This window comes from Mycobacterium sp. NGS67 (assembly GCF_059812185.1).
The window spans coordinates 1-56154 of the sequence record NZ_JCALCF010000011.1; the positions used below are offsets into that span (position 1 = coordinate 1).

Here is a 56154-nt window from a genome sequence, read left to right on the forward strand (position 1 = left end):
CAGTTCAGGTGACCGGCAGGTCGACCAGGTCGCCCAGCCGCGACCGGTGCCGGTACTCGGTCCCGAAGGCCAGTTGGTCGCTCTTGGCGCGCTTGAGGTACAGATGCGCGGGATACTCCCAGGTCATTCCGATGCCGCCGTGCAATTGCACGCACTCCTCAGCCGCATGCACCGCCGCGCCGCTGCAATAGGCCTGCGCGACCGACGCCGCGACGACGGCGTCGACGTCATCACGGGCAGCGGTGTCCGCGGCGTAACGGGCCGCCGACGTCGCCGAACTGACCACCAACCACAGGTCCGCCAGCCGGTGCTTGATCGCCTGATACGAGCCGATCGCGCGGCCGAACTGCTTGCGCTCCTTCGCGTAGGCGAGCGTGGTGTCGAAGCACCACTGCACCAGGCCGAGCTGCTCGGAGGCCAGCAGTGCCGCACCGGTCTGCAAAGCCGTTGCCACGGCGCCTGCGCCGGCACCCACGCGGGTGGAGGCGGCACCCGTAAACCGGACGTCGGCGAGGGGTCGGGTCATGTCGAAGGCCAGCACCGGTGTCACCTCGACACCCGCGGAGGAACGCGAAACGGTATGCAGCTCAACCCCGTCCGGTGCGGCCACCGGTACCACCAGCAGGTCGGCTTCGGCGGCGCCGGCGACACTGGTGACGAGTCCGGTCAGCCCGTCGGCACCGGTGCTCACCGCCGGGGCGACATCCCACGGCGCTGTGGACAGCGGCACCACCAGTGCGGCGGTGCTCGCGCCGGACGCCAGCGCCGGCAGCACCTCGGTGTCGCCTGCGGTGGTCAGCGCGACCGTCGCGAGCACCGCGCTGGACAGGAACGGCACCGGCGCGACCGCGCGCCCGATCTCTTCCATGACCACCGCAGCCTCGCGGGCGCTTGCTCCCGCCCCGCCAAGGGACTCCGGCACCAGCAGGCCGGCCACTCCCAGCTCCGCGGCCAGTGTGCGCCACAGCGCCGAAAAGTCCGGTGCCACTTGGTCATACGATTTGGCGACGAGCTCCGGGGGACACCGGTCGGCGAAAAGCTGCCGGACGCCGTCGCGCAGTGCCTCCTCGGTGTCGGAATACAGCAGGTCGGTCATCGGGGAATGTCCTTCCAAGCGACGTCCTTGTCGACGCGGTGTTCACCGGGCAGACCCAGCACCCGCTCAGACACCGTGTTGCGCAGGATCTCTGAGGTACCACCCTCGATGGAGTTGCCGCGGGCGCGCAGGTAGCGATAGCCGGGTCCGCGACCGGTCAGGTCCACCACTTCGGGGCGACGCAAAGTCCAGTCGTCGTAGCGGAGTCCTTGCTCGGCGTGCAGTTCGACTTCGAAGCCCGAAATCGCCTGCGCCAGTTGGGCGAAAGTGATCTTCATCCCGGCTCCTTCGGGACCGGGTTGCCCGGCGACGGCCTGCTGGCGTAGTCGTTCCCCGCTCAGCCGGAACACTTCCGCGTCCACCCACAACCGCATCAGGTCGTCGTGCATCGCGGGGTTGCGCAGCGCCGGATCCTGCCGCCACGCCTGGGTGACCTTGCCGATATGACCGCCTTCCCGCGGTACCCCCGGCCGGGTGCCGATGGCGACCCGTTCGTTGTTCAGCGTCGTGGTCGCCACCCGCCAGCCGCCGCCCTCGGGGCCCAGCCGATTGGCGTCGGGCACCCGGACGTCGGTGAGAAACACCTCGTTGAACTCGGCTTCGCCGGTGATCTGGCGCAGCGGACGGATTTCGACGCCCGGTTGGGTGACGTCGCACAGGAAATACGTCAAGCCCAGGTGTTTGGGCACTGTGGGGTCGGTGCGGGCGACCAGGATGGCCATCTGCGCGTGCTGGGCCTGCGACGTCCACACCTTCTGCCCGTTGACGATCCACTCGTCGCCGTCTCGTACCGCGCGGGTGGCCGCCGCGGCCAGATCCGATCCCGCCCCTGGTTCGCTGAACAGCTGACAGTAGATTTGCTCGCCAGTGAACAACGGGCGCAGGAACTTACGCTTCTGCTCGTCGGTGCCGAACGCCGCGATCGTCGGCGCGGCCATGCCCATGCCGATGTAGTTCTTGGGGGTGCCGCCCACCGGTGCGCCCGCGGCGGCCAGCTGCCGATCGACCCGTTCCTGCGCGGTCCGCGGCAGCCCGAGCCCACCGAAACCATTCGGCAGGTACACCCACGCCAGTCCCGCGTCGTACTGCGCGCCCAGGAAGTCTCGAGGTTCGGTGCTGGTCGGCGGGTACTCGTCGAGCAGCGCCTGCACCCGCTCCTTCAGCTCGCCGTCGGCGCTCATCTGGCCTGAAAGCCTTCTGCCGCACCCAGTAACAGACCGCCGTCGATCACCATCGTCTCGCCGGTGATCCAACTCGCGGCGTCGGACACCAGAAAGGCGACGGCGCCCGCGACATCGACCGGCTCGCCGATCCTGCCCAGCGCAATCGATCTCGCGAGCGGATCCTCGTGGTCCTTCCACAGTGCCTCGGCAAGCCTGGTGCGCACCACCCCGGGGCAGATCGCGTTCACCCGGATGCGCGGTGAAAGTTCCAGTGCCAGTTGCTTGGTCACGTGAATCAGCGCAGCTTTGGTGGCGTTGTACATGCCCATGGCCGGCGATTGGTGCATGCCGCCGATCGAGGCGGTGTTGACGATCGCCCCACCGTGCTCGCCCATCCCCGACTTGACGACGAGCGACGTCCACAGCAACGGAGCCCACAGGTTGACGTCGAAGATCTTGCTGAACCGCGCGTGATCCTGGTCGATCAGCGGTCCATAGGCCGGATTCGTACCCGCGTTGTTGACCAGGATGTCCACCCGGCCGAACCGCTCCAGCGTGAGATCGACGCAGCGCCGCGCGACGTCCTCGTCGACCGCGTGCGCGCCCACGCCCAGCGCACGGCCACCGACCTCGGCAGCGGCCGCGTCGGCCGCCTCCTGTTTGCGTGCGGTCAGCACGACGTTGGCGCCGGCTTCGGCCAGTTGTTGCGCTATCGCCAAACCGATTCCGCGCGAAGCGCCGGTGACGATGGCGGTGCGGCCGGTCAAGTCCAATGAGGTCATCGTGATACGCCTTCTGTCGCTTCGAAGTGGAAATGCGATCTGCTATGCAATGTTTGAATGCCGGTCCGGGTGGTATGCGAGATGAATGTTATCGAAATTGAAGTTCATGAAACCACTGGTGGTGGCCGGGGCAGTCGCTACAGCGATCGCTGCGGCGCCGATGGCCGCGGCTGACGTTGTCGCGGCCGGGCCGGGCACTACCAGCACCGGCATCACCCATTTCGTCCCGCTCGACCCGGGCGGCGGCGGGTGCGACCCCAACGGCAACTGCGGTTCTGACGGCCTCGACGGCGGCCCGGGTGGCGGCCCCGGCGGCCAGGGCTGCATTCCGGGCGTGGGTTGCGGTAACGGCGGCCAGTTCGGCGGCCCGGGCGGTATACCCGGCGGTGAAGGCTGTCTGCCGGGCATCGGCTGCGGTTCCGGACACGGTTAAAGACTGCCTGCGCGGCGTCCCGGGAGCCTGGCAATCCAGGCCCGGGACTCCGCGGGGTCGATGACGTCGTCGAGCTCGAATGTAGTGGCCGCGCGCAACGCCTTTCCGTGTTCGTAGGCCGCCGCGACCAGTTTGTCGAATAAAGCTTGGCGTTCGGAGTCGTCAGCGGCCGCGGCCAACTCTTTGCTGAAGCCAAGACGCACAGCACCTTCCAGGCCCATGCCGCCGATCTCTCCGGTAGGCCACGCGACGGTGAACTGTGGCGCGTGGAACGAGCCGCCGGCCATGGCCATTGCGCCCAGTCCATAGCCCTTGCGCAGGATGATCATTCCGAACGGCACGGTCAGTTGCGCGCCGAGGACGAACATCCGCCCGAAGCGACGGACCGCGGCCTCTTTTTCGGCTTCCGGGCCGACCATGAATCCCGGTGTGTCGCACAGCGAAACGATCGGCAACCCGAACGATTGGCACAGCGTCAGGAAGTCGCCGACTTTGTCTGCGGCCTCGGCGTCGATCGCGCCGCCCAGATGGTGGCTGCTGTTGGCGATCAACCCGTAGGCCACACCTTCCACGCGCACCAGCGCAGTGACGATGCCGACGCCGTAATCGGGTCGCAACTCCAGCACCGATCCCACGTCGACGACCGATTCGACCGCGCGCCGCACATCGTAGGCGCGTAATCGGTTCTCGGGCACCACATGCCGGGCCAGACGCGGATCCGGTGCTTCCCAATCGTCAATGCTGCCTTGAAAATACGAGAGGTATTGCTTGGCCAGCGTGACGGCGTGCGCCTCGTCGCGAGCGACCAGGCTCACCACCCCGTTGCGCCGTTGCACGTCGATCGGGCCGATCGCCTCGGGCGGGTAGACACCCAGTCCCCCGCCTTCGATCATCGCGGGCCCCCCCATGCCGATATTGGCGTCCGGGGTCGCGATTATCACGTCGCAAACCCCGGCCAGCGCGGCATTTCCGGCGAAGCAGCGACCGGAGACGATCGACACCAAGGGGACCCGACCGGACAGGGCCGCCAGCACCCGGAAGGTCGGGACGTCGAGCCCGGCGTGGCCGCCGACGTCGGTGTCACCGGGCCGGCCGCCACCACCCTCGGCAAACAGCACCACCGGCAACCGCTTTCGGCCGGCGAGGTCGAACACCCGGTCGGTTTTGGCGTGATTGCGCATGCCTTGGGTGCCGGCGAGCACGGTGTAGTCGTAGGACACCACCACCGCCTCGGCCGCATCGCGCCCGAATCGATCCGCGCCGATGGTCGCCAACCCGGCTACCAGTCCGTCCGCGGGGGTATTGGCGATCAGATCCTCCTCCGAACGCCGAGTGCGCTGCGCGGCGATGGCCAGCGCGCCGTACTCGACGAAACTGCCGGGATCGACGAGGTCTGCGATGTTCTCGCGTGCGGTGCGCCGTCCCTGCCGGTGCCGCTTGGCGACGGCCGCTTCCCGCCCCTCGTCCAGGGTGATCAGGTGTCGCCGGCGGACCTCGTCGAGGTCGGCACGCGAACGATCGAGATCTATCGCAGCAGCGGACTTTCCGTCGTTGTCGTCGGCGCCGACGCGGGTGAAGACCACCAGCGCGTCACCGGTTCCCACCACCTGGCCGGGCGCGACAAGGTGACGGACCGCCCGCAGCGGGGCCGGCGCGACCAGCACATGTTGCATTTTCATCGCCTCGAGTACCACGACTTGTTGGCCGGCACCGACTTCGGCACCCTCGGGGACCAACTCGATCACCGTCCCGGACAACTGCGCACGCAACGCCTCTTCGCCCGGGTAGAGCTCGATGTGCGTGTGGCGCTGGGTCTGGCGCGACGTTACCGCAGCCGCCAGTTCGGGCAGTTTCTCGTCCACGAAATCCGTCGTTACTGCCCCGCTGAAACTGTTGTCGGACAACAACTCTCGAAGGAACTCGATGTTGGTTCCGACACCCTCGATGGTGAACTCTCCCAACGCGTTACGGGCTTTGCGGACCGCCGCCGGGAAGGACGTGCCCCTTACATGGGTGATCACCTTGGCGAACAACGAGTCGTACCGGGGACTGAGCGTCAGTCCCGTCCGGCCGTAGGTGTCCACGCGCACGCCCGGCCCGCTCGGCGGCGAGAATGCGCCCACGGTCCCGGTGGCGGGCAGGACGCTTCCGTCCGGCGCGAACGTCTCCGTGTTGACCCGGGTCTGGATGGCGATGCCGGATCGCGCCGCTGGTTCACCGATGACTTCGGTTCCGTCAGAGGCGATTCCGGACGGCAGACCGAGTTGGTAGTAGGACGCCCCGCCGGCGATGGCCAGTTGCACCGCCACCAGGTCGATCCCGGTGACTTCCTCGGTGACGGTGTGTTCCACCTGTATCCGCGGGTTGACTTCGAGGAAGACGAATTCGTCACCGGTGACCAGGAATTCGACGGTCGCCAGACCGTGCAACCCGATGCCGGCGCACAGCCGGGCCGCGGCGCGGTGCAGGTCACGACGCAGATCGTCGCAAAGATGTTGGGCGGGCGCGATTTCGACGATCTTCTGATAGCGGCGCTGGACACTGCAGTCGCGGTCGCCGAGGGCCAGTGCACGCGTCTGGTATCCGGCCGGTGCCGCCACCACCTGTACTTCGACGTGTCGAGCACCGTCCAGTAGTCTCTCGGCGAACACGGTGGGGTCGCCGAAGCCGAGTTGGGCTTCGGCGGCGCATTGCCGGTAGGCCTCGTCGATCTGGTCGGCCCGCGCGACCTTACGCATTCCCCGGCCGCCGCCACCGGCGAGTGCCTTGATCATGATCGGGCCGTCCTGTGCGGCGAAGAACGAACGCACCTGCTCCAGGCTGCTCGGTCCCTCGGTAGCCGCCAGCACCGGCACTCCGGCGGCGGCCGCCGCGGCACGTGCCTTGGACTTGTCACCGACGACCGCAAGCACCTCTGCGGCCGGGCCCACAAAGGTGAACCCGGCGGCCGCGCAGGCCCGCGCGAATTCCGGCTTCTCACTGAGGAACCCGTAGCCGGGATGAATCAACGTCGCGCCGGCATTCCCGGCGGCCGCCAAGACGGCGCCGTGGTCGAGGTAGGCGGCGACGCCGATGCCCGGCAGACCCAACGCCACGTCAGCCGCGTGGACATGCGGGCTGTCGGCGTCGTCGTCGGCGTAGACGGCCACGGTGCCGATGTCGAGTTCGGTTGCCGTGCGGATGATTCGGAGAGCGATCTCGCCACGGTTGGCAATCAGCAGGGTCGTCTCGATGTCCCGCGGTGGTGGCCGCATGGAGTTAGCGTACGGACCTGATCAGAACACGCCGTGCTTGGGCATGACGACGGGCTTGACGCCGTAGCGGGGCGCCGGGGCGGCACCGCCGTCGCTCGCATTGGCGACCATTCCAGGCGCAAGCGGCGTCACCTCGGTAGGTTCGTCTTCCTCGCCGACGACCCAGCCGGTCGCCTCCACGGCCGGACGGGCAACCATTGCCGGGGCCGCCGAAGCCCAGCTTGTCGGCACTGACAGGCCACCGACCGCCGACGCGTTGCCCAACCCGGCCACCAACGTCGTGCCACCGACGGGCGCCGGCGTGATCGACTGCGCGAACCCGGGCATTATCTTGATCGGCGCTGGGAAGCCGGACGGTAGCTCCTCGACTTCGCTTTCTGCGTCGTCTGCGCCACTGCCCAGCTGGCCGATGGTGTAGTCCCAGTAGGTTGCTCGATTGTGGTCGAACCCGCCCCACCACGGATGTTCGACGCTGTCGAGCCAACTCAGGAATCCCAGTACCGTCGTGGGACTGGACTCTGCGGCTGCCGGGGCGGAAAGGCTCATCACTGCCTGCGGGCCGTCGCTGATCAGGTTGCCGAGTTGTACTGCCTGAGCCGAACCGGATGCGGCGGCCTGACCGACCGCGGCGGCCTGATTGGAGATCCCGTCCGGATTGGTGACCTCCGGCGCGCTGGTCAGCGGTTCCAGACGGGCGGCGGCCGCCGACGCGGCGGCGTAGCTGTACATGGCCGCGGCGTCTTGAGCCCACATTTCGCTGTAACGCGCCTCGGTGGCCGCGATGGCCAGCGTGTTCTGACCGAACGTGTTGTTCGCCACCAACACGGCATGTCGGGCCCTGTTGGCCGCGACGTCGGCCGGCGGCACGGTCATGGCATGGGCCGTCTCGAATGCGGCCGCGGACGCCATGGCCTGAGTGGCCGCCCGCGCCGAGGATTCAGCGGTAGAGCTCATCCAGACCAATAACGGCTCCACCGCGGCGGCCATCGACAGCGACGCCGGACCCATCCACTGTTGGGAGCTCAGGCCGGTGATGATCGACTCGAAGGACGCCGCGGCGGTGCTCAGCTCGGCCGCTATGCCGTTCCACGCCGCGCCGGCCGTAAGCATCGGAGCCGCGCCGGCACCTGCGTACATCAGCGCGGAGTTGATCTCCGGCGGAATAGCTCCAAAATCCACTCAGGCATTCCGTTTCTGGTGAGCGCGTCGGCGGCCGGTGCCTCCTTTGAGAAGTCCCCCGTTCCATTTAAACCGCTGCCAACTCGGGGCGCAGGTCGTAAAGGTGCTCGGGTCGGGCAGGCGAACACCTCTACCGCCGGCGTCAGCGACAAATAAGACGCCGGCCGGTGACACCGTCTGCGGCCTGGACACAGTTCCCATCGCCCATCTGTCGGAAGTCAGGATTCAACACCATACGTACAGTTTCCGTATCATACCTCGCGTTCACGCTGATCAGACACGCCGCGAGTGGTCAGCGCAGCGCCGGACCCCACCGGACCTGTTCACGAAGTTGACCCTTGAGGAGCTTCCCGCCCGCATTGCGCGGCAACGGTGTCGTCACCACGGTGACGTACTGCGGAATCTTGTAGTCGGCGAGCTGCTCGCGGCAGTGCTCGAGTACGGCCGGCACGTCGACGTCCTCCCCCACCAGCACGGCCCCGACCTTCTCCCCCATCACCTCGTCGGGCACCGCCAGCACGCAGGCGTCATGGACACCGCGCGCCCCCAGCAGCACGGCTTCGACCTCGACACTGGAGACGTTCTCGCCGCCGCGGTTGATGATGTCCTTGAGGCGGTCGACGAGATGCACCCGTCCCGCGTCGTCCACCCGAACCACGTCGCCGGTGTGCAGCCAGCCGTCCACGATCGTGGCCGCAGTGGCTTCGGGACGGTTCCAGTAGCCGGCAGTGATGTTGGCGCCGCGGGTTACCAACTCACCGACCAACTGACCGTCTTCGAACGGAATCACCCCGAGGTCCACCGAGGGCACCGCGTAGCCGACCGCGTCGGCATGCTCGATGACTTCCTCGTCGGGCAACGCCGTCATCAACGAAGCGCTCTCGGTCATGCCGTACCCGTTGAACACGCTGGCCTGTGGAAACGCGGCCTTGACCGCCTGCACCAGCGATGGCGCGATGGGCGCGCCGCCGTAACCCGCCCAGCGCACAGCGGAGACATCCGCCGTGCTGAAATCGCTGTGCCGCAACAACAACGAGTAGATCGCCGGGACGGTGACCATGACCGAAATGCGCTCGACGCGCAGCGCGGCGATCAGTTCATCGAGGTTGAGCGTCGGCATGATCACCGCCGCGCCGCCGAGCCGGGTCGCGGCCAAAAGCTGTGAGTTGCAACCTGTTACGTGGAACAGCGGTACCGAGACGAGGGTGCGCAGACCCTCGCCGATGTCCCTGGGCTGTCGAAGACACCGGACCGCGTTCTCGGTGTTGGTCACGAACGCCTCGTGAGTGGTCGGCACCCCCTTGGGGTGACCGGTGGTGCCCGAGGTGTAGAACAGGGCGGCGACGTCGGCGCGGTCCAGGTGGTCGGTCACATACGATGCGCCGTCGGGCAGTGGTGCGTCCGGGGCGAGATCGAAGCTAGCCCCGGCATCGGACAGCACGAAGTCGACTTCCGGCTGAGCGGACCGCGTATTGACGGCCACCGCAATGCCTCCGGCCATCACCGTGCCCCAGAAGGCCAGCACCCAGTTCACACCCGCCGGATATCGGACCGCGACCCGTTCGCCCGCTCTCAGGCCGCCGGCACGCAAACCGCCGGCAACCCGTGCCGCGCGGTCCCACAAATCGCGGTAGCTCAAGCGCTGCGAACCCAGTTCGACCACGGCCTCGCTGTTCGGGCGCGCGGCGACTTGTTCGGCCAGGACGTCCAACAAGGTGGCCGGCAGGTCGTCGTAGCGCGGAATGCCGTCGCCGTCGATGGAAACCCCAGTTCGCGGGAATGGGTTGTGGCTGCGGGGAATTTCGACCACAGGTGCAATCGGAGGCATGACCACTCCTAAGTTGCCGGTGACCTATCGTCGTAGCGGTGACGACCGAGGATTCCGTCATCATGCCTGAGGCGTTCTTCACTGTCGACGACGGCTCTTATCACCCAGGCCCGATGACCCGGGGGCCGTGGGGTGCGGCGATGGGCGGTCAGATCGTCGGCGGCCTGCTGGGTTGGGGGATCGAGCAATCCGGTATCGACGCGGAATTTCAACCGGCTCGTCTCACCGTCGACCTGCTACGCCCGGCGCTGCTCGAACCGGTACAGATCCAGACGTCGGTGCAACGAGAAGGCCGACGCATCAAGCTCGTCGACGGTGTGCTGACGCAGAACGGGAAAATCGTTGCACGCGCCGGCGCGCTGTTCCTCCGCCGCAGCGACCCGCCCGACGGTGAGGTGTGGTCGACCCCCGTGACGATGCCGCCGCTTCCGACCAGTTCCGAAGGCTTCCCGGCGGATATGCCGTTTCTCATCTGGGGCTATGGCGCGACTCTCGAGGGCAGCCCGGGTATCGCCGCCGGCGAGTGGGAGCAGTCTCATTCACCGAAGTTCGCCTGGACACGGCTGTTTCGGCCGATGGTGGCGGGCTTTCCGTTGACCCCGTTCACCCGCCTGGCCTTCGTCGGTGACGTCACCAGCTCATTAACCCACTGGGGCACAGGTGGATTGCGCTACATCAACGCCGATTACACCATCACCGCAAGTCGGTTGCCGGACGGCGAGTACATCGGGCTGGCGGCTCAAAGTCATTACGGCGCAGCGGGCGTGGCCACCGGCAGCGCGATCCTGTTCGATCGGCACGGGCCGATCGGCAGCAGTTCGGCGCTGGCGCTCGCGCAGCCGGCTGAAGCGTTTCAGCCGACGTACACCTAGTCCATCAGTTGCGCGGCCACCGTGGCGCCGAGTTCCCAGCACGCCTGCAAGTCGTCTTTGTTCGGCTTGCCCGACACCAGCACGTACTCGGCGGCTTTCACCCATCCCAGCCCGGTGGTGATGGCGGTGACGCCTTTCTCCGCACCCTCGGTGCCCTGGTTGCCGTGCAGGTACAAGCCGAAGGGTCGGCCACGCGTGGAGTCCAGGCACGGGTAGTAGCAGACGTCGAACGCGTGCTTGAGCGCACCGCTCATGTATCCGAGATTCGCCGGGGTGCCGAGCAGATACCCGTCGGCTTCGAGCATGTCGGCTGGTGACACGGTCAGCGCCGCCCGCCGGACGACCTCCACACCCTCGATCTCCGGATCGGACGCGCCGGCCAGCACCGCCTCGAACATCTCCTGACAGTGCGGAGACGGCGTGTGGTGAACGATGAGCAACCGCGGCACCGGTCACCTGCCCCGTTTGCGACTGAACATGCGCCGCCAGATGTTCTGGACCTGCTGCTCGGGTAACAGGCGGTGCAACCATGCCTCAGCGATCCCGGTCGCGGCCCCGGTTACCAAGGCGGACTTCACCCGCAAAGCCTATAGCCGATTGCGTCAGCTTTCGGTCCCGTCGCCGCGATCGTGCAATTCGACGGCGGTCTTCATCGCCTCGCGCGCCCGCCGTCGGTCCCCCGCGTAGTCGTAGGCGCGTGCCAACCGATACCAACGTCGCCAGTCGTCCGGGTCGACTTCCACTTCGCCGCGCACGGTGTCGAACAGTGCGTCGGCGGCGTCTCGCTGGATGCGCCCGGAGGCGCGCCGCGGTAGTGCGCTGACGTCGAGTTCCATTCCGTCCCGGGCGATCAGGCGAGCCAGCTTCTGGTGGGTGAAGCCGGCTCGCAGCGTCGCGATCATCGCCCACAGACCGAGGAAAGGCATGACGAGCACCGCCGCTCCCAAGCCGACGGCGGCAGGTCGGCCGGAGGCGATCATCGTCATGGCGACGCGGCCGAGCATCAGGAAGTAGACGAGCATCGCCACACAGAGAAAGGCGATGGTCAGCTGTATTCGGATGAGGCGGGCGCTATCGGTCATTGGAGGTCGAGCAGGGGCTCTATGCCTATGGTCAGGCCGGGACGCTCTCCGGCGCGGCGCACGGCGAGCAGCACACCGGGTACGAAGGACGTGCGGTCGATGCTGTCGTGGCGGATGGTCAGCGTCTCGCCCTCGGTGCCGAACAGCACTTCCTGGTGGGCGACGAGTCCAGCCAGCCGCACCGCATGTACCGGGATGCCGTCGACGTCGGCGCCACGCGCGCCAGGCAGACTGCTGCTGGTGGCATCGGGGTTGGGCGGCAGTCCTTTTCGTGCCTGTGCAATCAGTTTGGCGGTGCGGGTTGCCGTGCCCGACGGGGCGTCTGCCTTGTGCGGATGATGCAGTTCGATGACTTCGACCGACTCGAAGAACTTTGCGGCCTGCTGGGCGAAATGCATGGACAACACTGCGCCGATGGCGAAGTTGGGCGCGATCAGGACGGAGGTGTCGGGGCTCTGGGCGAGCCACGACTCAACCTGTCGGACACGGTCATCGGTGAATCCGGTGGTGCCGACGACGGCGTGAATTCCGTTGTCTATCAGGAACTTCAGATTGTCCATGACGACGTCGGGATGAGTGAAGTCGATCACGACCTCGGTGTCGCCGTCGGTCAACAGGCTCAGCGCGTCGCCGGCGTCGACTTCGGCAGACAGAGTCAGATCGTCGGCGTCCTCGACGGCCCGCACCATGGCAGCGCCGACTTTGCCTTTTGCTCCCAATACGCCAACCCGCATGGCCTCGAGCCTACTGTTCGGGGTCTGTCGCGAGGACCGGTCGGTAGCCCTCGGCTGCCAACCACGCCCTGGCGCGACCACGCTTGCGCTCGTCGGACAGCTGAAAGTAGCGCTGCAATTCGTCGGGCCATCGCGAAAGCACATCCTTGAAACGCCGGAACGCCCCTCGTCCCTGGATCGCGATCTCGAGCCGGTCGGCGATCGCGGCGTCGTCGACGGTACTGATGAAGACTTCCATGTCGCCGTAACCGCTGTGCGAGCCCTCGCACAGTACGTAGATCCAGTCGTCGAGATCTTCCTCGTCGATCCCGAGCTCCTCGAAATCCACCGCCTCCGGCCAGCACGCACCGGTTTCGGGGTTGATGTAACCCCCGCCGTACGCTGGGTCGCCTTCCAGCATCGTCGAGAGCTCATCCAGGTCCGCCGGGATTGCTTTAAGCATCGGCGTCGGGGCGTTGCCGACCACGGCCGACAGCTGCTCGGCCAACTGTTCATCGCCGGTCCAGTCGCGTTCGCGCAGCGCTGCCTCGAATACCGCCCCGATTTGGGCCGCACCGGGCACGTCTTGCGCGACGGCGGCGATCAGAGCATCACCCGCTGATTGCAGGACCTGCTCGACCTCCCGCTCGCGCAGGACCGCGACCAGCGCTGTTGCGTCCGCGCTGTTAACCGCTGCCCGAAGTTTCCGGATGGCTTCCATATCCCACCCGCGCACGAGGGATACGTTAGCCCGTTTCATCCACAGGTGGCGTTTGGACGTCGCTCTTGTCGGTGGCCGGCGATATCATTCGAACATGTTTTCGATCACGGATGCGGAGGTGGCGGCCCGCCTCGACGCCCTAGACGCCGCCGTGGCCGACCTCGCCGACCTGCCCACCGCCGCCGATCCCAGCGTGCGGGTGCGCGCCCTGGACCGCCTGGAAACAGCCCGTCGCCACCAAGCGGTGATCAGTCACGACATCATCCACACCCTGGCCGCAGAACAACCCGCCGACATCGGCGGCCCCGTGCACCAGATCGTGGCCGACTGGTGTCGCATCAGCTTCACCGAGGCACGCCGCCGCATCCGCGATGCGGCCCAATTGGCCCCCCGGCTGACGCTCACCGGCCAGACACTGCCACCCGAACTCCCCGCCACCGCCCGCCAATGGCGCCAGGGCATGCTCGACGCTCAGCACTTGCGCGTCCTACAAACCTTCATCCGAGACCTGCCGCAGGAGCTGCCCGTCGCCCTGGTCGAACAGGCCGAGAATTTCCTGGCTGATCAAGCCACTCAGCTACGCCCCGACCAACTCGAGAAAGCCGCCCAGCGCACCGCGCTCTACCTCAACCCCGACGGCAAATTCTCCGACGCCGACCGCGCCCGCAAACGCAGCTTCACCTGGGGCAAACAACGCCCCGACGGCATGAGCCAAGCCACCCTGATCGCCACCCCCGAACTGCGCGCAATGATCGATGCCTGGCTGGCCAAATACGCCGCCCCGGGAATGTGCCACCCCGACGACGAAAACCCTGCCGTCAACGGCGAACCCTCTGATGAGGCCGCCGCCCGAGACACCCGCACCTACGGCCAACGCCAACACGACGCGCTCACCCAACTGATCCGCGGCCGACTCGGCGACCCCGCCCTGGGCCACCACAACGGCCTGCCCGTGACCGTCGTGGTCTCCACCACCCTGCAAGAACTCACCACCGCCACCGGCCACGGTGTCACCGCCGCCGGCACCCTGATCCCCATGCGCGACCTCATCAAAATGGCCAGCCAGGCCTACCACTACCTGACCATCTACGATCAACACTCCAACCGGCCCCTCTACCTCGGCCGCGCCCGCCGCACCGCGTCCGCCGACCAACGCCTCTTCCTCTACAACAACGAACGCGGCTGCACCTACCCTGGCTGCGACGTACCGGCCGACAAATGCGAAGTCCACCACCTCCACGACTGGGCCAAAGGCGGACACACCGACATCGACAAACTCACCCTGGCCTGCCCCGCCAACCACAAACTCATCGGAAAAGGCTGGACGACAACCAAACTCCCCAACGGCCGCACCGCCTGGCACCCACCCCGCATTTTCGACCGCGGCGGTCCCCGCACCAACTATTTCCATCACCCCGAACGCCTCTTAGACGACAACGACGACGAGCGCGCAGGACCCTAGTTCTAGTCTTAGATGGTCAAACTGCCGCGCGACCGGAGGTGCTTACGTGAGATCCAGCGACATCCGGATCCGCGAAGCCAGACCGAAGGATTTCGCCAGGGTCGCGGCGATGCATTATCCGGTGTGGCGGCAATCCTGGAACGGCATTGTGGCGACACATGTCCTGGACATGCTCGGCACGCCGAAGACATGGGTGGACATCCAATACCCGACGACTCTGAAGCGCGGCGGCTGGAGCATGTGGTTGGCCGAGTCGCGCGGCAGGCTGGTGGGGATGGCGCTGTTCGGACCGGATCTGTCCAATCCCGAGCACATCCAGCTCGATGCCCTCTACATCGCGGAACAAGAGCAACGGCATGGCGTCGGGAAGCTGCTGCTGGACAGAGCGCTGCAGGAATACCCGGACAACGACATGATCCTGTGGTGCGCCGACAAGAACCAGAAGGCGCGCGATTTCTACGAGAAGCAGGGATTCGAACTCGATGGTCGCACCTTCGTGTGGAAGCCGCTGCCAGGCGTGACCGTGCCTCATGTCGGCTACCGGCTGTTCCGTTCGGAACCCGAACCGGCCGTGGTCGAAGCTGCAACGGCGGCTCCGATCACCTCACTGCTCATGACAGCGAGTGCGCCCGTCGACACGCGGATCCAGCCTTACCCAGTAAATGTCCCCGAAGCCCAGCTCGACGACCTGCGTCAGCGCCTGACCATGGCGCGCTGGCCGGCCGAAATCGCCGGTGCAGGTTGGGATTACGGCACCGAACAGGCGTTCCTGAAGAACGTGATCGACCACTGGCTGCACCGCTACGATTGGCGACGTACCGAGGCCGAGATCAACGCGGCGGGTTCCTTCGTCACCGAGGTGGCCGGGCAGCGCGTGCACTTTCTGCACGCCAAGTCCGAGCACCCGCAAGCCATTCCGCTGGCTATCACACACGGCTGGCCCGGCTCCATCGTGGAGTTCCTCGACGCACTGCCTTTGCTGCGCAAGCGCTTTCACGTGGTGGTGGTGTCGATGCCCGGCTACGGGTTCTCCGGTCCCACTGGCGAACCGGGAGTCGACGTCGCGCGCGTCGCCGCGGCCGTAGCCGACGTGATGGCCCAGCTCGGCTACGAACGCTACGTCGCCCAGGGCGGCGATTGGGGAGCGCTGGTCACCCGCTACCTGGGTGAGCACTACCCGGCGAATGTGGCGGCGATCCACACCAACATGCTGTTCGCCCCGCCCGACCAGAACGACCCGCAGCTGTTGGCGGACGTCTCCGAAGCCGAACTCGCCGCGATCGCTGCCAGCTTCGAGCGGACCAAGGACGGCACCGCGTACCTGGAAGTGCAGTCCACGCGGCCACATTCGCTGGGCTTCGGTCTGGACGACTCGCCGTTGGGACTGGCGGGCTGGATACTCGAGAAGTTCCACGCCTGGTGCGACATCAGGGAAGGCATGCCGATCAGCACCGACCGACTGATCGACAACCTGATGCTGTATTGGCTCACCGGCACCGCGACCTCGGCAGCGCGGCTGTACTGCGAATCAAGACGGGCGGGCACCGGTGCGCTCGACGAATGGACCGGTCGCGTCGACGTTCCCACCGGGTACGCCGTCTACCCGGGCGAGCTGCTGCAGACGCCGCGGGCCTGGGCCGCCGCGCGATACAACCTGGTGCACTACTCGGTTCAAGACCGCGGCGGGCACTTCGCCGCTTTCGAACAACCCGCCCTGTTCGCCGCCGATCTGACCAGGTTCGCCGACGTCCTGACGGAACGGAACGTCTTCTAGACGTCGACGACGACCCGGTCGCCATCGGACCGCGAGACGCAGACCAGCATCTCGTCGTCGCCCTCGGCGGCGCGGCCGCGCCGATCGACTTGTCCGGCAAGCACTTTGACCTTGCAGGTGCCACAGAAACCCTGTCGGCACGAGTAGGCGGTGGTGGGGTCGCGGTCGAGCAGCACGTCGAGCGCCGAACGATTCGCCGGGATGCGCAGCACTTCCCGAGATCGGCCGAGTTCCAGCTCGAACGGCGTGCCGTCGACGATCGGCGGCGGACTGAACCGTTCGTAGTGCAGCGGAGCATCGGCGTATTCGTCGCGTGCCGTTCGGACCGCTTCGAGCATGGCGGCCGGACCGCACACGTACACCGCCGTCGTCGGCCCGGCTCCGGCCAGCAGGTCTTCGACCGGCGCAAAGCCGCCACGCTCGTCGTCGGCCCATATCGTGACGCGCTCCGGAGCCACCGCCACCACTTCGTCCAGCAACGGCATATAGTCCCGACTGCGACCGGTATAGATTGCGCGCCAGTCAATTCCGCGCTGCGCGGCGACGCGCATCATCGGCAGGATGGGAGTGACGCCGATGCCGCCGATCACGAACAGCACATTCCGCTCCGACGTTCCGAGGTAGAACGCGTTGCGGGGGCCTTCGAATACCAAGGTGTCGCCCACGTCGAAGGCGTCGTGCATCTCGATCGACCCACCGCCGCCGTCGGCAATGCGGCGCACGGCGATCCGGTAGTCGGTGCGCCGCCCGGGCGGGCCGCACAGCGAGTACTGCCGACGCCGGCCCGACGGCAACTGGACGTCGATGTGCCCGCCCGGCGTCCAGGACGGCAGCAGTCCCCCGTCCGGGTCAACCAACGTCAACGCGAGCACGTCCGGCGCCACGAGTTCGCGTCCGACGACCTTCGCCTCGTGGGTGCGCCGCACCGGCGCCACCCGCGCCGGTGTCCACCGCGACGTCGCGGACATCCCGCCCATCACGGTGCGCAGTCCCCACAGCACCGTCAGGAACCGGTCCCGGTCCCGACGGCCGTACAGGTCGGCGGGTCTGCTCGTCCAAATGCTTTCCGGCACAATCACATCCCTACGTCTGATGCGCGTCTCTGCCGGATCGCCGATGAGCTGAGTCGCCGCATGGCATGCGCGACCCCCGATGTCCAGCCACCGGTTCGGACGGACTTGACGATCGCTCTGGCGGTGCGATGAGCGGCATCCTCGGTGACATGGGCGTCGACCGAGCGCGGGTACACGGCGGTGACCGCGATGCCCTCACCGGCAAGACCGGAGCGCATGGACTTGCTGAGTTCTGCCGCGCCGGACGGCGACGCCGCGGCCGGCGAGACGTTGACGATGGCGCCGCCTTCACCTCGTTCGGCCATCTGGTCACCGAAGGTCCCCGAGAGAACGAGCGCCGCGCCGTCAGCAGCGTTGTTCACCAGGATGTCGACCACTCCGTGCTCGCTAAGCACCTCGGCGGCAAGGCGATCGATCGCGCCTTCGTCGGTGCCGTCGACCTGGTAGACCGCCGCCTCGGCGCATGCGGCGCGGACGGCATCCGCGGTTTCGTTGGCAGCGGCCAGATCTCGATCGACGATCAGCACCGCACGGGCGCCGTTGCGCGCCAACTCAATCGCGGTAGCGCGCCCGATGCCCACACCGGCACCGGTGACCAGCGCCAGTTTGCCCCGTACCTCCCGTGGGCCGCCGCGGATCACAGAGGCTGCTGAAGGGGCGGTCCCACCCGTCACCTGGTCGACCCATTCGGCGGTCAGCCGGGCGACGACGTCGGGCCGTGACGTCACCACCCAATGCCCGCCTTGAATCGGAATAACCCTGCCGCACAACGGAACCGCGCCGATGAACCGCTGCAGGGCGGGTGAGATGAACATGTCCTTGCCCGGCACCAGCACCTGGACCGGGACGCGGATTGGTGGCAACTCGCCTGGCGACGCCAGCGGGCCGGGCAGGTTCTCGCGGTAGAGGTTCAGCCCGTTGACGTAGTCACCGATCGACCGTGGCGCCTTGACGCTCCGGCTGTTGACGCTGGTGCGGCCGATACGTTCGGTGGCCTCGACGACTTTGACGCCCACCCGCGAGCGGAAGGCCAACTCCGGGACACCCGGACACAGCAGGAATCCCAGGTACCCCGACGACATCACCTGCCTGGCGACCTCGGCCGCAGCGCGCGGGGTGCGCGCCGACCGCAGGAACTTGCCCGCGTACTGCAGGTGCGGACCCGAGATCGATGTGAAGGAGGCGATCTTGGGCGCCACTTCGCCGTCGCTGACCGCGGCCCAGCCCTGCACAGATCCCCAGTCGTGCGCCAGCAGGTGCACCCGTTCGACACCGAGGCTGTCGATCACCGATGCCACGTCGGACACCAGTTGTTCCAGCCGGTATCCGGAGTTGCTTGCCGGACAACCTGATTCACCGGCGCCCCGGACGTCGTAGGCGGCCACGTTGTAGCGCTTCGCCAGGATTTCGGCCGCGCCGTCCCAGATCCGATGGTTGTCCGGGTAGCCGTGAATGGCCAGGATGGTCGGGCGCTCGGAGGCGAATTCGTTGTATCGGTGGACCGCCAGGGCGACGCCGTCCGACGCAGCGATGGTGGTCATGGATCAGTGCGACGCGCGGGCAGCGGGCGAGACCGCGAGGTAGTCGACGGCCCGCTCCAGCCCGCCCAACTCCGACGGGTGAAAGCCCGGCCGGTAGTAGGAGCCCACCACCCGCATGAGCCGAAGAGGTCCGGGCGCCAGTCCACGGCGCGCCGCGCTGAGGTAATCGCGCCACCGCGCCTTGGTGCACGGCGGGACGCACGGGTCCAACGAGAACATGAAGCGCACGCCGCGGATCCACAACAACAGCAGCACCGGCGCGACCACCAACTGGGCGCGTACCTGCCGCCAATACCCCGCGCGCAGATGCTTCATCGTGTCGAACGCCACGGCCTTGTGCTCGACTTCCTCGGCGCCGTGCCAGCGCAGCATGTCCAGCATCACCGGGTCCGAACCGGCCGCATCGAGCGCCGGCGAGTCCAGTACCCACTCGCCCAGGACGGCCGTGTAATGCTCGACCGCCGCAATCATCGCGACCTGCTCCAGCAGCCAGGCGTGCTGCCGACGTCGGCTGCGATACGGCTTCTCGCCGAGCAGTTTCTCGAACAGCCACCTGATCTGGTTGGTGAACGGCGTGAGGTCGATGCCCTGTGCATCGAAATGAGCAAGCACTCCGGAATGCGCCTGCGAGTGCATGGCTTCCTGGCCGATGAATCCCTGTACGTCCAGACGCAGTTGGTCGTCCTGGATCAGCGGCAGCGTCTTCTTGAACACGTCGACGAAGAACTCCTCGCCGGCGGGCAACAGCAGATGCAGGACGTTGAGCACGTGGGTGGCCATCGGCTCATTCGGGACGTAGTGAAACGGCAAACCGGACCAGTCGAACTCGACGTTGCGGGCTTCCAGGACCAGACGCTCATAGTCGGCGGCGCCCGATACCGTCGAGTGCGGGCCGACCGCCCGGTCGTCGACTGTGCTCATCAAGGCCCCCTCGCCGCGCCGTCCTACCCGGCGAGTCTATCGAAATGGGCCGGGTATGCGATACCCGCGGTACTACGTTTCTTCGGCTCGCCGCTTGAGGCGCTGCAGTGTCAGCTCGATGTTCTTGGCGTTCTCCGCGTCGCGGTCGGCGACACCGGTGGCCAGGCCGGCGAGCTTGCGGAACCAGCCCGGCCGCCGGTCCCAGGTGCTCTCGGTGACCCGGCAGCCCCCATTGGTCGCGACGAGGTCGTACTGCCAGCGGGCGATCGGAAGGACGGTGTGCCGCACCTCGAAGGCGAACGCGCGGCCGGGTTCGGCCTCGGTGACGGTGCACTTGGTGCGCCAGCGCTTGCCGCTGTTCTCGTTGTGCCCGACGAACACCGCGCCCTCGCGGACCGACTCGCCCTTGCGCAACTCCATCTGCGCGACCTCCTCGGCCAGCGACGCCAGTGTCGGCAGGTCGGTGATCAGTCCGTACACGACATCGGGTGGGGCGTCGATCTGCACGGTGGCGGTGGCCGAAGGTGTAGTCATCGGCTGATCATAATTGGCGGGTGCCACGGAGATTCGGAGACAATCGAGGAGTCAACTACACGCGGGCTCGGCAGGAGGCGATCATGCGAGTCGGAATCCCGACCGAGACCAAGAACAACGAATTCCGGGTCGCCATCACCCCGGCGGGCGTCGCCGCGTTGACCCAGCACGGCCACGAAGTACTGATCCAGGCCGGCGCCGGCGAGGGTTCAGCCATTGCCGACGAGAAGTTCAAGGCGGCCGGCGCCCAACTCACCGATACCGCCGAACAGGTCTGGGCGGAGGCGGATCTGGTGCTCAAGGTCAAGGAACCGCTGCCGGCCGAGTACGGCTATCTACGCTCGGGGCAGACCCTGTTCACCTATCTGCACCTGGCCGCGTCGCGCTCCTGCACCGACGCGCTGCTGACCTCCGGCGCCACCTCCATCGCCTACGAAACCGTCCAGACCGCCGACGGCGCACTGCCGTTGCTGGCGCCGATGAGCGAGGTCGCCGGACGACTCTCGGCTCAGGTCGGCGCGTACCACCTGATGCGCACCGAAGGTGGGCGCGGTGCCCTGATGGGCGGGGTGCCCGGCGTCAAACCCGCTGATGTCGTCGTGATCGGCGGTGGTACAGCGGGATACAACGCGGCCCGGGTCGCCGGCGGCATGGGCGCGTCGGTCATGGTCCTGGACGTCAACCTCGGCAAGCTCCGTTTGCTCGACGCGGAGTTCGCCGGGCGCATCGGCACCCGTTACTCGTCGACCTATGAATTGGTGGGTGCGGTCAAACGCGCCGACCTGGTGATCGGCGCGGTGCTGGTGCCGGGTGCCAAAGCTCCCAGCCTGATCTCGAATTCGCTTGTCGCACAAATGAAACCCGGCGCCGTGCTGGTGGACATCTCCATCGACCAGGGCGGTTGTTTCGAGGATTCGCGACCGACCACCCACGACGAGCCCACGTTCGCCGTGCACGAGACGTTGTTCTACTGCGTGGCCAACATGCCCAGCGCGGTCCCGAAGACGTCGACCTATGCACTGACGAACGCGACCATGCCGTATGTGCTCAAGCTCGCCGACCTGGGCTGGCAGCGCGCGTGCCGATCGGATCCCGCTCTGGCCAAAGGTCTTTCGACGCATGCCGGCGCGCTGCTGGCCGACCATGTGGCCGAAGACCTGGGCCTGCCGTTCACCGACCCAGCCGGCGTGCTGACCGGAAACGGCTAGCGGATGTAGGGCGCCAAGGCGGTAACGATGTCGGCGGCCGGCCCTGGCTGCACTTCCTTGTAGGCTTCGCCCGCCCACAGGTTGGTGCCGTGCGGATCCTCTTCCTGAATCGCGGCCGCCCGGATCGGCTTGGTCATCTGGTTGACCTCGGGATAGCCCAGCGGGGCCACGTGGTCGAGCAACCGGGTGAAGTTGTTCGCCAGCCCACGCGCGTACCGGCCGGAGAACGCCCGGGTGACCACGGTCGCGTCGAACAACGGATTCTTCAGTGCGACACGGTAAGCCGGGTGGGTGCCCGCTTCGTCGGACAGCAACAGCGCGGTGCCCACCTGCGCCGCCACCGCCCCCCGGCGCAGCGCGGTCGCGATGTCTTCGACGGTGCCCAAGCCGCCGGCCGCGATGAGCGGAACATCGTGCATGCTGCCGATCCGCTCGAGCAGCTGGTGCAATGACTCGTTGCCCGGCTCCATGTCCGGTGCGAACGTGCCGCGGTGCCCGCCCGCTGCGGGCCCCTGCACCACCAGATTGTCGGCACCGGCCGCGACGGCGACACCGGCCTCGTAGACCGAGGTCACCGTGATCGACACCAGCAGTCCCAGCGCGCTCAACCGACGGATGACGTCCGGCGGAGGCGCGCCGAAGGTGAACGACACCATCTCCGGACGGACGTCGGCGAGTACCTCGAGCTTGGCCTCCCAGTCGTCGTCGTCACCGTAGACCGGCCGGCCGACGTCGACGTGGTAGTGATCGGCAACCTCTTCGAGGTCTTCTGCGTAGTACTCCAGGGCATTCCAGTCGGCGACGCTGGGTTGGGGCACGAACAGGTTGGCCCCGATCGGACCGGTGGTCGCGGCGCGCGCCGCGGCGATATCGGCGGCGAACTGATCGGCACTGAGATAGCCGCCGGCGACGAAGCCGAGGCCGCCGGCGTTGGATACCGCCGCGGCCAGCGCCGGAGTACCCGGGCCGCCCGCCATCGGCGCACCGACGATAGGCGCGGCGATGTCCCAGAAACCCAGTACCATCGAGTTAACTTATCATTGCTCGAAGTTGTTGCGGCAGCGACCGTTTCGACTTGTACGGACCGAGGACGGCGGCCCCGAACGGTTTGCTCAACACCCGCTTGGCCACGGCGTTGACCTCGTCGAGGGTGACCCGGTCGATCTGGCGCAGCGTGTGCTCGATGCTGCGGTGCGCGCCGTAGTTCAGTTCGCTGCGGCCGATCCGGCTCATCCGTGAACCGGAATCCTCCAGTCCCAGCACCAGCCCGCCTCGCAGCGAGCCCTTGGCGATCCGGCATTCGTCCTCGGTGATTCCTTCGCGTGCAACCGATTCCAGTACCGTGCCGGTCACCTTCAGCACGTCGGCGAACCGCTCCGGGAGGCAGGCCGCGTACACCGACAGCGCCCCGCTGTCGGCGAACAGGTCCAGCGCCGAGTAGACCGAGTAGGCCAGCCCGCGGGCCTCGCGCACCTCTTGGAACAGCCGCGACGACAGACCGCCGCCGAGCGCGGTGTGCAGCACGGACAGCGCCCAGCGGTGCTCCCAGCCGCGACCGGGGGTCCGCACGCCCAGCGAGATGTGCGTCTGCTCGGCGTCACGGCTGCCCAGCATCAGACCGGGTGCACCGTTCACCCGTCCCGCTCCCTTGCGCGGCGCCACCGGCTTACGGCCGCGGACCAGGCGCGCCCCGAAGTGCCGGCGCACCAACCCGACGACCTCGTCGTGGTCGACGTTGCCGGCCACCGCCACCACCATCCGCTCCGGCGTGTAGCGCCGCTGGTGAAACGAATGCAGTTGCGAGCGGGTCATCGCCGACACCGATTGCGCGCTGCCGATCACCGGCCGGCCCACCGGATGGTCGCCGAACAAAGCCGTCATGAACATGTCGGCCAGCGCGTCCTCGGGGTCGTCGTCGCGCATCGCGATCTCCTCGAGCACGACGTCGCGTTCGAGTTCGACGTCGTCGACGGCACACCGGCCGTTGAGCACCACGTCGGCCACCAGGTCGACGGCCAGCGTCAGGTCGCTGTCCAGGACATGCGCGTAATAGCAGGTGTGCTCTTTGGAAGTGAACGCATTGAGCTCACCGCCGACGGCGTCCATCGCCTGCGCGATGTCCACCGCGGTGCGGGTCGGGGTCGACTTGAACAGCAGGTGTTCCAGGAAGTGCGCGGCGCCGGCCACCGTGGTGCCCTCGTCGCGCGATCCGACCCCGACCCAGACGCCGACGGACGCCGACCGCACCGCCGGCAGGTATTCGGTGACGACCCGAAGACCGCCCGGCAGTGTGGTCCGGCGTACTGCCGTGCGGTCCGGGTCAGCTGCTGACCGGCGCGGCATCTGCCGGGGCGGCGGTCTCTGCTGCGGCCTCTTCGTCAACGAGCACCAGCGAGATCTTGCCCCGCTTGTCGATGTCGGCGATCTCCACGCGCAGCTTGTCGCCGACGTTGACCACGTCCTCGACCTTCGCGATGCGCTTGCCCCGGCCCAGCTTCGAGATGTGGACCAGGCCGTCGCGGCCCGGGAGCAGCGACACGAACGCACCGAAATCGGTTGTCTTGACCACGGTTCCGAGGAACCGCTCGCCCACGGTCGGCAGCTGCGGGTTGGCGATCGCGTTGATCCGGTCGATCGCGGCCTGCGCGGACGGGCCGTCGGTGGCGCCGACGAACACCGTGCCGTCGTCCTCGATGGAGATCTGCGCGCCGGTCTCCTCGGTGATCGCGTTGATGACCTTGCCCTTGGGTCCGATGACCTCGCCGATCTTGTCCACCGGGACCTTGATCGTGGTGACTCGCGGCGCGAACGGGCTCATCTCGTCGGGGCCGTCGATGGCTTCGGCCATCACCTCGAGAATGGTCAGTCGCGCGTCTTTGGCCTGGGCCAGCGCACCCGCCAGCACCTGTGACGGGATCCCGTCCAGCTTGGTGTCCAGCTGCAGCGCGGTGACGAAGTCCTTGGTGCCGGCGCACTTGAAGTCCATGTCGCCGAACGCGTCCTCGGCGCCCAGGATGTCGGTCAGGGTGACAAAACGACGTTCGGTCTCCCCGCCGTCAACTTCAATATCGTCGGAGACGAGGCCCATCGCGATCCCGGCGACCGGCGCCTTCAGCGGCACACCGGCGTTGAGCAGCGCCAGCGTGGACGCACACACCGAGCCCATCGACGTCGAGCCGTTGGAGCCCAGAGCTTCGGACACCTGCCGGATGGCGTACGGGAATTCCTCGACGCTGGGCAGCACCGGCATCAGCGCCCGCTCGGCCAGCGCGCCGTGCCCGATCTCACGCCGCTTGGGCGAGCCGACCCGGCCGGTCTCGCCGGTGGAGAACGGCGGGAAGTTGTAGTGGTGCATGTAGCGCTTGGAGGTCTCGGGTCCGAGCGAGTCGATCTGCTGGGCCATCTTGACCATGTCCAACGTGGTGACCCCGAGGATCTGGGTCTCACCGCGCTCGAACAGCGCGCTGCCATGTGCCCGCGGCACCACCGCGACCTCGGCGGACAGCGCGCGGATGTCGGTGATCCCGCGGCCGTCGATGCGGAAGTGGTCGGTCAGGATGCGCTGGCGGACCAGCTTCTTGGTCAGCGACCGGAACGCGGCGCTGACTTCCTTCTCGCGGCCTTCGTAGGTACCGGCCAGGCGCTCGAGGACCTCGGCCTTGAGCTCGTCGGTGCGCTGGTCGCGCTCGGCTTTGCCGCCGATGGTCAGCGCCTTGGTCAGCTCGTCGGTGGCCACCGAGGCCACCGAGTAATAGACGTCTTCCTCGTAGGGCGGGAAGACCGGGTAGTCGTTGGTCGGTTTTGCCGCCGCGTCGGCCAGCTCCTGCTGGGCGGTGCACAGCGCGGCGATGAACGGCTTGGCCGCTTCCAGGCCCTCGGCGACGATCGTCTCGGTCGGCGCCTGCGCTCCGCCCTCGACCAGCTCGATGACCTTCTCGGTGGCCTCGGCCTCGACCATCATGATCGCGACATCGGGACCATCGGAGCCCTCGACTTTGCGACCCGCCACCACCATGTCGAACACCGCCCGCTCGAGTTGCTCGACGGTCGGGAAGGCGACCCAGGTGCCGTCGATCAGGGCCACCCGCACGCCGCCGACCGGGCCGGAGAACGGCAGCCCACCCAACTGGGTCGACGCCGACGCCGCGTTGATCGCCAGCACGTCGTACAGGTCATTGGGGTCCAGGCTCAGGATCGTCACCACGACCTGGATCTCGTTGCGCAGACCGTCGACGAACGACGGGCGCAACGGCCGGTCGATAAGCCGGCAGGTCAGGATGGCGTCGGTGGACGGCCGGCCCTCGCGGCGGAAGAACGAGCCGGGGATGCGGCCGGCGGCATACATCCGCTCCTCGACGTCCACCGTCAGCGGGAAGAAGTCGAAGTGCTCCTTGGGGTTCTTGCTGGCGGTCGTCGCCGACAGCAGCATGTTGTCTTCGTCGAGATAGGCGACCACCGCGCCGGCGGCCTGCTGGGCCAGCCGGCCCGTCTCGAAACGGATGGTGCGGGTGCCGAAGCTCCCGTTGTCGATGGTGGCGGTCGTTTCGAACACGCCTTCTTCAATTTCAGTCGCAGACATACGTCTGTGCGGCCTCTCTGGTCATTCGCTGTTTCGCGTACGTCACGCGGAAACCCAGAGGGCGGTCACCAACCTGGATGCGGCTACGGCCGTCGATCGAAGCGGCCGACCTTTCCCAGATCCGGGGAGCCCGGCAGCCACTACCGAAGACCGCCCGATTCAGGCAGCTCCCTTGATACGCAGTGACCCGCTGGAACGGCACACGCGGGTCTGCGTGAACCGCACCGAGGTGCTTGGGCCGATCCGGCCCAGAACGCACTCACTCTACACCGGCTAACTCGTCATATCGGCAGGACGACCCCTACAGCCTCTAGTTTCCGGGTCCGGCGGTGACGTTCTCCACGCACACCGCGAACCTCCGCTGGGCATAGGTGTAACCCAGACCGCTCGCACACTGGTCGACGCCGGCCGGCGGGTCGAGGTCTCTGAGGATCTGGGTGGCGCGCTGCCGGTGCGGCGCGGCGGTGTCGCTGCACTCGACCCGGACCGGGTCGGTGGTGTGCTGCGGGTCAACGCTCATACATCCGCCGATCACCCAGTCGATGTCCAGGCACAGGGTGTTGTCGGCGCCGCTGACCGAGTTGTGCACCGAGTAGGACGAGTCGACGTCGGCGGGGCACTTGACGTCACCGCTGACGAGCGCGGCGACTTTGAAGTTGGATTCCCGGCTGCCACACACCGCTTTCGTCGCTTGCGGGCGGTCGGCCGTACCGCCGAGCTTCAGACAGTCCCCCACTTTGACGTCGGCGAGGTCGGGCCCACCGGGCCGTGCCGAACATCCCGTCAATGCGCCGGCGACCAGAGCCAGAACAACCCCGGTGAAGGCGGCGCGCACGGCGCCACGCGTCAGCGGCGCAGACCCAGCCGTTCGATCAGCGAACGGTAACGCTCGACGTCGACCTGGGTGAGGTACTTGACCAGCCGCTTGCGCCGGCCGACCAGCAGCAACAGGCCGCGCCGCGAGTGGTGGTCGTGCTTGTGCACCTTCAGGTGCTCAGTCAGATCCGCGATCCGCCGGGTCAGCAGCGCGATCTGGGCTTCCGGCGATCCGGTGTCGGTCTCGTGCAGCCCGTAGGACTTCAGAATTTCTTTTTTCTGCTCGGCGGTAAGCGCCACGAAGACATCTCCATCAATAGGTCCGCGATCAAAATCGAGGGCGCGGCCACCGCGAACCGCAGCGCACGCCGTCGGGCAGTCTAACAGCGGCGGGCCGCCACCATCTAACCCGTGGCGGTCGCAAGCGCGGCGAAGCCGGGCGCGGCGGGCCGCCACCATCTAACCCGTGGCGGTCGCAAGCGCGGCGAAGCCGGGCGCGGCGGGCCGCCACCGACTAACCCAGCAGTTTGCGGGTGCGTTTAGTGTCCTTGCCGATCTCGACGACCAGATCGTCGACCGAGTCGAACTTCTTCTGCCCGCGGATGCGCGCGACGAAGTCCAGCGCGACGTGCTGGCCGTACAGGTCGGCTTCGGTGTCCAGGACGAAGGCCTCCACCGTGCGGGTACGCCCGGAGAAGGTCGGGTTGGTGCCTACCGACACCGCCGCCTCGTACCGCTCGCCAGGCACGACGGTGCCGGTGGCCGGTCCGTGCCCGAGCACGGTGAACCAGGCCGCGTAGACGCCGTCGGCCGGGATCGCCGAATACATCGGCGGCGCCACATTGGCGGTGGGATACCCCAGCTCGAGCCCGCGCCCGTAACCCCGCACCACGACACCCTCCACCCGATGCGGCCTACCCAGGGCCTCGGCGGCCGCCACCACGTCGCCGGCGTCCACGCAGGACCGGATGTAGGTCGAGGAGAACGTCACGTTCTCGTTGCTGTGGTGCTCGGACAGCAGCGACACCGACTCCACCGCGAAACCGAACCGCTCGCCGGCCCGGCGCAGCGTGTCGACGTTGCCGGCCGCCTTCTTGCCGAACGTGAAGTTCTCCCCCACGACCACTTCCACCACATGCAAGTTCTCCACGAGGAGTTCGTGCACGTAGCGGTCCGGCGTGAGCTTCATGAAATCGGTGGTGAACGGCATCACCAGGAAGACGTCGATGCCCAACTCTTCGACGAGTTCGGCGCGGCGGGTGAGTGTCGTGAGCTGCGCCGGATGGCTACCGGGGTAGACCACCTCCATCGGGTGCGGGTCGAAGGTCATCAGCACCGACGGCACGCCGCGGGCGCGGGCTGCCTTGACCGCGTGCGCGATCAACTCGGCGTGCCCGCGATGCACACCGTCGAAAACCCCTATGGTCAGCACGCATCTGCCCCAGTCCGTGGGGATCTCGTCCTGGCCGCGCCACCGCTGCACGACCGCAAGCCTACGGCGTCGACGAAGGCGCTCCGATAACGCCGAGACACCAAATCAGGCGAGCTCGGATCCCGCGGGCCTAAACTTTCTTGCTGTGAGGGCTGACGAGGAGCCGGGCGGGCTCACCGCGGTTGCCCAGGACTATCTCAAAGTCATCTGGACGGTCCAGGAGTGGTCGCGAGAGAAGGTCAGCACCAAGCTGCTGGCGGAAAAGATCGGGGTATCCGCCAGCACCGCGTCGGAATCCATCCGCAAGCTCGCCGAGCAGGGCCTGGTCGACCACGCGAAGTACGGTGCGGTGACGCTGACGGCGTCCGGCCGGCGTGCGGCGCTGGCGATGGTGCGCCGGCACCGGCTGCTGGAAACGTTCCTGGTCGACGAGCTCGGCTACGGCTGGGACGAGGTGCACGACGAAGCTGAGGTGCTCGAGCACGCGGTGTCGGATCGGCTCATGGCCCGCATCGACGCCAAGCTCGGCTTCCCCCGTCGCGATCCGCACGGTGACCCGATCCCCGCGCCCGACGGTCAGGTTCCGACGCCGCCGGCCCGGCAACTGTGGGCCTGCGACGACGGTGAGACCGGGACGGTGGCCCGCATCTCCGACGCGGACCCGGAGATGCTGCGTTACTTCGACAGTGTGGGGATCAGCCTGGACTCGCAGCTGCGGGTGCTGACCCGGCGCGAGTTCGCCGGGATGATCTCGATTGCTATCGAAGCCGACGACGGCGCGGCGACCACGGTGGAGTTGGGCAGTCCGGCGGCGCGGGCGATCTGGGTGGTGGCCTGAGCCGCGGCGACCTGACCGAGGTGATGTGGGGTCAGCGCTCGGCGCGCTGGTAGGCGGTGACGACGGCCGCGCCGCCGAGACCAATGTTGTGTTGCAGTGCGGCCGTGACGTTTTCGACCTGCCGCTTATCCGCGGTGCCGCGCAGCTGCCAGGTCAGTTCCGAGCACTGCGCCAGCCCGGTCGCGCCCAGCGGGTGCCCCTTGGAGATCAGCCCACCCGACGGGTTCACCACCCAGCGGCCCCCGTAGGTGGTCTGTTCGTCGTCAATCAGCTTCGGCGCCTCACCCTCGCCGCACAGACCCAACGCTTCGTAGAGCAGCAGTTCGTTGGCCGAGAAGCAGTCGTGCAGCTCGATCACCTGGAAGTCGTCGGGCCCGAGACCGGACTGCTGGTAAACCTGTTGCGCGGCTTGGACATTCATGTCGTAGCCGATGACGTTGCGGGCACTGCCGTCGAAGGTGGACTCGAAGTCGGTGGTCATCGCCTGCCCGACGATCTCCACCGCCTGCCCGGCCAGGCCGTGGCGGGCCACATAGTCCTCACTGGCCAGCACCACCGCAGCCGAGCCGTCGGACGTGGGTGAGCACTGCAGTTTGGTCAGCGGGTCGCTGATCATCTTGGCGGCCAGGATGTCTTCGAGGGTGTACTCCTCCTGGAACTGCGCATACGGGTTGTTGACCGAGTGCTTGTGGTTCTTGAAGCCGATCTTGGCGAAATGTTCGGCGGTGGTGCCGTATTTCTTCATGTGCTCGCGGCCGGCCGCGCCAAACATCCACGGCGCCACCGGGAATGCGAACTCGTCGATCTCGGCCAGCGCCTTGATGTGGTTGCCCAACGGCGACTCGCGGTCGGCCGCGCCGCCCTGCAGGGCGCCGGGCTGCATCTTCTCGAAGCCCAGCGACAGCACGCAGTCGGCCAGTCCGCCCCGGATGGCCTGCGCGCCGAGATAGAGCGCGGTGGACCCCGTCGAGCAGTTGTTGTTGACGTTGACGATCGGGATGCCGGTCATGCCGAGTTCGTAGAGGGCACGCTGCCCCGACGTGGAGTCACCCGAGCAGTAGCCGACGTAGCCCTGCTCGATCTCGGAGTAGTCGACGCCGGCGTCCTGCAGCGCCTTGGTGCCGGACTCCTTGGCCATCTGGGGGTAATCCCAGCCTTCGCGGCGGCCCGGCTTCTCGAACTTCGTCATCCCGACGCCGACGACGAACACTTTGTTGGTTGCTTTAGGCATCGTTGCCCCTCTCGAACGGCTTTGACACAGTCTGCAATGCGCCGACGCCAAGCGGCTTGGCGGGTCAGCTTTTTCTGTGACCCACGACATATCGGGAATCTATTCGACGCTCTTCAACTTGACCCCGACGTAACGCAAGCGTCCTAGGAGGTCGTCGAGATGAGCACAGCAATCCTGAGCGGGAGGCGAGCACTGGTCACCGGTGGTTCGCGCGGCATCGGCGCCGAGATCGTCCGCCGGCTGGCGGCAGACGGCGCCGCAGTCGCATTCACCTACGCGTCGTCGGCAACCAATGCCGAAAAGCTGGTCGCCGACGTGACGGCCGGTGGCGGCAAAGCGGTCGCGATCCAGGCAGACGCTGCCGACCCGGCCCAGATCGCCGCGGCGGTCGATCGGACCGTCGCTGAACTCGGTGGCCTGGATGTGCTGGTGAACAACGCCGGCACCATTCACATCGCACCAATCGACGACTTCGATGCCGAGCAGTTCGAGCGACTGGTGTCCATCAACATCGGCGGCGTCTTCTGGGCCATCCGCAGCGCGATCAAGCATCTGAACGAGGGTGCGCGGATCATCAACATCGGCAGCGTCAACGCCGACCGGATACCGGGACCCGGGGTCTCGGTGTACGGGATGACCAAGGGTGCGGTGTCGTCGCTGACCCGCGGATTGGCCCGCGAACTCGGCCCACGCGGCATCACCGTGAACAACGTGCAGCCCGGTCCGATCAACACCGAGATGAACCCCGACGAAGGCGAATTCGCCGACAGCTTAAGGTCTCTCGTCGCGCTCGGCCGCTACGGGCACACCAGCGACATCGCTGCCATCGTCAGCTTCCTGGCGGGCCCCGAGTCCGGATTCGTGACCGGCGCAAACCTGAACGTCGACGGCGGATTCACCGCCTAGCTCAGGGTCGCGGGGCGGATCACCACCAACGACTTGGTACGCGAACCTTCGTCGCGCAGCAACGCGATCACCCGCCCGTCCGGGGCGGCACCGGCGTACACGCCCTCGATACCGGCCGGGGACAGCGCCCGGCCGTTGGCGGCGGCGTCGACCTCGTCGGCGTCGAGGCCCCGACGCGCAAACATCAGCAGGCACGCCTCGTCCAGGCTGAGGCTCAGTCGCGGTCGCTCAGCCAACTCGTCGAGCGTGACCGCGTGACTCAGGTCGAAACGGCCAACCCGGTTGCGCCGCAACGCCGTCAGGTGAGCGCCCACCCCGAGCGCGTCACCCAGGTCGCGGGCCAGCGCGCGGATGTAGGTGCCCGACGAACAGTCCACCTCCACGTCGAGATCGACCAGGTCTCCTGAGCGCCGCACCGCCAGCACCTCGAAGCGGTCGATGCGCACCGGGCGCGCCGCCAGCTCGACGGCCTCACCAGCCCGGGCCAGCTGATAGGCGCGACGGCCGCCGACCTTGATCGCGCTGACCGCCGAGGGGACCTGGTCGATGTCGCCGCGCAACGCCGCCACCGCGTCGGCAATCACATCGTCGGTGACGTGCGCGGCCGAAACAGATTGCAGCAGCACACCTTCGGCATCTTCGGTGGAGGTACGCTGCCCCAGCCGGATGGTGGCCGCGTACGACTTCGAGGTCGCGGTGAGCAGTCCGAGGATTTTGGTGGCCCGCTCGACACCGACCACCAGCACCCCGGTGGCCATCGGGTCCAGCGTCCCGGCGTGACCGACCCGGCGGGTACCGAAGATCCGCCGGCACCGGCCCACCACGTCATGGCTGGTCATGCCGGCCGGTTTGTCGACGATCACCAGCCCGGCGTCGCTCATAACACGATCGCGGTCAGCACCAGGCCGCTCTCCACCGACCAGCGCCCAGCCAGCGACGTCAACGGCGGCCCGGACAGCGCGGCCGGATCGATCAGGATGCGGGACACGAAGCGCCCGCTGGATTCGGAGTCGGCCGAGAACGTGATGTGGGCGTCCTCGAACCCCAACCAACGGTTGGTCAGCGGAAACCAGGCTTTGTACGTTGCTTCCTTGGCGCAGAACAGGATTCGGTCCCAATGCAGGCCCGACGGCACGGCCCGCGGTATCTCGATGCGCTCGGCGGGCAGGCTGATCGCGTCCAGCACGCCGTTGGGCAGCACGTCGTGCGGTTCGGCGTCGATTCCGATCGATCGCACGGCACCCCGACGTCCGACGACCGCGCCCCGGTACCCGGTGCAGTGCGTGAGACTACCCACGACACCGTCGGGCCAGCACGGTTCGCCCTTGTCGCCCTTGAGGATTGGCACCGGCGCCACTCCGAGTTCGCCCAGCGCGACCCGGGCGCAGTGCCGCACCGTGATGAACTCGTTGCGGCGCTTGGCCACCGACTTGGCGATCAGCGGCTCCTCCTCCGGCAGCGGGGCCAGCCCGGGCGGGTCGGAATACAACTCCGCGTAAGCCATGTCCTCGACCAGCGTGCCGGGCAACAGCGTCGACACCAGCATGCGCGCCGTCACCGATTCTGCCGCTGCCGCAACCGTTCCCGGAACTGGGTGGCCTGCGCCTTCATCTCGGGCGTGATGACGAAATGCCCACCGAAGTCGTTGAGGTAGCCCGGCGCGTACTGCGGATCCGGCAGCACCTGGCGCAGCCAGCTGTAGGGCTTGCGGCGCCGCCACTCGCGCGGGTAACCCACCGACACCTCTTCGAAGCGCACGTCGTCATACCAGGTGGTGCGCGGAATGTGCAGGTGGCCGTACACCGAGCAGACCGCGTTGTAGCGGGTGTGCCAGTCGGCGGTCTTGGTGGTTCCGCACCACAGCGAGAACTCCGGGTAGAACAGCGCGTCGCACGGGTCGCGCACCAGCGGAAAGTGGTTGACCAGGACGGTCGGCTGCATCCAATCCAGCTGCTCGAGGCGCGCGCGGGTCTTTGTGACCCGGTCGCGGCACCAGGCGTCGCGGGTGGCGTAGGGCTCCGACGAGAGCAGGAACTCGTCGGTGCACACCACGTTGCGTTCCTTGGCGATCGCCATACCTTCGGCTTTGCTCTGCGCTCCGGCCGGCAGGAAGCTGTAGTCGTAGAGCAGGAACATCGGCACGATGGTGGCCGGCCCGCCCCGCTCGGTCCAGACCGGGAACGGGTGCTCGGGGGTGACGACGCCCATCTCGTCGCACATGTTGACCAGATAGTCGTACCGTGCGCGCCCGAAGATCTGCATCGGGTCCCGGTTGGTGGTCCACAACTCGTGGTTGCCCGGCACCCAGATCACCTTCGCGAACCGACGGCGCAGCAGGTCCAGCGCCCAGCGGATCTCGTCGGTGCGTTCGGCGACGTCGCCGCAGACGATCAGCCAGTCGTCCGGCGACGACGGGTGCAGCGACTCGGTGACGGGCTTGTTGCCCAGGTGGCCGGTGTGCAGGTCGGAAACGGCCCACAGCGTCGGCTGCCCTGCCTCATGTCCTGCCACGACTCACCAGCCTAGCGACCGGACGTCACTGGTTTCGCTGTGACCGCGCGGAACCTGCTTGTACACTCCCGGCAATAGTGCCGCCAACAGCAGGGGGTTTCGTGTTCGCCAAGGTGCGTCTGGCTGCAGCGTTCGGTGCGGTGGCCACAGCGGTCACAGTGGGGGTGGCGGGCTGGCAGTACGGTCCGCCTCCGGCCCAGCGCGGCCACGTCGAGTTGCGATCGACCGCCGCGCCAATGCAGACCACCATGAAAAGCCCGATCGTGGAGACGCAGGACCCGAGCCCGTTCGATCCGTGCACCGACATCCCGTTCGAGGCGGCGCAGCGACTGGGCCTGGCATTCACGCCGCCGCAACCCCAGGAGGGGTTGCGCTGCCAGTTCGACGCGGGCAACTATCAGCTGGCCGTGGAACCGATCGTCTGGCGGACCTACGCCCAGACGCTGCCGCCGGACGCCATCGAGACCACGATCCAGGGGCACCGGGCCGCGCAGTACTGGGTGATGAAACCCACGTACCACAACAGCTTCTGGTACATCTCCTGCATGGTGACGTTCAAGACCAGCTACGGGGTGATTCAACAGTCGCTGTTCTACTCCACGGTCTACTCCGAACCCGACGTCGACTGCCCTTCGACGAACCTGCAGCGGGCCAACGAGCTCGCTCCCCTCTACAAGTTCTGAGCCGTTTCCCTAACCTGGGCAGGGTGAGCACTACAGCGATAGACGAGCCGAGACTGCGCACTCGGGTAGCTGGTGTCGGCGGCAAGGTCGCTATGGGTGCGCTGGGCCGGGCGCTGGGCCTGCCACGGGCGAGAACGGGCTACACCGTGCAGCAGGTGCGGATCCCGATGCGCGACGGAGTGCACCTGGTCGGCGACCACTACGCACCGCAGACGTCCAAGCCGGTCGGCACGCTGCTGGCCCGCGGCCCCTACGGCCGCGGATTTCCGTTCTCGCTGGCCTTCGCCCGCCTGTACGCCGCCCGCGGGTACCACGTCGTGCTGCAGAGCGTGCGGGGCACCTTCGGGTCCGCCGGCGACTTCGAGCCGATGGCCAACGAGGCCGCCGACGGCTCCGACACGGTGGAATGGCTGCGCCGTCAGCCGTGGTTCACCGGCCGCTTCGCCACCGTGGGTCTGTCCTACCTCGGCTTCACCCAGTGGGCGCTGCTGCAGGATCCGCCGCCGGAGCTGGCGGCGGCGGTGATCACGGTGGGGCCGCACGACTTCCGGGACTCGGTGTGGGGCACCGGCACGTTCGCGGTCAACGATTTCCTGGGCTGGAGCGCTATGGTCGCCCGCCAGGAGGATCCCGGCCGCATCCGGACCGGTATCCGTCAGCTGCGCGCCCCTCGCAAGGTGGCGCGAGCCGTCGGTGAGGTGCCGCTGGGGCCGGCCGCGCGGGCGTTGCTCGGCGCGGGGGCACCGTGGTTCGAATCGTGGGTCGAACACACCGACGCCCACGACCCGTTCTGGGACCGGTTGCGCTTCCCCGACGCGCTGGACCGGGTGGACGTGCCGGTGCTGCTGCTCAGCGGGTGGCAGGACATCTTCCTGCGCCAGACCCTGCAGCAGTATCGGCACCTGCAAGACCGGGGCATCAACGTGGCGCTGACGGTCGGTCCGTGGACGCACACCCAGATGCTGTTTCAGGGAATGCCGACCTGTGCGCGCGAAACGCTGGACTGGCTCGACACGCACCTCGGCGGTGCACCCGAACTGCGCCGTCCCAGCCCGGTGCACGTGTTCGTCGCCGGCCGGGGTTGGCGGCATCTGCCCGACTGGCCGCCGGCGACCACCGATCAGGTGTTTTTTCTGCAGCCCTACGGGCATCTGGGCGACACGCCGCCGACGACCAAGACGCGGCCGGCGAACTTTCACTACGACCCGGCCGACCCGACGCCGACCACCGGCGGTCCGCTGCTCTCGCCGAAGGGAGGCTACCGCGACGACACCCGCCTGGCGCTGCGCGACGACGTGCTCAGCTTCACCGGCACCACCCTCACCCACGACCTGGGCGTGTACGGGAATCCCGTCGTCGAGCTGGAGCACAGCGCCGACAACCCCAACGTCGACCTGTTCGTCCGGGTCAGCGAGGTCGACGCAAAAGGCAAGTCCCGCAACGTCAGCGACGGTTACCGCCGGCTGGCCACCGACGAGTCGGGCACCCGCCGCGTCACCATCGAACTCGACGCCATCGCGCACCGATTCGCCGCCGGGTCCCGCATCAGGGTGCTGATCACCGGCAGCTGGTTCCCCCGCTACGCACGCAACCTGGGCACCGAGGAGCCGATGCTGACCGGGCATCAGCTGCGCCCGGCCACGCACTCGGTGCATTTCGGTGATTCCCGGCTAGTGCTGCCGGTGCAACGAAGATCAGCCGACGGCGGCGCGGACTCGCTTGGCGACCTCGGCTAATGCAGCGTCGTCGTGCACCGGTTCGGTCAGGGCGGGCGTGACGGGCAACTCCACCCAGCTGGTGCAGCCGGCGTAGTCGGGAGTGCGGCTCAGCCGCACCGGCTCGGCGAGCGGGATCGCATTGACCACGAGCACGGCGAGCTTGTGTTTGGGCCGGAAGTCCAGCCGGTCGGCTTGCACCGAATCGGCGGTCCAGATGTGTAGATCCTCGATCTGCGCCAGCCCCTCCGGCCGGTTGACTGCCAGCGCCGCAACGACTTTGGCCGCAGCCCGGATCGTGACGTGCTCGTCGGTGCTGTCTTCGGCCGCCGGCTTCAGTAAGCCCTGGTGTTCGGGGCGGACGCGCTGGGTGTGGCTGTGCGCGACCGTCGGGAACAGCAGGAACTCGCGGGCCGCGACGTCGAACCGCTTCTCGCCGATGCCGCCTTTGCGCAACAGGATCCTCTGGCGCCCGTCGAGCAGGGCGTGCACAGCGGCGCTCCACTCTTTGAGCGCGGGACTCATTGCAATCTGGCCAGCACCTCGGGGCGGCGGAGCGGCGGCACCGTCCTGGGCGGTTGCCGGCGTTGCGGCAGCGCCTCCAGCAACCGCGTGGTGGTCGCCGTGACCTCGGCGACCGCTGCTTCGAACGCGGCTTCGTTGGCCGCCGACGGGCGGGTGATGCCGCTGACCTTGCGCACATACTGGCGCGCCGCGGCCGCGACTTCCTCGGGTGTGGCGGGCGGCTCCAGCCCGCGCAATTCGGTGATGTTCCGGCACATGGCGTCCACGATAGGCGGGCGAATACCAGTTACCAGACGGCAACCGGTCGTGGGTGTCGATGGCTACGCAGTCCGCGATCCTTGGTCACCAGTCGCCAGCCATGCTCGACAGCGCAGGCGTAGATCAGGCGGTCAGCGGGGTCACCCGGGAACGACGAGGGAAGCGAGACCGCAGTCGCGGCCACGGCCGGCGTGATACCGATCGTGCGCACATTTTCGGCGAGCTGTTGTAGCCACGTTCGCACAGGGATCGTCAGCAGGATGCGTTCGTGCTCGGCAAGCCAGGCAAGTTCGAACCACGTGATCGCGGCAACGGCCAGCTCGTCGGCTTGTTCGACGGCTTGGCGCGCCGATTTGCTCAGGCGCGCCGGCTCGGCCGACCACCAATGCAGCACGTGCGAGTCGAGCAACACGGTGGTCACGAGACGTCCCAGGAAACATCGGTGCCGAAGAGTTCATCCTCTTCGACGGCGCTCATCGCCCTGCCGGACATCCGCCCCTTGAGCGCGTGCGCGCCGCGCGCACCGACCAATCGGGCCACCGTACGGCCATGTTTGGTGATCTCGATTTCCTCACCGTCGGCGACTTCGTCGAGCAGGGCCAGAATCTTTGCTTTGACGTCAGTGGCGGTCATAATTCTGGTCATGGTGTTAGTTTACTGGGCTGCCCTGCGCGATTGACTACGGTGAGACCATGACCGACGACATCCTGCTGATAGACACCGACGAGCGGGTGCGCACCCTGACGCTGAACCGCCCGCAGTCGCGCAACGCGCTGTCCGCCGCGCTGCGCGACCGGTTCTTCGGCGCGCTGGCCGACACCGAAACCGACGACGACGTCGACGTCGTCATCGTCACCGGCGCCGACCCGGTGTTCTGTGCCGGACTGGACCTCAAGGAATTGGGTGGGCAGACCGCGCTACCAGACATCTCCCCGCGCTGGCCGGCGCTGACCAAACCGGTGATCGGCGCCATCAACGGCGCCGCGGTCACCGGCGGACTCGAACTGGCGCTGTACTGCGACATCCTGATCGCCTCCGAACAGGCCAGGTTCGCCGACACGCACGCCCGGGTGGGTCTGCTGCCCACGTGGGGGCTGAGCGTGCGACTGCCGCAGAAGGTGGGCGTTGGCATGGCCCGGCGGATGAGCATGACCGGCGACTACCTTTCGGCCGCCGACGCGCTGCGCGCCGGGCTGGTCACCGAAGTCGTGCCGCATGACCAGCTCCTGCCGACCGCGCGCGGGGTCGCGGCGTCCATCGTCGGCAACAACCAGGACGCGGTGCGCGCGTTGCTGGCGTCCTACCACCACATCGACGACGCGCAGATCGGCGGCGGGCTGTGGCTGGAAGCCGCTGCGGCACGGCAGTTCCGGACCAGCGGGGACGACATCGCCGCCAATCGGGAAGCGGTGCTGCAGCGCGGACGGTCGCAGGTGCGTTAGCCCAGGCGAGTTTCGGTCGCGCTGTCGAAGAACCGCACCTCATGCTGGTGCGGCGCGATGGCCAACGACTCCCCTGCCCTGACCGCGGTGCGCCTGTCGGTGCGGAACACGATGCGCCCGGCGCGGGGTGACCAGCTCTCCTCCGGCCGCGGCGTCGCGTAGACGAAGGATTCGAAGCCGAGTTCTTCGACCAGTTCGACCTGTACGCTCACCGAACCTGGTGCGCCCGGGGTGGTGACGTCCCACGACTCGGGCCGCACACCGAGCAGCACCCGGCCGTTCGTGCCGCCGGGCACCGGTATCGCCAGGCCGGGAGAGGTGACTGCGCCGTCGGTGACCTCGGCGTCGATCAGGTTCATCGACGGAGCCCCGATGAAGGTCGCCACGAACGTGTTGGCCGGGTTGTCGTACAGCGCGCGTGGGGTGTCGACCTGTTGCAGCACACCATCTTTGAGCACGGCGACCCGGTCCCCCATCGTCATCGCCTCCACTTGGTCGTGCGTGACGTAGACGGTGGTGGTGCCCAGTCGGCGCTGCAATGCAGAGATCTGCGATCTGGTGCTGACTCGTAGTTTGGCGTCCAGGTTCGACAGCGGCTCGTCCATGCAGAACACCTGCGGACGTCGCACGATCGCCCGGCCCATTGCCACCCGTTGGCGTTGCCCGCCGGACAGCTTTGCCGGCTTACGGTCGAGCAGCTCGGTCAGTTCCAACATGGTGGCGACTTCTCGGACCCGCCGGCGGGTGTCAGCGCGTGACATCCCCGCATTGCGCAGCGCGAACCCCATATTGGCAGCCACCGTCATGTTCGGGTAGAGCGCGTAGTTCTGGAAAACCATCGCGACGTCGCGCGCCCGCGGCGGCAAGTGGGTGACGTCCACGTCGCCGATTGTGATCTGGCCGCTCGCAACGGATTCCAGTCCGGCCAGCATGCGCAAGGTGGTGGACTTGCCACAGCCGGAAGGTCCGACCAATACCAGGAATTCGCCGTCGGCAATATCCAGGCTCAGGTTGTCCACTGCCAGCTCGGCTGCACCCGGGTAGCGGTGGGAGACCGCGCGGTAGCGGACTTCAGCCATGGCGCATATCCGATAGCTTCCGCTGGATCTGACGGTCGTAGATGACCTGCAATTGTCTTTCGATGCCGCTGAATGTCGCTGTCACGTCGGATCCCTTCAGTCCGATGGTTTCTAGACCCGCCGCGATGATGCGGTCCGCGCCCGGCAGGAAGACACGCGCGTAGTCTTGCGGCCGGGTATGCGGCAGCAGGTCGAAAGCTACTCGCGCATTGGGGTTTTCGGCCAGATACTGCTGTTCGCTCGGATCGTCGGCCGCCGACTTTCGCACCGCGAGATAGCCGGTGCGCTGACTGAAGTAGACGGTGGACCGCGGACTGGTGATGTAGGCAATGAACTTGAGTGCGTTGAGTTTTCGTTCGTCGGACAGCTTGGCCGGGATGGCCAGCCCGGCGCCGCCGGTCGGGCAGGCGGGCGCGCCGCCGGGACCGCTCGGCAGCGGCGCCACCCCGAAGTCGAATCCAGCCGCGGCGGTGATGCCCACGAGCGCACCCGTCGATGCCACCGCCGAGGCGAGGATGCCGGTGGCGAACTCGTTGGCGACATTGTTGGCGACTACTGCGTAACGTCCGCCATGAGTGGAGTCCCGCAGGAAGTTGCCCGCTGCGATGGTCGCCGGATCGGTGAACTTCAGCGTCCACTTGTCGGAGTACGCGCCGCCGAACGCCCAAATCGGACCCTCGAATGTCCAGGAGATCCCTTCGGAATTCGCCCAACCATGCGCCCAGTTGCGGGGTCCGACCACCCGTTGCAACCGCGGCCCCCATTCCGCGAACTCCGGCCATGAGACGGGTCCGCGATCCGGCAGGCCGGCACGTTCCCATACCGCTTTGTTGTAGTAGAACAGCGGCGTCGAGCGCGCATAGGGCAGCGCGTAGTGGTGGCCGTCGAACTCGTAGTCGGCCAGCAGCGAGTCCACATAATCCGAAGTGTCCAGGCCGATCTGGCGCCAGAGTTCGTCCAGTGGCGTGAGGACACCGCTCAGCGCGAAGTGGAACCACCAACGATCGTCTAGCACAACGACATCGGGAACATCGGTGCCGATGAGCGCGGCGTTGAACTTCTGCGCCACCTCGTCGTAGTCCTTGCCGGCGTCGATCAACTTGACCTGCAGGTCAGGGAACTTCTGCTCGAAGCGCGCGATCAACTCTCGCTCCACCGCGGTGGACATCCCGGGGTGATTGGACCAGAAGGAGATGGGGCCGTTTCCGGATTTGATCGTGCCGTTGCCGCCCATCCCCGCGCACCCGGCGGTCACACCGGCCGCGCCGATCAGCCCGAGAAATTGCCTGCGGTTGACGGTATGCACGGCTACCCTTTGACCGCGCCCGACGTGAGGCCCTTGATCATCTGCCGTTGCAGCGCGATGAAGATGAGCAGGATCGGCAGCATCGCCAGCAGCGTCACTGCCATGACCGGACCCCAGTTGGTCACTCCTTCTGCTTGCTGGAGGAACGTCAGCCCCACCGGCAGGGGTGCTACCGATTCGTCGTCGGCCATCAGGAATGGCCAAAGGTATTCGTTCCATTCGTTGACGACGGTGATGATGCCGAATGCCACCATGGTGGGTCCCGACATCGGCAGCACCACGCGCAACAGCAGTTGCCACCAGCGTGCGCCGTCCATCCGGGCCGCTTCGATGACCTCGGTAGGCAACGACAGGAAGTGGTTGCGCATCAGGAAAGTTCCGAACGCGACGCCGGCCAGCGGCAGGATGATGCCGGGAAAGGTGTTGCGCAGTCCCAATTGAGAGATCAACGCGTAGTTGGAGATCACCGTGATCTGGTTGGGCACCATCAGCGCGGCGATGATCACCAGGAACACCGCGTTGCGGCCCGGGAAGTGCAGGAACACCAGTCCGAACGCGCTCAGGACGCCGAGCACGAACTTCACCGCCGCCAGCGCGGTGGTGAGGATCACCGAGTTGCGCAGGTAGGTCCAGAACGGAATCTGTTGCGTGGCAGTCCGATAATTCTGCGGGTGCCAGTGCGGCGGCCACCAGGTCGTCGGCTGCGCATAGATGTCCGGCTGATCCTTGAACGAGGTGAAGAACACGAATGCCAGCGGCCCGGCAACCAGCGCCACCACCAGCAGCATGGCCGCATAACCCAGAAAACGTGCGGATCTCATTGGCGCTCAGCCCGATCCATTACTCGCACCTGGTAGTAGGTGATCGCCAGCAGCACCAGGAACATGACGGTGGCGACGGTGGCACCGTAGCCGGCACGGAAGTTCCGGAAGGTCTCCAGATACACCTGGAAGACCATCGTGGTGGTGCCGGTGCCCTCCGGACCTCCGCGGGTCATGACGTTGATGACATCGAAGACCTGCAACGAGTTGATCAGCACGGTGATCGACAGGAAGAACGTGGTGGGCCGCAGCTGCGGCAGCAGCACCCGGCGGAACGTGGTCCACCGGCTCGCGCCGTCGATCTCAGCCGCTTCCAACAGGTCTCGACGCACTCCCTGCAGCGCCGCCAGGTAGATGACGAAGGTGTAGCCGAGGTTCTTCCAGACGTAGGTGACGACGATCATGAACATCGCCCAGTGCGCGTCCTGGTAAAAGTCCGGCACCCCGGCTCCGAGGCGGCGCGCCAGATCCTGGATCAGACCGAAGTGCGGGTCGAAGACGAACTGTGCGGCCAGGCCGACCGCCGCACCGGATATTACGAACGGTGCGAAAACCATGGAGCGCACCAGGTTTCGTCCGCGCAACCGTTGGTCCAACAACATCGCCAACGCCAGCCCCAACACCATCGAGCCGACCACTGCGGCCACCGTGAAGATCACGGTGTTGAGCACGATTTGGCGGGTGTCGACGCGGGTGAGCCACTCCCCATAGTTGGAGAACCCGACGAACTTCGCCTGCGGGTCTGAAATGTTCCAGTCGAAGAACGACAGCCGGATGTTGTCTATCAGCGGGCGGTAGATGAACAGCGACAGCAACGCCACGTTCGGGCCGACCAGGACGACGAACAGCGCGTAGTCCCGTCGGGACCGTCTGGTCGTCGTCACCGGCGCAGTGTAGCGCCGCGGAACTGCCGCCCTACGCCGCTCCTGGCACCGCCCAACGCCCGGACAGCGTCCGCCAACCGCCGAACGCCAGTCGCAACACCATGAACGTGCTCAGACCCGACCAGATGCCGGTCAAGCCCCAGTCGTAAGCCAGCGACAGCCAGATCAGCGGCAGGAAACCCACCAGTGCGCTCACCACGGTCGCGGTGCGCATGAACGCGGCATCCCCGGCCCCCAGCAGTACCCCGTCCAGCGCGAAAACGATTCCCGCGACCGGCAATTGAGCCACCAGGAACCACCACGGCACCCCTATCGCAGCCAGCACGGACCCGTCGTCGGTGAACAGGTTGGGCAACACCGTGGAGCCCGCGGCGAAACAGGCTGCCAGCACCCCGGAGGCCAGCAGCGAGAACGCCGTCACCCGCCACGCCACCCATTTCGCGTGCGCGACCTCCCCGGCGCCCAAAGCGGCGCCGACCAGTGACTGCGCCGCGATGGCCAGCGAATCGAGCACCAGCGCAAGGAAAGTCCACAGCTGCAACACGACCTGATGGGCCGCGAGCGCCGCGGCCCCGAACCGGGCCGCCACCGCCGCCGCCGACACGTAACAGGTTTGAAAGGCCAGGCTGCGCAGGATGAGATCGCGCCCCATCACCAACTGGGCGCGCAGCGCGGCCCGATCCGGCCGCAGCGGTACCCGCTCGGTCAGCAGCGCGCGGCCGAACAGCAGTGCCGCCAGCCACTGACCCACCAGGTTGGCCACCGCCGATCCGGGCAGCCCCAGCCGCGGCAAGCCCAACCAGCCGTAGACCAGCAGCGGGCACAGCAGCCCCGACACCGCGAACCCGGTGGCGACGAAACGCAACGGCCGCACGGTGTCCTGCACGCCGCGCATCCAGCCGTTGCCGGCCAGCGAGACGAGGATCGCGGGTGCGCCCAGGATCGCCAGCCGCAACCACGGCAGCGCCGCCGTCGCGATCTGTCCACCCGCGGCGATCGCCGACACCACCGGCACCGCCGCGACCTGGACCGCGACGACGATCACCGCCCCGACACCCAGCCCCAGCCAGGTCGCCTGCACGCCCTCGTTGACCGCGGCCGCGCGGTCGGCGGCTCCGAAGTAGCGGGCGGCGCGGGCCGTGGTGCCGTAGGACAGGAACGTCAGCTGGGTGCTGACGACACCGAGCACCAGGCTGCCGATCGCCAGCCCCGCCAGCGGTACCGCCCCGAGGCGACCTACCACGGCGGTGTCGAACAACAGATACAACGGTTCGGCGGCCAGCACCCCGAGGGCCGGCAGGGCCAGCGCCGCGATCTGCCTACCACTGGCGGCGGGACGGCCGCCCTCGGTCAAGGCTGGTCAGCCCAGCGCCGCGCGCAACGACGCTACGACGTCTTCGATGGAGCCGGCCGTCGAGTAGCCCGCGGCCAACCGGTGTCCGCCGCCACCGAACCCGGACGCGACCGAGGCCAGGTCCACGTCGTTCTTGGCGCGCATCGACACCGACCACTGCTGCGGGTCGACCTCTTTGAACACCGCAGCCACCTCGGCCTGCTGGGTGGTGCGCACGATGTCGACCACGCTCTCCACCTCCTCGGCGCGCGACCCGAGCCATTCCCGATGGTCGACGACGGCGTAGACCAATCCGCGCCCGCCGACCGCCTCGGGCACCAACTGCGCCGAACTCAGCACCCGCGAGAGCATCGGCAGCCACGCGAACGGGTGGCTGTCCATCAGGGAGCGGCTGATCGCGGCGTTGTCCACACCGAGTTCGACCAGCCGCGCGGCCAGCCGCAGCGCGCGGGCGCTGGCCCACCGGAATGACCCGGTGTCGGTGGTCAACCCGGCGTAGATGCAGTGCGCCACGCCCCGGTCGATCGGCTTGCCCCAGGCGTCGAGGATCTCGGCGATCATCATCGTGGTCGAATCCGCCGACGCGTCGACGAAGTTCGCGGTGCCGAACATGCCGTTGGAGGCGTGATGGTCGATGACGAGCAGTTGCTGGTCCGGACCGGCCAGATCACCCAGCCCACCGAGTCGGTGGATGCCCGGAACGTCGACGGTCACCACCAGGTCGACGTCGCGCCGCAGTTCCTCGGGGCTGACCAGCAGATGGCAGCCCGGCAGCGAGCGCAGTGATTCCGGCAGCTCTGCGGGGGCGGCAAAACTGACCTGGACCTTCTTGTCGCTGTTGTCGAGCACCGCGGCCAGCGCCAGCCCGGCGCCGATGGTGTCGGCATCCGGATGGACGTGGCAGATCACCGCGACCGTGTTGGCGGACGACAGCAGTTGAGCGGCGCCGACAGCGTCGACGCGCGCCCCCGAAAGGCGCGACATCCCCGTCAGCTCAGTCTTCGGGTCGGTCTTGCGGCCGGTCTTGCGGTCGGTAATCGTCATCGGCGTTCCCAGCTTCGCTAAGTCCCCCGGAGACCGGCGGTTCGGCCGCCGACCCAGTATCACGGTACGGGTCGGCCTCCCCGGCCGGCTTCGCACCCACCCGTACCCGTGCCAGATCGGCATCCGCCGCCCGTGCCCGGGCGAGCAACTCTTCCATCCGATTCACCGCGTCGGAGGTGGTGTCGCGTTCGAACGTCAAGGTCGGAGTGAACCGTACCCCGGTACCCGCACCCACCTTCGTCCGCAGCACGCCCTTGGCGCGGTCCAGTGCCGCCGCCGCGCCCGCATAGTCGGGCTCGTCATCCAGCGTCGGCCCCATCACCGTGTAGTAGACGGTCGCGTCGTGCAGGTCGGCGGTCACCTTCGTGTCGACGACGGTGACGCCGGCCAGCCTCGGGTCCTTGATCTCATATTCGATCGCCGAGGCGACGATGGTGCTGATCCGCTTGGCCAGTCGGCGCGCGCGGGCCGGATCAGCCATGCGCCGGCCTCATGACCGTTCCTTCTGGACCAGCTCGAAGGACTCGATGATGTCGCCTTCCTTGATGTCCGAATAGCCCAGTGTCAGACCGCATTCGAAACCCTCGCGGACCTCGGTCACGTCGTCCTTCTCCCGGCGCAGCGAGTTGATCGACAGGTTTTCGGTGACCACGATGTTGTCCCGAAGCAGCCGAGCCTTGGCGTTGCGGCGCACCACACCGGAACTGACCATGCAACCGGCGATGATGCCGACCTTGGAGGACCGGAAGATCGCCCGGATCTCGGCCCGACCCAACTGGTTTTCCTCGTAGATCGGCTTGAGCATGCCGCGCAGGGCCTTCTCGATCTCGTCGATCGCCTGGTAGATCACCGAGTAGTAGCGGATCTCCACACCCTCGCGGTTGGCCAGTTCGGTCGCCTTGCCCTCGGCGCGGACGTTGAAGCCGATGATGATCGCATCCGACGCCGACGCCAGGTTGACGTTGGTCTCGGTGATGCCACCGACACCGCGGTCGATGACGCGCAGCGCCACCTCGTCGTCGACCTCGATACCCATCAGGGCCTCTTCCAGGGCCTCGACGGTACCGGCGTTGTCGCCCTTGAGGATCAGGTTCAGCTGGCTGGTTTCCTTCAGCGCCGAGTCCAGGTCCTCCAGGCTGATCCGCTTGCGACTGCGGGCCGCCAGCGCGTTGCGCTTGCGGGCGCTGCGCCGGTCGGCGATCTGGCGGGCGATGCGGTCCTCGTCGACGACCAGGAAGTTGTCACCGGCACCGGGCACCGACGTGAAGCCGATGACCTGCACCGGACGCGACGGCAATGCTTCCTCGACGTCCTCACCGTGTTCGTCGACCATCCGCCGGACCCGGCCGTAGGCGTCGCCGGCCACCACCGAGTCGCCCACCCGCAGGGTTCCACGCTGGATCAGCACGGTGGCCACCGGACCGCGACCGCGGTCCAGGTGCGCCTCGATGGCCACACCCTGGGCTTCCATGTCGGGGTTGGCCCGCAGGTCCAGGGCGGCGTCGGCGGTCAGCAGCACCGCCTCCTCGAGTGCCTCGATGTTGGTGCCCTGCTTGGCCGAGATGTCGACGAACATCGTCTCGCCGCCGAACTCCTCGGCCACCAGACCGTATTCGGTGAGCTGACCGCGGATCTTGGCCGGGTCGGCGCCCTCCTTGTCGATCTTGTTGACCGCCACCACGATCGGCACGTCGGCGGCCTGCGCGTGGTTGATGGCCTCCACCGTCTGCGGCATCACACCGTCGTCGGCCGCGACCACCAGGATGGCGATGTCGGTGGCCTTGGCGCCGCGGGCACGCATGGCGGTGAACGCCTCGTGACCCGGGGTGTCGATGAAGGTGATCAACCGGTCGGCGCCGTCGTGTTCGACACCCACCTGGTAGGCACCGATGTGCTGGGTGATGCCGCCGGCTTCGCCCTCACGGACGCTGGCTTTCCGGATGGTGTCCAGCAGGCGCGTCTTACCGTGGTCGACGTGACCCATGACGGTCACCACCGGCGGACGGGTCTGCAGGTCGTCCTCGCCGCCCTCGTCTTCGCCGTAGGTGAGGTCGAAGGACTCCAGCAGTTCGCGGTCTTCGTCCTCGGGGCTGACGACCTGGACGACGTAGTTCATCTCGCTGCCCAGCAGCTCCAGCGTCTCGTCGCCGACCGACTGGGTGGCCGTGACCATCTCGCCGAGGTTGAACAACGCCTGGACCAGCGCGGCCGGGTTGGCGTTGATCTTGTCGGCGAAGTCGCTCAGCGAGGCGCCGCGCGCCAGCCGGATGGTCTCGCCGTTGCCGTGCGGCAACCGCACGCCACCGACGACGGGCGCCTGCATGTTCTCGTATTCGGCGCGTTTGGCCCGCTTGGACTTGCGTCCGCGTCGGGGCGCACCGCCGGGACGGCCGAACGCGCCGGCCGCGCCGCCGCGCTGACCCGGACGGCCACCGCCGCCACCACCGGGACCACCGCCGCCGGGACGGCCGCGGAATCCGCCGCCACCGCCGGGTGCGGCACCGACACCACCGCCACCGCGGTAGTTACCGCCGCCGCCGGTGCGGTCGCCGCCGGGACCGCCGGGACGGGCACCGCCGGGACGCGGCGCGCCCGTCCGGGGCGGACGGGGACCTCCGGCGGCGCCGCCGGGACGCGGCGGCATGCTGCCGGGTGACGCACCGGGCCGGGGCGCACCCGGGCGGGGCGCGCCGGGACGCGGCGCCTGCGGGTGCGGACGGGGAATCGGCCGGTCGACGGGCTGCGCCGACGAGAACGGGTTGTTGCCGACGCGCGGCGTGCGCACTCCCGGCTTCGGCGCCGGGCCCGGGCGCGGCCCGGGAGTCATGCCGGGATGCGGCGCCTGTGGGCTCGACGGCTGACCCGGGGTCGGCGTGGGCGCCGATGGTCCCGGCGTCGGCGGGGCCGCAGGCTTGGCACCGGCTGCCGGAGCGGCCGGGCGGGCCGGGGCCGCGGGCGGCGCCGTCCTGGTGGGATCGGCGGGCTTGACCGGCGCGGGGGTGGCCGCGCCGTTGCCGACCGCTTTGTCCAGCGCCCGGTCCAGGTCCGCACCGGGCGCGGCGACCGCCGCCTTCTCGGGGGCCTTGGCTGCGCTGTCCGCGCCCTTGGGCGCTGCCGGTTTGCCGCCGCCGAACGACTCGCGCAGCCGGCGGGCTACCGGCGCCTCGACCGTCGACGATGCGGATTTGACGAATTCGCCCTGTTCACTCAGTCGGGCGAGGACTTCCTTGCTGGTGACACCGAGTTCCTTGGCTAACTCGTGTACGCGGGCCTTACCTGCCACTACATCTCCTGTCTCAGAGGCGACAGTCGTGGGCCGCGCCTCAAGTATTAGCTATGACGCATGGTCATCGGGACTTCACGGTGTGCTCATGTTCTTGCTACCTGTTCTGTTGCCCGGTGGGACGAGCGCGCCTCGACGTGCTCGACCACCGCGGATGTTTCCGGTGAACCGGTGATGCGCAGCGCTCGGGCGAAAGCTCGCCGCCGAATCGCCTGCTGTACGCACTGCGGAACGGGATGCAGCCATGCACCTCGCCCCGGCAGGCGTCCGGCCGTGTCAACGATCACGGCGTAGCTGCCGTTCCCGTCAGACCGAGCCACCACTCGAAGCAGTTCGACGGCCAACTCTCGCTTCCGGCATCCGACACACATCCGCACCGGTCCGCTGGGGTTGTCCGGGCTTCGGTGCGCCGAGGCCGAAGGCTCGCGCTGGATCACGGCTCAGTCTAGCGTTACCCGACCACTGCTCCGAACCACCCGCGGGTAGTCGGACCCCACTACCGCTCGTGGGCCATTCCGTGGCTGGCGCCGTGGTCGGGTTGGGTGCCGGGTTGGGCCGGCGCGTCGCCCCGGATGTCGATGCGCCACCCGGTCAGTCTGGCCGCCAACCGCGCGTTCTGTCCTTCCTTGCCGATGGCCAGCGACAGCTGGAAGTCGGGCACCACCACCCGTGCCGCGCGCGCGGTCGCGTCGATCACCGAGACCGAGACGACTTTCGCCGGCGACAGCGCGTTGGCCACGAAGCGGGCCGGGTCCTCGTCGAAGTCGATGATGTCGATCTTCTCTCCGGACAGCTCGCTCATCACGTTGCGGACCCGCTGCCCCATCGGACCGATGCACGCGCCCTTGGCGTTCAGGCCCGCGACGTTGGACTTCACCGCGATCTTGGAGCGATGCCCCGCCTCCCGGGCCACCGCCACGATCTCCACCGACCCGTCGGCGATCTCGGGCACTTCCAGCGAGAACAGCTTGCGCACCAGGTTGGGGTGGGTGCGGGAGAGCGTGATCACCGGCTCGCGGGCGCCGCGGCTCACGCCGACGACGTAGCAGCGGACCCGGTTGCCGTGCTCGTAGGTCTCGCCGGGGACCTGTTCGGCGGCCGGGATCACTCCTTCGGACGCCTTGGTCTCGGTACCCATCCGCACCACGACCAGCCCGCGGAGGTTGGCTCGGTTGTCGCGCTGGATCACCCCGGCGACGATCTCGCCTTCCCGGGTGGAGAACTCGCCGAAGGTCCGCTCGTTCTCGGCGTCGCGGAATCGTTGCAGCATCACCTGACGTGCCGTGGTGGCGGCGATGCGGCCGAAACCCTCCGGGGTGTCGTCCCACTCGCTGATCAGGCGGCCTTCGTCGTCGGTTTCGCGGGCGATGACCTTGACGACGCCGGTCTTGCGGTCGATCTCGATGTGGGCGTCGGTCTGATGACCCTGGGTGTGCCGGTAGGCGGTGAGCAGCGCGGACTTGATCGTCTCCAGCAGCTCGTTGACCGAGATGCCCCGGTCGACCTCGATGGCATGCAGAGCGGCCATGTCGATGTTCATGTTCCCGCCTCCGTCCCGTGCGCCAACTCCAGCTCTGCTCGTGCTGGCGTCGAAAACTCAACCTGCACAACAGCTTTGGTGATTTCTCCGAGCTTGATCTCGCGCACCGCCAGGTCGCGGCCGGTGCGGACCACCAGCGCGACCGTGTCGTCGCCGGTCTGGCCGACCCGCCCGGACAACTGCGAGCCGTCGGCCAGCACCACGTCTACCTTGCGTCCCCGCGCCCGACGGAAATGCTTCTCGCTGGTCAACGGGCGCTCGACGCCGGGCGAACTGACCTCGAGCACGTAGGGGGTGCCGCGACCGTCGTCCGCGCCGTCCAGCAAAGTCGACGCCGAATGCGACAGCGAAGCGATGGTGTCCAGGTCCAGGGCGGTGTCGCCGTCGGCGATCACGGTGATGCGCGGCGGACGGGTGCGGCTGTCGATGACTACGTCTTCGATCTCGTAGCCGGCGCGCGCGAACTCACCACTGAGTAGCTCGATCACCTGCGTCTGCGAAGGTAGCCCGGTGGTCACGGCGAGCTCCTCATCTTGAGTTGTCTTTGAGCCAGCTATCAACGATACGCCAGGAACCGCCGATAACGCCCTGATCGTCTCGTCCGGGTCCGACCGCAACGTGCCTACCGTCCGAGGGGCACCGTGATGGCAGGATGTGGAACGTGCCCGAAGCAGTACCCGTCATCAGTCGGCGGGGTGTACTCGCCGGTGGCGTCGCTCTCGCTGCACTTTCAGTGGCAACCGCTTGCAGCGAGTCGGCGCCCAAGCCGCCCGTCGTCGAAGAGTTGCTGAGCCCGCTGGAACAGGCGCGCCACGACAGTGCGCTGGCGGCCGCGGCGGCCGGAGCGATCGGCAGCCCGCCGCAGATCGCGGCCGCGCTGACCGTGGTAGCCACCCAGCGCGCCGCGCACGCCCGGGCGTTGTCCACCGAGATCGCCCGCGCCGCGGGCAAGTTGGTGTCGTCGACCAGCGAGACCAGCAGCTCCAGCGCGAGTGCGACCCCCACCGAGCCGGAGGGGCCGCCACCGCCGCCGCCTCCGGTATCCGATGTCATCGACTCGCTGCGCAAGTCGGCCGAGGACGCCAGCCGGTTGGTCGCGACGTCGTCGGGCTACCGGGCGGGTCTGTTGGCCTCGATCGCCGCCTGCTGCACCGCCTCTGCGACCGTCGCGCTGGTACCCGGGGGACCGTCGATATGACCGGACCGAAACGTGCCCCCGCCGGCAAAGACGCCGACATCACCGCGTTCAGCGACGCGCTCGCCGTCGAGCACGCCACCATCTACGGCTACGGGATCGTGTCCGCGATGTCGCCGCCGAGCGTCAACGACCTCGTGGTGGAAGCCCTCAACCAGCACCGCCAGCGCCGCGACGACGTCATCGCGATGCTGACCGCCCGCAAGGCCACCGTGCCGGTCGCCGCGGCCGGCTACCAGTTGCCCTCCCCGGTGGCCAGCCCGTCGGAAGCGGCCCGGCTGGCGGCGCGGATGGAGAACGACGGCGCGACGGCGTGGCGGGCGGTCGTCGAGCACGCCGACACCGCCGAGGACCGCGCCTTCGCCTCGAATGCCCTGACTCAGAGTGCGGTGCTGGCGGCCCGCTGGAACAAAGTGCTGGGTGGCTGGCCGATCACCACGTCGTTCCCCGGCGGCAACGAGTAAGCGCGAGCAGGGGGGCACCTCCCGCTCGCGAGCAGACGCAAAAGCCCCCATTTCGTGCCGAAATGAGGGGCTTTTGCGTCTGCTCGCCGTACCTCGCTAGGGGCTGATCGCTGCCACGATGTCGGTGACCAGTGAATCGCCGACGGCCAGCTCGGTCGTCTGACTGGCGAAGCGGTCGCGGAGCTCGATCCGGCCGTCCGCCCAGCCCCGGCCCACCACCAGGACCCACGGCACGCCCAGCAGTTCGGCGTCCTTGAACTTGACGCCCGGCGAGGCCTGACGGTCGTCGAGCAACACGTCGACGCCGACCTTGTCCAGATCCGCGGCCAGCTTGGCCGCGCCCAGGCGGGCTTCGGCGTCCTTGTTGGCGATCACCAGGTGGACCCCGAACGGCGAGATCGACGACGGCCACCGCAGCCCGAGCTCGTCGTGGTGCTGTTCGGCGACGACGGCGACCAGCCGCGACACCCCGATGCCGTAGGAACCCATCGTCAACCGCACCGGTTTGCCGTCCTCGCCGAGCACGTCGGCGGTGAATGCGTCGGTGTACTTGCGGCCGAGCTGGAAGATGTGGCCGATCTCGATGCCACGGGCCATCACCAACGGACCGGCGCCGTCGGGCGAGGGGTCGCCTTCGCGCACCTCGGCGGCCTCGATGGTGCCGTCGGCGGTGAAGTCGCGGCCGGCCACCAGCCCGACCACGTGGCGCCCGGGTTCGTCGGCCCCGGTGATCCAGCTGGTGCCGTCGACCACGCGCGGGTCGACGAGGTAGCGAACTTTGTTGTCCTGCAACGCTTTAGGGCCGATGTAGCCCTTGACCAGGAAGGGGTGTTCGGCGAAGTCGGCGTCGCTGAGCAACGCGTACTCGGCGGGTTCCAATGCCGCGCCCAGCCGCTTGTCGTCCACCTCGCGGTCCCCGGGCACACCGATGGCGAGCAGCTCCCAATCGCCGCCGGGCTGGCGGACCTTGACCAGGACGTTCTTGAGGGTGTCGGCGGCGGTGATCGTGCGACCCAGGCTTTCGTTGGCCCAAGCGACGAGGGTGGCGATGGTCGGGGTGTCGCCGGTGTCGTGGACCTGGGCGGCCGGCAGGCCGTCGGTGGGTGTCGGCTCGGGACGCGCGGTGACGACGGCTTCGACGTTGGCGGCGTAGCCGGATTCCAGGCAGCGCACGAAGGTGTCTTCGCCGACGGGGCTTTCGGCCAGGAACTCCTCGGAGGCACTGCCGCCCATCGCGCCGGAGACCGCCGACACGACGACGTAGCGCACCGCGAGGCGGTCGAAGATGCGCTGGTAGGCCTCGCGGTGCGCGTCGTAGGAGGTTTGGAGCCCGGCGGGGTCGATATCGAAGGAGTAGGAGTCCTTCATGACGAACTCGCGGCCCCGCAGGATGCCGGCACGCGGGCGCGCCTCGTCGCGGTACTTGGTCTGGATCTGATACAGCGTGAGCGGGAAGTCCTTGTAGGAGCTGTACTCGCCTTTGACGGTGAGGGTGAACAGCTCCTCGTGGGTCGGGCCCAGCAGGTAGTCGTTCTTCCGGCGGTCTTTGAGCCGGAACAGGTTTTCGCCGTATTCGGTCCAGCGGTTGGTGGTCTCGTACGGCGCACGCGGCAGCAGCGCGGGGAACAGGATCTCCTGCCCGCCGATGGCGTTCATCTCCTCGCGCACGATGCGTTCGATGTTGCGCAGGACCTTCAGGCCGAGCGGGAGCCAGCTGTACAGCCCCGGCGCGATGGGCCGGACGTAGCCGGCGCGGATCAGCAGCTTGTGGCTGGGCACTTCGGCGTCGGCGGGATCGTCGCGCAGGGTGCGCAGGAACAGCTCGGACATCCGGGTGATCACGAGCGGCAAGCCTAGCCTGCCGTCCGGTGCGGTGAGCGTCACGCCAGCGCGACGATCGAGCGCTTGCGCCACCCTGGCGTGACGCTCGGCACGGCGGCCGCTAGCGAACTACAGCTCCCCCGCGTCGATCGCTTCCTTGACTTCCTGCGCGTGCGCCACCTCTTCGGGTGTGTAGCCGATGAACAGCGCCGCACAGCCGACGATGACGGCCGTCCCGGCCACCCACAGCAGGCCGTAGGTGTAGCCCTTGTCCAGTGCATGCAGCTGAAGTTCGTTCATGAACTTCACCGGCCCGGTGATGCCGCCGTTGTAGAGAGTGCGGGAGGTGATCACGGCCTGGATGACGGCCAGCACCAGCGGCCCGCCCAGGCTCTGCAGCATCAGCGTCATCGCCGACACCGGGCCGATCTGGTCGAAGCCGACCCCGGCAATGGCCGACAAGGTCAGCGGCACGACCACCATGCCGATGCCGATGCCGCCGACCACGATGGGCAGCACCAGGTTCGGGAAGTAGGGGGCGCCGCGGTGCATGCAGAACGAGCCGTACAGCATCGCGCCGAGCAATAGCCATCCACCACCGATGGTCAGCACCCGCGGCGAGAACCGGGACACCAGCTGCGAGGAGATGCCCAGGCCGATGCCCATGGCGATCACGAACGGGATGAAGCCGACGCCGGCCCGCAACGCGCTGTAGCCCAGGATGTCCTGCACGTACAGGCCGATGGACACGGTCAGGCTGAACATGACGCCACCGGCGAGGAAGATCGCGCCGAAGGTGACCAGCCGGTTGCGGTCACGGAACAACTCGAACGGGATGACGGGGTTCTCCGCGGTGCGCTCGACGATGATGAACGCGATGGCCGCGCCCAGCGCCACCACACCCGAACCGATGGTGGTGACCGAGATCCAGCCCTTCTCCGGGCCGATCGAGAAAGCGAAGACGGCCGCGGTGCAGGCCAGCGTGGCCAGCATGGCGCCGGCGGCGTCCAGCTTCATCCGCTCCCGGTTGGTCTCCCGCAGCGCGGTGCGGGCCAGGTAGATCATCACCAGCCCGATCGGCACGTTGACCATGAACGCCAACCGCCAGGAGTACTCGGTCAGGAAGCCGCCGACCACCAGACCCATCACGGACCCGATCGCGGTCATCGCGGCGAACACCGCGGTCGCGGCGTTACGCGCCGGGCCCTTCGGGAAGGTGGTCGCCACCAGAGCCAGGCCGGTCGGTGACGCGATCGCCGACCCGACGCCTTGGGACAACCGGGCGATGACCAGCGTCACTTCATCCCAGGCCACCGCGCACAGCACCGAGGAGATGGTGAACAGCGCGACACCGACGATGAAGGTGCGCTTGCGCCCGATGGTGTCGCCGAGCCGGCCGCCGAGCAGCATCAATCCGCCGAAAGTCAGCACGTAAGCGGTGATCACCCAGCTGCGGCCCGCATCGGACAGGCTGAGCTCGTCCTGAATCTTAGGAAGGGCGACGATGGCGACGGTGCTGTCCATGGTGGCCAACAGCTGCATCCCGCCGATCGCGATGACCGCCGCGATGAAGCGGTACGAGGGCATCCAGGTCGGGTAATACCTGCTCAGGCGCTGCAAAGGGGTCTCCACCGATTCTGTGGGACGCTCCGACGCCGAACTTTTCGAGCTGCCGTCCGTCCAGCTGTGGACAACCCGCTCTGAGTCGTTGAGAGCCGTCATAGCAGGTTACCTTACAGTAATCTTAAGATTTGTTTAAAGCGTAAGGCCCACTCAGCCCCGCCACGGGCCCGATTACGACGATCGCGGGAGGTCGGATTCCCTCCGCGCGGACCTTCGTCGGCGTGTCCGCCAGGGTCGCCCGCAACGTGTGCTGAGCGGCCGTCGTGCCGTGTTGCACCACCAGGACCGGAGTATCCGCAGGTCGGCCGCCTTTGAGCAGCGCGGCGACGAAGAGTTCGATCCGTTCGACGGCCATCAGCAAAACAATGGTGCCGGTCAAGGCTGCCAAAGCGTCCCAATTCACTAACGATTCGGGATGATCCGGCGCCAGATGGCCGCTGACCACCACGAATTCGTGATTCGTGGCCCGATGGGTGACCGGAACACCCGCCATCGCAGGAACTGCTATGGCACTTGTCACACCTGGCACGACGGTCACCGGAATGCCCGCTTCGGCGCACGCCAGCACTTCCTCGTAACCGCGTGCGAACACGAACGGATCGCCGCCCTTGAGCCGGACCACGAACTTGCCGGCCCGGGCGCGTTCGATCAGGACGGCGTTGATCGCATCCTGGGCCATGGCGCGGCCGTACGGAATTTTCGCCGCGTCGATCACCTCGACGTGGGGGGCCAGCTCGGCCAGCAGCTCTGGCGGTGCGAGCCGGTCGGTGACCACGACGTCGGCCTGGGCCAGCAGCCGACGCCCCCGCACGGTGATCAGTTCGGGATCGCCGGGGCCGCCGCCGACCAGGGCCACCCCACCGCGAACGACGTCGGAGCTCTCCGCGGTGATGAGGCCCTGCTGGAGTGCCTCCCGGATCGCCGACCGGATGGCCGCCGACCGGCGGTGTTCGCCGCCGGCCAGCACACCCACCGACAGACCCGCGTACTCGAACGACGCGGGGGTGACCGCGGTGCCTTCGACGGCGGCGTCGGCGCGCACACAGAAGATCCGGTACCGTTCGGCTTCGGCGGCGACGGCCGCGTTCACCTGCGGATCGTTGGTGGCGGCCAGGGCGTACCAGGCGCCGGCCAGGTCACCGTCGCGGTATTCCCGGACCGTGAGGGT

General features: G+C 67.7%; 55 protein-coding genes (1 of these 55 only partly in view). 12 read left to right on the forward strand and 43 right to left on the reverse strand.

Annotated features, from left to right (window positions below; genetic code table 11):
- Positions 1-4: 4 nt before the first annotated feature.
- The 3 genes from AC5Y4D_RS12320 to AC5Y4D_RS12330 are packed head-to-tail and all read right to left on the reverse strand — an operon-like array spanning position 5 to position 3041.
- Positions 5-1096: an acyl-CoA dehydrogenase family protein gene (locus AC5Y4D_RS12320; RefSeq protein WP_500037268.1), complete on the reverse strand. Its 1092-nt coding sequence runs from the start codon at positions 1094-1096 to the stop codon at positions 5-7.
- Positions 1093-2277: an acyl-CoA dehydrogenase family protein gene (locus AC5Y4D_RS12325; protein WP_500037269.1), complete on the reverse strand. Its 1185-nt coding sequence runs from the start codon at positions 2275-2277 to the stop codon at positions 1093-1095. Before AC5Y4D_RS12325 ends, AC5Y4D_RS12320 begins: the two co-directional genes overlap by 4 nt.
- Positions 2274-3041 carry an SDR family oxidoreductase gene (locus tag AC5Y4D_RS12330; RefSeq protein ID WP_500037270.1) on the reverse strand — a complete coding sequence of 256 codons (768 nt, stop codon included), beginning with the start codon at positions 3039-3041 and terminating at the stop codon, positions 2274-2276. Before AC5Y4D_RS12330 ends, AC5Y4D_RS12325 begins: the two co-directional genes overlap by 4 nt.
- A 106-nt stretch (positions 3042-3147) precedes the next feature.
- On the opposite strand from AC5Y4D_RS12330, the gene AC5Y4D_RS12335 reads away from it, so the two are divergent.
- Positions 3148-3474, forward strand: coding sequence for a PE-PGRS family protein (locus tag AC5Y4D_RS12335; RefSeq protein WP_500037271.1), 327 nt, complete (start codon positions 3148-3150; stop codon positions 3472-3474).
- Here the strand turns inward: AC5Y4D_RS12335 and AC5Y4D_RS12340 are convergent.
- The 3 genes from AC5Y4D_RS12340 to AC5Y4D_RS12350 form a co-directional block, all read right to left on the reverse strand.
- Positions 3471-6728, reverse strand: a complete 3258-nt coding sequence (locus AC5Y4D_RS12340; RefSeq protein WP_500037272.1) for an acetyl-CoA carboxylase family protein — start codon at positions 6726-6728, stop codon at positions 3471-3473. The genes AC5Y4D_RS12335 and AC5Y4D_RS12340 overlap by 4 nt on opposite strands.
- A gap of 21 nt (positions 6729-6749) precedes the next feature.
- Positions 6750-7907, reverse strand: a complete 1158-nt coding sequence (locus AC5Y4D_RS12345) for a PPE family protein (RefSeq protein WP_500037273.1) — start codon at positions 7905-7907, stop codon at positions 6750-6752.
- A 292-nt stretch (positions 7908-8199) separates the two neighbouring features.
- Positions 8200-9717, reverse strand: coding sequence for a class I adenylate-forming enzyme family protein (locus AC5Y4D_RS12350; protein ID WP_500037358.1), 1518 nt, complete (start codon positions 9715-9717; stop codon positions 8200-8202).
- Between the two features lie 56 nt (positions 9718-9773).
- Between AC5Y4D_RS12350 and AC5Y4D_RS12355 the strand changes: the two genes are divergently transcribed.
- The gene (locus AC5Y4D_RS12355; protein ID WP_500037274.1) at positions 9774-10607 is read left to right on the forward strand and encodes a thioesterase family protein; all 834 of its coding nucleotides are present in this window, start codon (positions 9774-9776) and stop codon (positions 10605-10607) included.
- On the opposite strand, the gene AC5Y4D_RS12360 is transcribed toward AC5Y4D_RS12355, so the two are convergent.
- Genes AC5Y4D_RS12360 through AC5Y4D_RS12380 form a run of 5 tightly spaced genes read right to left on the reverse strand, consistent with a single transcriptional unit; the run spans position 10604 to position 13138 of the window.
- Positions 10604-11056 (reverse strand): flavodoxin family protein, encoded by a 453-nt coding sequence (locus AC5Y4D_RS12360; protein ID WP_500037275.1) that lies wholly within the window; start codon positions 11054-11056, stop codon positions 10604-10606. The genes AC5Y4D_RS12355 and AC5Y4D_RS12360 overlap by 4 nt on opposite strands.
- Positions 11057-11059: 3 nt before the next feature.
- Positions 11060-11185, reverse strand: coding sequence for a hypothetical protein (locus AC5Y4D_RS12365; RefSeq protein ID WP_500037276.1), 126 nt, complete (start codon positions 11183-11185; stop codon positions 11060-11062).
- Between the two features lie 24 nt (positions 11186-11209).
- Positions 11210-11689, reverse strand: coding sequence for a hypothetical protein (locus tag AC5Y4D_RS12370; RefSeq protein ID WP_500037277.1), 480 nt, complete (start codon positions 11687-11689; stop codon positions 11210-11212).
- Positions 11686-12423 (reverse strand): 4-hydroxy-tetrahydrodipicolinate reductase, encoded by a 738-nt coding sequence (dapB, locus tag AC5Y4D_RS12375; RefSeq protein WP_499942274.1) that lies wholly within the window; start codon positions 12421-12423, stop codon positions 11686-11688. Before dapB ends, AC5Y4D_RS12370 begins: the two co-directional genes overlap by 4 nt.
- A 10-nt stretch (positions 12424-12433) precedes the next feature.
- On the reverse strand, positions 12434-13138 hold the full coding sequence (locus tag AC5Y4D_RS12380; protein ID WP_500037278.1) for a UPF0158 family protein: 705 nt from the start codon (positions 13136-13138) through the stop codon (positions 12434-12436).
- A 79-nt stretch (positions 13139-13217) separates the two neighbouring features.
- Here AC5Y4D_RS12380 and AC5Y4D_RS12385 point away from each other — a divergent pair, with 79 nt between their 5' ends.
- The gene (locus tag AC5Y4D_RS12385; protein WP_500037279.1) at positions 13218-14585 is read left to right on the forward strand and encodes an HNH endonuclease signature motif containing protein; all 1368 of its coding nucleotides are present in this window, start codon (positions 13218-13220) and stop codon (positions 14583-14585) included.
- Positions 14586-14631: 46 nt separating this feature from the next.
- Positions 14632-16359 (forward strand): alpha/beta fold hydrolase, encoded by a 1728-nt coding sequence (locus AC5Y4D_RS12390; protein ID WP_500037280.1) that lies wholly within the window; start codon positions 14632-14634, stop codon positions 16357-16359.
- Here AC5Y4D_RS12390 and AC5Y4D_RS12395 read toward each other — a convergent pair.
- The 4 genes from AC5Y4D_RS12395 to AC5Y4D_RS12410 form a co-directional block, all read right to left on the reverse strand.
- A complete protein-coding gene (locus AC5Y4D_RS12395; RefSeq protein WP_500037281.1) occupies positions 16356-17432 on the reverse strand; it encodes a PDR/VanB family oxidoreductase in 1077 nt (358 codons plus the stop codon). The two genes, AC5Y4D_RS12390 and AC5Y4D_RS12395, sit on opposite strands and share 4 nt — an antisense overlap.
- A 2-nt stretch (positions 17433-17434) precedes the next feature.
- A complete protein-coding gene (locus AC5Y4D_RS12400) occupies positions 17435-18973 on the reverse strand; it encodes an alpha/beta fold hydrolase (RefSeq protein ID WP_500037282.1) in 1539 nt (512 codons plus the stop codon).
- A gap of 3 nt (positions 18974-18976) precedes the next feature.
- Complete coding sequence (locus AC5Y4D_RS12405) at positions 18977-19894, reverse strand: metal-dependent hydrolase (RefSeq protein WP_500037283.1); 918 nt, start codon at positions 19892-19894, stop codon at positions 18977-18979.
- Positions 19895-19966: 72 nt separating this feature from the next.
- The gene (locus AC5Y4D_RS12410) at positions 19967-20428 is read right to left on the reverse strand and encodes an SRPBCC family protein (protein ID WP_500037284.1); all 462 of its coding nucleotides are present in this window, start codon (positions 20426-20428) and stop codon (positions 19967-19969) included.
- Between the two features lie 83 nt (positions 20429-20511).
- On the opposite strand from AC5Y4D_RS12410, the gene ald reads away from it, so the two are divergent.
- Positions 20512-21636 (forward strand): alanine dehydrogenase, encoded by a 1125-nt coding sequence (gene ald / locus AC5Y4D_RS12415; RefSeq protein WP_500037285.1) that lies wholly within the window; start codon positions 20512-20514, stop codon positions 21634-21636.
- Here the strand turns inward: ald and AC5Y4D_RS12420 are convergent.
- The 6 genes from AC5Y4D_RS12420 to AC5Y4D_RS12445 all read right to left on the reverse strand — a co-directional run bounded on the left by AC5Y4D_RS12420 (position 21633) and on the right by AC5Y4D_RS12445 (position 28514).
- Positions 21633-22661 carry a nitronate monooxygenase gene (locus AC5Y4D_RS12420; RefSeq protein WP_500037286.1) on the reverse strand — a complete coding sequence of 343 codons (1029 nt, stop codon included), beginning with the start codon at positions 22659-22661 and terminating at the stop codon, positions 21633-21635. The genes ald and AC5Y4D_RS12420 overlap by 4 nt on opposite strands.
- 4 nt (positions 22662-22665) lie before the next feature.
- On the reverse strand, positions 22666-23979 hold the full coding sequence (locus AC5Y4D_RS12425; protein ID WP_499942257.1) for a M16 family metallopeptidase: 1314 nt from the start codon (positions 23977-23979) through the stop codon (positions 22666-22668).
- Positions 23957-26215 carry a polyribonucleotide nucleotidyltransferase gene (locus tag AC5Y4D_RS12430; protein WP_500037287.1) on the reverse strand — a complete coding sequence of 753 codons (2259 nt, stop codon included), beginning with the start codon at positions 26213-26215 and terminating at the stop codon, positions 23957-23959. Before AC5Y4D_RS12430 ends, AC5Y4D_RS12425 begins: the two co-directional genes overlap by 23 nt.
- 310 nt (positions 26216-26525) lie before the next feature.
- Positions 26526-27050, reverse strand: coding sequence for an LppU family putative lipoprotein (gene lppU, locus AC5Y4D_RS12435; protein ID WP_500037288.1), 525 nt, complete (start codon positions 27048-27050; stop codon positions 26526-26528).
- 11 nt (positions 27051-27061) lie between these two features.
- Entirely contained in the window at positions 27062-27331 is a 270-nt protein-coding gene (rpsO, locus tag AC5Y4D_RS12440) for a 30S ribosomal protein S15 (protein ID WP_499942381.1), read from the reverse strand.
- A 214-nt stretch (positions 27332-27545) separates the two neighbouring features.
- Positions 27546-28514, reverse strand: a complete 969-nt coding sequence (locus AC5Y4D_RS12445; RefSeq protein ID WP_500037289.1) for a bifunctional riboflavin kinase/FAD synthetase — start codon at positions 28512-28514, stop codon at positions 27546-27548.
- A 94-nt stretch (positions 28515-28608) separates the two neighbouring features.
- Here AC5Y4D_RS12445 and mntR point away from each other — a divergent pair, with 94 nt between their 5' ends.
- Positions 28609-29301: a manganese-binding transcriptional regulator MntR gene (gene mntR / locus AC5Y4D_RS12450; RefSeq protein ID WP_499942250.1), complete on the forward strand. Its 693-nt coding sequence runs from the start codon at positions 28609-28611 to the stop codon at positions 29299-29301.
- Positions 29302-29332: 31 nt separating this feature from the next.
- Here mntR and AC5Y4D_RS12455 read toward each other — a convergent pair whose 3' ends face one another.
- Positions 29333-30532, reverse strand: coding sequence for a lipid-transfer protein (locus AC5Y4D_RS12455; RefSeq protein WP_500037290.1), 1200 nt, complete (start codon positions 30530-30532; stop codon positions 29333-29335).
- Positions 30533-30691: 159 nt separating this feature from the next.
- Between AC5Y4D_RS12455 and AC5Y4D_RS12460 the strand changes: the two genes are divergently transcribed.
- Positions 30692-31438, forward strand: coding sequence for an SDR family oxidoreductase (locus tag AC5Y4D_RS12460; protein WP_500037291.1), 747 nt, complete (start codon positions 30692-30694; stop codon positions 31436-31438).
- On the opposite strand, the gene truB is transcribed toward AC5Y4D_RS12460, so the two are convergent.
- Genes truB through pptH form a run of 3 tightly spaced genes read right to left on the reverse strand, consistent with a single transcriptional unit; the run spans position 31435 to position 33949 of the window.
- Positions 31435-32319: a tRNA pseudouridine(55) synthase TruB gene (gene truB / locus AC5Y4D_RS12465; RefSeq protein ID WP_500037292.1), complete on the reverse strand. Its 885-nt coding sequence runs from the start codon at positions 32317-32319 to the stop codon at positions 31435-31437. The two genes, AC5Y4D_RS12460 and truB, sit on opposite strands and share 4 nt — an antisense overlap.
- Positions 32316-32984 carry a 4'-phosphopantetheinyl transferase PptT gene (gene pptT / locus AC5Y4D_RS12470; RefSeq protein WP_500037359.1) on the reverse strand — a complete coding sequence of 223 codons (669 nt, stop codon included), beginning with the start codon at positions 32982-32984 and terminating at the stop codon, positions 32316-32318. The genes truB and pptT overlap by 4 nt, the downstream gene beginning before the upstream one ends.
- Positions 32985-32992: 8 nt before the next feature.
- Entirely contained in the window at positions 32993-33949 is a 957-nt protein-coding gene (gene pptH, locus AC5Y4D_RS12475) for an ACP phosphodiesterase PptH (RefSeq protein ID WP_500037293.1), read from the reverse strand.
- A 101-nt stretch (positions 33950-34050) separates the two neighbouring features.
- Here pptH and AC5Y4D_RS12480 point away from each other — a divergent pair, with 101 nt between their 5' ends.
- Entirely contained in the window at positions 34051-34632 is a 582-nt protein-coding gene (locus AC5Y4D_RS12480; protein ID WP_499990595.1) for a DUF3558 domain-containing protein, read from the forward strand.
- A 23-nt stretch (positions 34633-34655) separates the two neighbouring features.
- On the forward strand, positions 34656-36368 hold the full coding sequence (locus tag AC5Y4D_RS12485) for a CocE/NonD family hydrolase (protein ID WP_500037294.1): 1713 nt from the start codon (positions 34656-34658) through the stop codon (positions 36366-36368).
- Here AC5Y4D_RS12485 and AC5Y4D_RS12490 read toward each other — a convergent pair.
- The 4 genes from AC5Y4D_RS12490 to AC5Y4D_RS12505 are packed head-to-tail and all read right to left on the reverse strand — an operon-like array spanning position 36327 to position 37763.
- Positions 36327-36872 carry a DUF1802 family protein gene (locus AC5Y4D_RS12490; RefSeq protein ID WP_500037295.1) on the reverse strand — a complete coding sequence of 182 codons (546 nt, stop codon included), beginning with the start codon at positions 36870-36872 and terminating at the stop codon, positions 36327-36329. The two genes, AC5Y4D_RS12485 and AC5Y4D_RS12490, sit on opposite strands and share 42 nt — an antisense overlap.
- A complete protein-coding gene (locus AC5Y4D_RS12495; protein WP_499990523.1) occupies positions 36869-37129 on the reverse strand; it encodes a DUF2277 domain-containing protein in 261 nt (86 codons plus the stop codon). The genes AC5Y4D_RS12490 and AC5Y4D_RS12495 overlap by 4 nt, the downstream gene beginning before the upstream one ends.
- 29 nt (positions 37130-37158) lie before the next feature.
- Positions 37159-37551 carry a type II toxin-antitoxin system VapC family toxin gene (locus AC5Y4D_RS12500; RefSeq protein WP_499990525.1) on the reverse strand — a complete coding sequence of 131 codons (393 nt, stop codon included), beginning with the start codon at positions 37549-37551 and terminating at the stop codon, positions 37159-37161.
- Positions 37548-37763 (reverse strand): type II toxin-antitoxin system Phd/YefM family antitoxin, encoded by a 216-nt coding sequence (locus AC5Y4D_RS12505; protein WP_499942375.1) that lies wholly within the window; start codon positions 37761-37763, stop codon positions 37548-37550. Before AC5Y4D_RS12505 ends, AC5Y4D_RS12500 begins: the two co-directional genes overlap by 4 nt.
- A 59-nt stretch (positions 37764-37822) precedes the next feature.
- Between AC5Y4D_RS12505 and AC5Y4D_RS12510 the strand changes: the two genes are divergently transcribed.
- Positions 37823-38572 carry an enoyl-CoA hydratase gene (locus AC5Y4D_RS12510; RefSeq protein WP_499942233.1) on the forward strand — a complete coding sequence of 250 codons (750 nt, stop codon included), beginning with the start codon at positions 37823-37825 and terminating at the stop codon, positions 38570-38572.
- Here the strand turns inward: AC5Y4D_RS12510 and AC5Y4D_RS12515 are convergent.
- From AC5Y4D_RS12515 to rimP, 11 genes are all read right to left on the reverse strand, one after another.
- A complete protein-coding gene (locus tag AC5Y4D_RS12515) occupies positions 38569-39651 on the reverse strand; it encodes an ABC transporter ATP-binding protein (protein ID WP_500037296.1) in 1083 nt (360 codons plus the stop codon). The genes AC5Y4D_RS12510 and AC5Y4D_RS12515 overlap by 4 nt on opposite strands.
- A complete protein-coding gene (locus tag AC5Y4D_RS12520; RefSeq protein WP_500037297.1) occupies positions 39644-40957 on the reverse strand; it encodes an ABC transporter substrate-binding protein in 1314 nt (437 codons plus the stop codon). Before AC5Y4D_RS12520 ends, AC5Y4D_RS12515 begins: the two co-directional genes overlap by 8 nt.
- Positions 40958-40959: 2 nt before the next feature.
- Positions 40960-41778: a carbohydrate ABC transporter permease gene (locus AC5Y4D_RS12525; RefSeq protein WP_500037298.1), complete on the reverse strand. Its 819-nt coding sequence runs from the start codon at positions 41776-41778 to the stop codon at positions 40960-40962.
- Complete coding sequence (locus AC5Y4D_RS12530) at positions 41775-42662, reverse strand: carbohydrate ABC transporter permease (RefSeq protein ID WP_500037299.1); 888 nt, start codon at positions 42660-42662, stop codon at positions 41775-41777. The genes AC5Y4D_RS12525 and AC5Y4D_RS12530 overlap by 4 nt, the downstream gene beginning before the upstream one ends.
- 31 nt (positions 42663-42693) lie before the next feature.
- Positions 42694-44016, reverse strand: a complete 1323-nt coding sequence (locus AC5Y4D_RS12535; RefSeq protein WP_500037300.1) for an MATE family efflux transporter — start codon at positions 44014-44016, stop codon at positions 42694-42696.
- A 6-nt stretch (positions 44017-44022) separates the two neighbouring features.
- On the reverse strand, positions 44023-45060 hold the full coding sequence (locus tag AC5Y4D_RS12540) for a DHH family phosphoesterase (RefSeq protein WP_500037301.1): 1038 nt from the start codon (positions 45058-45060) through the stop codon (positions 44023-44025).
- Positions 45011-45541 carry a 30S ribosome-binding factor RbfA gene (rbfA, locus tag AC5Y4D_RS12545; RefSeq protein ID WP_500037302.1) on the reverse strand — a complete coding sequence of 177 codons (531 nt, stop codon included), beginning with the start codon at positions 45539-45541 and terminating at the stop codon, positions 45011-45013. The genes AC5Y4D_RS12540 and rbfA overlap by 50 nt, the downstream gene beginning before the upstream one ends.
- A 9-nt stretch (positions 45542-45550) precedes the next feature.
- Positions 45551-48343, reverse strand: coding sequence for a translation initiation factor IF-2 (infB, locus tag AC5Y4D_RS12550; RefSeq protein ID WP_499942218.1), 2793 nt, complete (start codon positions 48341-48343; stop codon positions 45551-45553).
- An 86-nt stretch (positions 48344-48429) separates the two neighbouring features.
- Positions 48430-48714 (reverse strand): YlxR family protein, encoded by a 285-nt coding sequence (locus AC5Y4D_RS12555; protein ID WP_499942373.1) that lies wholly within the window; start codon positions 48712-48714, stop codon positions 48430-48432.
- A gap of 125 nt (positions 48715-48839) precedes the next feature.
- Positions 48840-49883, reverse strand: a complete 1044-nt coding sequence (nusA, locus tag AC5Y4D_RS12560) for a transcription termination factor NusA (protein ID WP_499942216.1) — start codon at positions 49881-49883, stop codon at positions 48840-48842.
- Positions 49880-50401, reverse strand: coding sequence for a ribosome maturation factor RimP (gene rimP, locus AC5Y4D_RS12565; protein WP_500037303.1), 522 nt, complete (start codon positions 50399-50401; stop codon positions 49880-49882). The genes nusA and rimP overlap by 4 nt, the downstream gene beginning before the upstream one ends.
- Before the next feature lie 134 nt (positions 50402-50535).
- Between rimP and AC5Y4D_RS12570 the strand changes: the two genes are divergently transcribed.
- Both AC5Y4D_RS12570 and AC5Y4D_RS12575 read left to right on the forward strand, forming a co-directional pair.
- Positions 50536-51081, forward strand: coding sequence for a hypothetical protein (locus AC5Y4D_RS12570; RefSeq protein WP_499990531.1), 546 nt, complete (start codon positions 50536-50538; stop codon positions 51079-51081).
- Positions 51078-51542, forward strand: coding sequence for a ferritin-like domain-containing protein (locus tag AC5Y4D_RS12575; RefSeq protein WP_499990532.1), 465 nt, complete (start codon positions 51078-51080; stop codon positions 51540-51542). The genes AC5Y4D_RS12570 and AC5Y4D_RS12575 overlap by 4 nt, the downstream gene beginning before the upstream one ends.
- A 96-nt stretch (positions 51543-51638) precedes the next feature.
- Here the strand turns inward: AC5Y4D_RS12575 and AC5Y4D_RS12580 are convergent, their stop codons facing one another.
- The 3 genes from AC5Y4D_RS12580 to cobA form a co-directional block, all read right to left on the reverse strand.
- Positions 51639-53384 (reverse strand): proline--tRNA ligase, encoded by a 1746-nt coding sequence (locus AC5Y4D_RS12580; RefSeq protein ID WP_499990533.1) that lies wholly within the window; start codon positions 53382-53384, stop codon positions 51639-51641.
- 108 nt (positions 53385-53492) lie between these two features.
- Positions 53493-55085 carry an MFS transporter gene (locus tag AC5Y4D_RS12585; protein ID WP_499990534.1) on the reverse strand — a complete coding sequence of 531 codons (1593 nt, stop codon included), beginning with the start codon at positions 55083-55085 and terminating at the stop codon, positions 53493-53495.
- A 22-nt stretch (positions 55086-55107) separates the two neighbouring features.
- Positions 55108-56154, reverse strand: the 3' portion of a protein-coding gene (gene cobA, locus AC5Y4D_RS12590; RefSeq protein ID WP_499990535.1) for a uroporphyrinogen-III C-methyltransferase. Its footprint extends 171 nt past the window's final position; only the last 1047 of its 1218 coding nucleotides appear in the window; the start codon falls outside the window, past its right edge; its stop codon occupies positions 55108-55110.

Excerpts from the sequence above, each read along its gene's own strand:
- AC5Y4D_RS12400 (WP_500037282.1), bottom strand. The coding sequence starts at position 18,973 with ATGACCACCATCGCTGCGTCGGACGGCGTCGCCCTGGCGGTCCACCGA.
- AC5Y4D_RS12385 (WP_500037279.1), top strand. The coding sequence starts at position 13,218 with ATGTTTTCGATCACGGATGCGGAGGTGGCGGCCCGCCTCGACGCCCTA.
- AC5Y4D_RS12515 (WP_500037296.1), bottom strand. The coding sequence starts at position 39,651 with ATGGCTGAAGTCCGCTACCGCGCGGTCTCCCACCGCTACCCGGGTGCA.
- AC5Y4D_RS12430 (WP_500037287.1), bottom strand. The coding sequence starts at position 26,215 with ATGTCTGCGACTGAAATTGAAGAAGGCGTGTTCGAAACGACCGCCACC.
- AC5Y4D_RS12490 (WP_500037295.1), bottom strand. The coding sequence starts at position 36,872 with ATGAGTCCCGCGCTCAAAGAGTGGAGCGCCGCTGTGCACGCCCTGCTC.
- AC5Y4D_RS12370 (WP_500037277.1), bottom strand. The coding sequence starts at position 11,689 with ATGACCGATAGCGCCCGCCTCATCCGAATACAGCTGACCATCGCCTTT.
- pptT (WP_500037359.1), bottom strand. The coding sequence starts at position 32,984 with ATGCTGGTGTCGACGCTGTTGCCCGGCACGCTGGTCGAGGACATGGCT.
- AC5Y4D_RS12570 (WP_499990531.1), top strand. The coding sequence starts at position 50,536 with ATGTGGAACGTGCCCGAAGCAGTACCCGTCATCAGTCGGCGGGGTGTA.
- AC5Y4D_RS12540 (WP_500037301.1), bottom strand. The coding sequence starts at position 45,060 with ATGACGATTACCGACCGCAAGACCGGCCGCAAGACCGACCCGAAGACT.
- AC5Y4D_RS12525 (WP_500037298.1), bottom strand. The coding sequence starts at position 41,778 with ATGAGATCCGCACGTTTTCTGGGTTATGCGGCCATGCTGCTGGTGGTG.
- AC5Y4D_RS12455 (WP_500037290.1), bottom strand. The coding sequence starts at position 30,532 with ATGCCTAAAGCAACCAACAAAGTGTTCGTCGTCGGCGTCGGGATGACG.
- AC5Y4D_RS12340 (WP_500037272.1), bottom strand. The coding sequence starts at position 6,728 with ATGCGGCCACCACCGCGGGACATCGAGACGACCCTGCTGATTGCCAAC.
- rbfA (WP_500037302.1), bottom strand. The coding sequence starts at position 45,541 with ATGGCTGATCCGGCCCGCGCGCGCCGACTGGCCAAGCGGATCAGCACC.
- truB (WP_500037292.1), bottom strand. The coding sequence starts at position 32,319 with ATGAGCGACGCCGGGCTGGTGATCGTCGACAAACCGGCCGGCATGACC.
- AC5Y4D_RS12555 (WP_499942373.1), bottom strand. The coding sequence starts at position 48,714 with ATGTGTGTCGGATGCCGGAAGCGAGAGTTGGCCGTCGAACTGCTTCGA.
- AC5Y4D_RS12320 (WP_500037268.1), bottom strand. The coding sequence starts at position 1,096 with ATGACCGACCTGCTGTATTCCGACACCGAGGAGGCACTGCGCGACGGC.
- AC5Y4D_RS12425 (WP_499942257.1), bottom strand. The coding sequence starts at position 23,979 with ATGCCGCGCCGGTCAGCAGCTGACCCGGACCGCACGGCAGTACGCCGG.
- AC5Y4D_RS12420 (WP_500037286.1), bottom strand. The coding sequence starts at position 22,661 with ATGGTACTGGGTTTCTGGGACATCGCCGCGCCTATCGTCGGTGCGCCG.
- AC5Y4D_RS12510 (WP_499942233.1), top strand. The coding sequence starts at position 37,823 with ATGACCGACGACATCCTGCTGATAGACACCGACGAGCGGGTGCGCACC.
- ald (WP_500037285.1), top strand. The coding sequence starts at position 20,512 with ATGCGAGTCGGAATCCCGACCGAGACCAAGAACAACGAATTCCGGGTC.
- AC5Y4D_RS12460 (WP_500037291.1), top strand. The coding sequence starts at position 30,692 with ATGAGCACAGCAATCCTGAGCGGGAGGCGAGCACTGGTCACCGGTGGT.
- AC5Y4D_RS12495 (WP_499990523.1), bottom strand. The coding sequence starts at position 37,129 with ATGTGCCGGAACATCACCGAATTGCGCGGGCTGGAGCCGCCCGCCACA.
- AC5Y4D_RS12585 (WP_499990534.1), bottom strand. The coding sequence starts at position 55,085 with ATGACGGCTCTCAACGACTCAGAGCGGGTTGTCCACAGCTGGACGGAC.
- AC5Y4D_RS12325 (WP_500037269.1), bottom strand. The coding sequence starts at position 2,277 with ATGAGCGCCGACGGCGAGCTGAAGGAGCGGGTGCAGGCGCTGCTCGAC.
- AC5Y4D_RS12405 (WP_500037283.1), bottom strand. The coding sequence starts at position 19,894 with ATGAGCACAGTCGACGACCGGGCGGTCGGCCCGCACTCGACGGTATCG.
- nusA (WP_499942216.1), bottom strand. The coding sequence starts at position 49,883 with ATGAACATCGACATGGCCGCTCTGCATGCCATCGAGGTCGACCGGGGC.
- dapB (WP_499942274.1), bottom strand. The coding sequence starts at position 12,423 with ATGCGGGTTGGCGTATTGGGAGCAAAAGGCAAAGTCGGCGCTGCCATG.
- AC5Y4D_RS12575 (WP_499990532.1), top strand. The coding sequence starts at position 51,078 with ATGACCGGACCGAAACGTGCCCCCGCCGGCAAAGACGCCGACATCACC.
- AC5Y4D_RS12335 (WP_500037271.1), top strand. The coding sequence starts at position 3,148 with ATGAAACCACTGGTGGTGGCCGGGGCAGTCGCTACAGCGATCGCTGCG.
- AC5Y4D_RS12505 (WP_499942375.1), bottom strand. The coding sequence starts at position 37,763 with ATGACCGCCACTGACGTCAAAGCAAAGATTCTGGCCCTGCTCGACGAA.
- AC5Y4D_RS12410 (WP_500037284.1), bottom strand. The coding sequence starts at position 20,428 with ATGACTACACCTTCGGCCACCGCCACCGTGCAGATCGACGCCCCACCC.
- AC5Y4D_RS12330 (WP_500037270.1), bottom strand. The coding sequence starts at position 3,041 with ATGACCTCATTGGACTTGACCGGCCGCACCGCCATCGTCACCGGCGCT.